50 protein-coding genes are annotated in these 48,022 nt (G+C 57.7%); 16 read left to right on the plus strand and 34 right to left on the minus strand.

Features of this window, described 5'->3' with window-relative positions; genetic code table 11:
* The first annotated feature begins 100 nt into the window (after window positions 1–100).
* Window positions 101–772 (plus strand): dienelactone hydrolase family protein, encoded by a 672-nt coding sequence (locus ABQJ48_RS33640; RefSeq protein ID WP_367842237.1) that lies wholly within the window; start codon window positions 101–103, stop codon window positions 770–772.
* Between the two features lie 479 nt (window positions 773–1,251).
* Here ABQJ48_RS33640 and ABQJ48_RS33645 read toward each other — a convergent pair whose 3' ends face one another.
* Window positions 1,252–1,977 (minus strand): GntR family transcriptional regulator, encoded by a 726-nt coding sequence (locus ABQJ48_RS33645; RefSeq protein ID WP_367842238.1) that lies wholly within the window; start codon window positions 1,975–1,977, stop codon window positions 1,252–1,254.
* A 254-nt stretch (window positions 1,978–2,231) separates the two neighbouring features.
* Here ABQJ48_RS33645 and ABQJ48_RS33650 point away from each other — a divergent pair, with 254 nt between their 5' ends.
* Together ABQJ48_RS33650 and ABQJ48_RS33655 are read left to right on the plus strand one after the other, a co-directional pair.
* A complete protein-coding gene (locus ABQJ48_RS33650) occupies window positions 2,232–2,642 on the plus strand; it encodes a hypothetical protein (RefSeq protein ID WP_367842239.1) in 411 nt (136 codons plus the stop codon).
* Window positions 2,643–2,672: 30 nt separating this feature from the next.
* Window positions 2,673–3,323 carry a glutathione S-transferase family protein gene (locus ABQJ48_RS33655; protein ID WP_367842240.1) on the plus strand — a complete coding sequence of 217 codons (651 nt, stop codon included), beginning with the start codon at window positions 2,673–2,675 and terminating at the stop codon, window positions 3,321–3,323.
* Window positions 3,324–3,469: 146 nt separating this feature from the next.
* On the opposite strand, the gene ABQJ48_RS33660 is transcribed toward ABQJ48_RS33655, so the two are convergent.
* From ABQJ48_RS33660 to pxpA, 10 genes are all read right to left on the minus strand, one after another.
* Window positions 3,470–4,843: an acetyl-CoA carboxylase biotin carboxylase subunit gene (locus tag ABQJ48_RS33660; protein WP_367842241.1), complete on the minus strand. Its 1,374-nt coding sequence runs from the start codon at window positions 4,841–4,843 to the stop codon at window positions 3,470–3,472.
* 8 nt (window positions 4,844–4,851) lie between these two features.
* Window positions 4,852–5,097, minus strand: coding sequence for an acetyl-CoA carboxylase (locus ABQJ48_RS33665; protein ID WP_367842242.1), 246 nt, complete (start codon window positions 5,095–5,097; stop codon window positions 4,852–4,854).
* A gap of 14 nt (window positions 5,098–5,111) precedes the next feature.
* Window positions 5,112–6,119, minus strand: a complete 1,008-nt coding sequence (locus ABQJ48_RS33670; protein ID WP_367842243.1) for a 5-oxoprolinase subunit C family protein — start codon at window positions 6,117–6,119, stop codon at window positions 5,112–5,114.
* A gap of 4 nt (window positions 6,120–6,123) precedes the next feature.
* On the minus strand, window positions 6,124–6,984 hold the full coding sequence (locus tag ABQJ48_RS33675; RefSeq protein WP_367842244.1) for a 5-oxoprolinase subunit B family protein: 861 nt from the start codon (window positions 6,982–6,984) through the stop codon (window positions 6,124–6,126).
* 29 nt (window positions 6,985–7,013) lie between these two features.
* Window positions 7,014–7,868: an ABC transporter permease gene (locus ABQJ48_RS33680; protein ID WP_367842245.1), complete on the minus strand. Its 855-nt coding sequence runs from the start codon at window positions 7,866–7,868 to the stop codon at window positions 7,014–7,016.
* Window positions 7,865–8,779: an ABC transporter permease gene (locus ABQJ48_RS33685; RefSeq protein WP_367842246.1), complete on the minus strand. Its 915-nt coding sequence runs from the start codon at window positions 8,777–8,779 to the stop codon at window positions 7,865–7,867. The genes ABQJ48_RS33680 and ABQJ48_RS33685 overlap by 4 nt, the downstream gene beginning before the upstream one ends.
* A gap of 26 nt (window positions 8,780–8,805) precedes the next feature.
* Window positions 8,806–10,011, minus strand: coding sequence for an ABC transporter substrate-binding protein (locus ABQJ48_RS33690; RefSeq protein ID WP_367842247.1), 1,206 nt, complete (start codon window positions 10,009–10,011; stop codon window positions 8,806–8,808).
* Window positions 10,012–10,042: 31 nt separating this feature from the next.
* Window positions 10,043–11,230 carry an ABC transporter ATP-binding protein gene (locus tag ABQJ48_RS33695; RefSeq protein WP_367842248.1) on the minus strand — a complete coding sequence of 396 codons (1,188 nt, stop codon included), beginning with the start codon at window positions 11,228–11,230 and terminating at the stop codon, window positions 10,043–10,045.
* Between the two features lie 2 nt (window positions 11,231–11,232).
* A complete protein-coding gene (locus ABQJ48_RS33700; protein ID WP_473094229.1) occupies window positions 11,233–12,618 on the minus strand; it encodes a hypothetical protein in 1,386 nt (461 codons plus the stop codon).
* A 143-nt stretch (window positions 12,619–12,761) separates the two neighbouring features.
* Window positions 12,762–13,487, minus strand: coding sequence for a 5-oxoprolinase subunit PxpA (gene pxpA, locus ABQJ48_RS33705; protein WP_367842250.1), 726 nt, complete (start codon window positions 13,485–13,487; stop codon window positions 12,762–12,764).
* 400 nt (window positions 13,488–13,887) lie between these two features.
* On the opposite strand from pxpA, the gene ABQJ48_RS33710 reads away from it, so the two are divergent.
* The gene (locus ABQJ48_RS33710; protein ID WP_367842251.1) at window positions 13,888–14,967 is read left to right on the plus strand and encodes a phosphotransferase; all 1,080 of its coding nucleotides are present in this window, start codon (window positions 13,888–13,890) and stop codon (window positions 14,965–14,967) included.
* 6 nt (window positions 14,968–14,973) lie between these two features.
* Window positions 14,974–16,311: an aspartate aminotransferase family protein gene (locus ABQJ48_RS33715; RefSeq protein WP_473094230.1), complete on the plus strand. Its 1,338-nt coding sequence runs from the start codon at window positions 14,974–14,976 to the stop codon at window positions 16,309–16,311.
* Window positions 16,312–16,376: 65 nt separating this feature from the next.
* Here the strand turns inward: ABQJ48_RS33715 and ABQJ48_RS33720 are convergent, their stop codons facing one another.
* Window positions 16,377–17,180, minus strand: a complete 804-nt coding sequence (locus tag ABQJ48_RS33720) for a GntR family transcriptional regulator (protein ID WP_367842252.1) — start codon at window positions 17,178–17,180, stop codon at window positions 16,377–16,379.
* 376 nt (window positions 17,181–17,556) lie between these two features.
* Here ABQJ48_RS33720 and ABQJ48_RS33725 point away from each other — a divergent pair, with 376 nt between their 5' ends.
* A complete protein-coding gene (locus ABQJ48_RS33725) occupies window positions 17,557–19,029 on the plus strand; it encodes an NAD-dependent succinate-semialdehyde dehydrogenase (RefSeq protein WP_367842253.1) in 1,473 nt (490 codons plus the stop codon).
* A gap of 219 nt (window positions 19,030–19,248) precedes the next feature.
* Here the strand turns inward: ABQJ48_RS33725 and ABQJ48_RS37945 are convergent, their stop codons facing one another.
* Window positions 19,249–19,419 (minus strand): H-NS histone family protein, encoded by a 171-nt coding sequence (locus ABQJ48_RS37945; protein ID WP_473094231.1) that lies wholly within the window; start codon window positions 19,417–19,419, stop codon window positions 19,249–19,251.
* 69 nt (window positions 19,420–19,488) lie between these two features.
* On the opposite strand from ABQJ48_RS37945, the gene ABQJ48_RS37950 reads away from it, so the two are divergent.
* Complete coding sequence (locus tag ABQJ48_RS37950; RefSeq protein ID WP_473094232.1) at window positions 19,489–19,770, plus strand: hypothetical protein; 282 nt, start codon at window positions 19,489–19,491, stop codon at window positions 19,768–19,770.
* A gap of 578 nt (window positions 19,771–20,348) precedes the next feature.
* Here ABQJ48_RS37950 and ABQJ48_RS33735 read toward each other — a convergent pair.
* From ABQJ48_RS33735 to ABQJ48_RS33760, 6 genes are all read right to left on the minus strand, one after another.
* Window positions 20,349–20,969, minus strand: coding sequence for a nucleoside/nucleotide kinase family protein (locus ABQJ48_RS33735; RefSeq protein ID WP_367842255.1), 621 nt, complete (start codon window positions 20,967–20,969; stop codon window positions 20,349–20,351).
* 141 nt (window positions 20,970–21,110) lie between these two features.
* A complete protein-coding gene (locus tag ABQJ48_RS33740; RefSeq protein WP_367842256.1) occupies window positions 21,111–21,986 on the minus strand; it encodes a sugar phosphate isomerase/epimerase family protein in 876 nt (291 codons plus the stop codon).
* Complete coding sequence (locus ABQJ48_RS33745; RefSeq protein WP_367842257.1) at window positions 21,983–23,014, minus strand: ABC transporter permease; 1,032 nt, start codon at window positions 23,012–23,014, stop codon at window positions 21,983–21,985. Before ABQJ48_RS33745 ends, ABQJ48_RS33740 begins: the two co-directional genes overlap by 4 nt.
* The gene (locus ABQJ48_RS33750; protein WP_367842258.1) at window positions 23,011–24,024 is read right to left on the minus strand and encodes an ABC transporter permease; all 1,014 of its coding nucleotides are present in this window, start codon (window positions 24,022–24,024) and stop codon (window positions 23,011–23,013) included. Before ABQJ48_RS33750 ends, ABQJ48_RS33745 begins: the two co-directional genes overlap by 4 nt.
* Entirely contained in the window at window positions 24,017–25,582 is a 1,566-nt protein-coding gene (locus ABQJ48_RS33755) for a sugar ABC transporter ATP-binding protein (protein WP_367842259.1), read from the minus strand. Before ABQJ48_RS33755 ends, ABQJ48_RS33750 begins: the two co-directional genes overlap by 8 nt.
* Window positions 25,583–25,700: 118 nt before the next feature.
* Entirely contained in the window at window positions 25,701–26,693 is a 993-nt protein-coding gene (locus tag ABQJ48_RS33760) for a substrate-binding domain-containing protein (RefSeq protein WP_367842260.1), read from the minus strand.
* A 229-nt stretch (window positions 26,694–26,922) separates the two neighbouring features.
* Between ABQJ48_RS33760 and ABQJ48_RS33765 the strand changes: the two genes are divergently transcribed.
* Entirely contained in the window at window positions 26,923–27,978 is a 1,056-nt protein-coding gene (locus ABQJ48_RS33765) for a LacI family DNA-binding transcriptional regulator (protein WP_367842261.1), read from the plus strand.
* 799 nt (window positions 27,979–28,777) lie between these two features.
* On the opposite strand, the gene ABQJ48_RS33770 is transcribed toward ABQJ48_RS33765, so the two are convergent.
* From ABQJ48_RS33770 to ABQJ48_RS33820, 11 genes are all read right to left on the minus strand, one after another.
* Complete coding sequence (locus tag ABQJ48_RS33770; protein ID WP_367842262.1) at window positions 28,778–29,431, minus strand: ANTAR domain-containing response regulator; 654 nt, start codon at window positions 29,429–29,431, stop codon at window positions 28,778–28,780.
* Between the two features lies 1 nt (window position 29,432).
* The gene (locus tag ABQJ48_RS33775) at window positions 29,433–30,587 is read right to left on the minus strand and encodes a transporter substrate-binding domain-containing protein (protein WP_367842263.1); all 1,155 of its coding nucleotides are present in this window, start codon (window positions 30,585–30,587) and stop codon (window positions 29,433–29,435) included.
* Between the two features lie 91 nt (window positions 30,588–30,678).
* Window positions 30,679–32,331 (minus strand): nitric oxide reductase activation protein NorD, encoded by a 1,653-nt coding sequence (locus tag ABQJ48_RS33780; protein ID WP_367842264.1) that lies wholly within the window; start codon window positions 32,329–32,331, stop codon window positions 30,679–30,681.
* Entirely contained in the window at window positions 32,306–33,121 is an 816-nt protein-coding gene (locus ABQJ48_RS33785) for a CbbQ/NirQ/NorQ/GpvN family protein (protein ID WP_367842265.1), read from the minus strand. The genes ABQJ48_RS33780 and ABQJ48_RS33785 overlap by 26 nt, the downstream gene beginning before the upstream one ends.
* Before the next feature lie 20 nt (window positions 33,122–33,141).
* Window positions 33,142–34,179, minus strand: a complete 1,038-nt coding sequence (locus tag ABQJ48_RS33790) for an aliphatic amidase (RefSeq protein WP_367842266.1) — start codon at window positions 34,177–34,179, stop codon at window positions 33,142–33,144.
* A gap of 22 nt (window positions 34,180–34,201) precedes the next feature.
* A complete protein-coding gene (gene urtE / locus ABQJ48_RS33795) occupies window positions 34,202–34,891 on the minus strand; it encodes an urea ABC transporter ATP-binding subunit UrtE (protein ID WP_367842267.1) in 690 nt (229 codons plus the stop codon).
* Window positions 34,892–34,902: 11 nt separating this feature from the next.
* Window positions 34,903–35,628, minus strand: coding sequence for an urea ABC transporter ATP-binding protein UrtD (urtD, locus tag ABQJ48_RS33800; protein ID WP_367842268.1), 726 nt, complete (start codon window positions 35,626–35,628; stop codon window positions 34,903–34,905).
* Window positions 35,629–35,702: 74 nt separating this feature from the next.
* A complete protein-coding gene (urtC, locus tag ABQJ48_RS33805; protein WP_367842269.1) occupies window positions 35,703–36,737 on the minus strand; it encodes an urea ABC transporter permease subunit UrtC in 1,035 nt (344 codons plus the stop codon).
* Window positions 36,734–37,639 carry an urea ABC transporter permease subunit UrtB gene (urtB, locus tag ABQJ48_RS33810; protein ID WP_367842270.1) on the minus strand — a complete coding sequence of 302 codons (906 nt, stop codon included), beginning with the start codon at window positions 37,637–37,639 and terminating at the stop codon, window positions 36,734–36,736. The genes urtC and urtB overlap by 4 nt, the downstream gene beginning before the upstream one ends.
* 18 nt (window positions 37,640–37,657) lie before the next feature.
* Window positions 37,658–38,845, minus strand: a complete 1,188-nt coding sequence (gene urtA / locus ABQJ48_RS33815) for an urea ABC transporter substrate-binding protein (protein ID WP_367842271.1) — start codon at window positions 38,843–38,845, stop codon at window positions 37,658–37,660.
* Between the two features lie 368 nt (window positions 38,846–39,213).
* Window positions 39,214–39,711 carry an H-NS family nucleoid-associated regulatory protein gene (locus tag ABQJ48_RS33820; protein ID WP_367842272.1) on the minus strand — a complete coding sequence of 166 codons (498 nt, stop codon included), beginning with the start codon at window positions 39,709–39,711 and terminating at the stop codon, window positions 39,214–39,216.
* Between ABQJ48_RS33820 and ABQJ48_RS33825 the strand changes: the two genes are divergently transcribed.
* Complete coding sequence (locus ABQJ48_RS33825; RefSeq protein ID WP_367842273.1) at window positions 39,623–39,871, plus strand: hypothetical protein; 249 nt, start codon at window positions 39,623–39,625, stop codon at window positions 39,869–39,871. The genes ABQJ48_RS33820 and ABQJ48_RS33825 overlap by 89 nt on opposite strands.
* Before the next feature lie 133 nt (window positions 39,872–40,004).
* On the opposite strand, the gene ABQJ48_RS33830 is transcribed toward ABQJ48_RS33825, so the two are convergent.
* A complete protein-coding gene (locus tag ABQJ48_RS33830; RefSeq protein ID WP_367842274.1) occupies window positions 40,005–40,622 on the minus strand; it encodes a rhomboid family intramembrane serine protease in 618 nt (205 codons plus the stop codon).
* 413 nt (window positions 40,623–41,035) lie between these two features.
* Here ABQJ48_RS33830 and ABQJ48_RS33835 point away from each other — a divergent pair, with 413 nt between their 5' ends.
* Window positions 41,036–41,365: an H-NS family nucleoid-associated regulatory protein gene (locus ABQJ48_RS33835; protein WP_367842275.1), complete on the plus strand. Its 330-nt coding sequence runs from the start codon at window positions 41,036–41,038 to the stop codon at window positions 41,363–41,365.
* A 157-nt stretch (window positions 41,366–41,522) separates the two neighbouring features.
* Here ABQJ48_RS33835 and ABQJ48_RS33840 read toward each other — a convergent pair whose 3' ends face one another.
* Window positions 41,523–42,482, minus strand: a complete 960-nt coding sequence (locus ABQJ48_RS33840) for a LysR family transcriptional regulator (RefSeq protein ID WP_367842276.1) — start codon at window positions 42,480–42,482, stop codon at window positions 41,523–41,525.
* Between the two features lie 151 nt (window positions 42,483–42,633).
* Here ABQJ48_RS33840 and ABQJ48_RS33845 point away from each other — a divergent pair, with 151 nt between their 5' ends.
* The 5 genes from ABQJ48_RS33845 to ABQJ48_RS33865 all read left to right on the plus strand — a co-directional run bounded on the left by ABQJ48_RS33845 (window position 42,634) and on the right by ABQJ48_RS33865 (window position 45,765).
* The gene (locus ABQJ48_RS33845; protein WP_367842277.1) at window positions 42,634–43,455 is read left to right on the plus strand and encodes an aldo/keto reductase; all 822 of its coding nucleotides are present in this window, start codon (window positions 42,634–42,636) and stop codon (window positions 43,453–43,455) included.
* A 103-nt stretch (window positions 43,456–43,558) separates the two neighbouring features.
* On the plus strand, window positions 43,559–44,038 hold the full coding sequence (locus ABQJ48_RS33850) for a DUF3331 domain-containing protein (RefSeq protein ID WP_367842278.1): 480 nt from the start codon (window positions 43,559–43,561) through the stop codon (window positions 44,036–44,038).
* Window positions 44,039–44,619: 581 nt separating this feature from the next.
* Window positions 44,620–44,871, plus strand: a complete 252-nt coding sequence (locus tag ABQJ48_RS33855; RefSeq protein WP_367842279.1) for a hypothetical protein — start codon at window positions 44,620–44,622, stop codon at window positions 44,869–44,871.
* Between the two features lie 30 nt (window positions 44,872–44,901).
* Window positions 44,902–45,411, plus strand: a complete 510-nt coding sequence (locus tag ABQJ48_RS33860) for a hypothetical protein (RefSeq protein WP_367842280.1) — start codon at window positions 44,902–44,904, stop codon at window positions 45,409–45,411.
* 84 nt (window positions 45,412–45,495) lie between these two features.
* On the plus strand, window positions 45,496–45,765 hold the full coding sequence (locus ABQJ48_RS33865) for a hypothetical protein (RefSeq protein ID WP_367842281.1): 270 nt from the start codon (window positions 45,496–45,498) through the stop codon (window positions 45,763–45,765).
* A gap of 209 nt (window positions 45,766–45,974) precedes the next feature.
* Here ABQJ48_RS33865 and phoU read toward each other — a convergent pair whose 3' ends face one another.
* Window positions 45,975–46,682, minus strand: a complete 708-nt coding sequence (phoU, locus tag ABQJ48_RS33870) for a phosphate signaling complex protein PhoU (protein WP_367842282.1) — start codon at window positions 46,680–46,682, stop codon at window positions 45,975–45,977.
* Between the two features lie 69 nt (window positions 46,683–46,751).
* Window positions 46,752–47,192 (minus strand): hypothetical protein, encoded by a 441-nt coding sequence (locus ABQJ48_RS33875; protein WP_367842284.1) that lies wholly within the window; start codon window positions 47,190–47,192, stop codon window positions 46,752–46,754.
* A 375-nt stretch (window positions 47,193–47,567) separates the two neighbouring features.
* Between ABQJ48_RS33875 and ABQJ48_RS33880 the strand changes: the two genes are divergently transcribed.
* On the plus strand, window positions 47,568–47,879 hold the full coding sequence (locus tag ABQJ48_RS33880; RefSeq protein WP_367842285.1) for a DUF4148 domain-containing protein: 312 nt from the start codon (window positions 47,568–47,570) through the stop codon (window positions 47,877–47,879).
* Window positions 47,880–48,022 lie beyond the last annotated feature (143 nt).

A 48,022-nucleotide genomic window follows, 5' to 3' on the forward strand; every position in this document is an offset into this window, starting at 1 on the left:
GCGTGAAATCGCTTGATCCAACAACCGTATTAACACGACTCGCGCCGATTACCGCGACGCGGTAAGCGCAGATCTATCGCCACGCAACTTTACCGGTCCCGTGTGCCAAATTGAGCGCTTACCAATCAATGACCAAAGTCAGCTTGGCAGACTCGCCCAGATAGAAGACGCGTATCGCGCGCTCAGCCTTATTTCCAAAAACCCTCGTGTCGACGCGAACCGCGTGATGCTGATGGGTTTTTCTCGTGGAGGGCAAAGCGCACTCTACGCGAGCATGATGCGCTTCCAGAAAGCGCATGCCGATACGTCCACTCCAGGATTTGCAGCCTATGTTCCGCTCTACCCAGACTGCAGTGCCCACTACCTGGATGACGACAACGTTTCAAAGGCTCCTATTCGCATATTCCATGGAAGCGCAGACAACTATGACCCGGTCACGACTTGCAAGGCCTATGTGGAACGGCTGAAGGCCAAGGGGGCGGACGTACAGCTCACAGAGTTTGCAGGGGTCAATCATCTTTTCGATGCGCGCGCCTTTGAACATCCAACCCCACTGCCGAAAGCGCAAACAGTGCGCAACTGTGCATGGGAAGAACACAGCGCGGGACGATTGCTTAACGTCAAAAGCAACCTGCCGTTCTCATATGCGGACCCTTGTGTCGAACGAGGCGTGATAATCGGGTACGACGAGAGCGCGACGGAGCAAACGAAGAAGGCAATAGCCAACCTGGTTACCACTACGCTTAAGCCGACACAGACACGTGCCCCGTAATTCCGGCGAGACTGGCGGAAATAGCATTGCATTGAGCCTTTATGCAAAAGGCGTAGAGATTTGCTCTCTGTGCTTCGAATCAGGCCTGCTGCGCCTAGGTTCCCCCAACACGTTAAGTGAAGGGCTGAGGCTTGCTGCTCCCGATTGGTGGTAAGTGTCAACTGCGCAACACAGCGTCGATTGCGTTCTCGTCAAAAAGCCATAGAGGCGTGTAGCATCCGCCCTGGCCAAATACAGAAGGTCGAGGTGAGAAGGGCGACGCACCTCCAACGTGGAACGGGCGATTAAGTCCGATGGCAAAGTGCGAACATGTAGGAACTTCAACATGCCGTGCTTGAGGGGCTTGGGGCAGAAATTCCAAGAGTATGCGTCCGCTTTTCCCACGTTATGCGCCCGCACCGGCCTGAGAGCCGTATGTGGCAAGGGCCGGTTTCTCAGGTTATGCGTCCGTCTACAGTGGGCATCTCGGGCGTGCGCAATCAAGCTTGTCGCCTCAATTGGAGCGCATAAGTAAAACGTTCTGCGGGAAAAACGCTTACTGTTATCTCAAATGCGGCACCGCGCTGGTCGACGTAATGCCGGGTTATCTCAAGCGCGTGAGCATTGGGTTCGGTGGCGAGTGGTGCAGCGACCCGCGCTGGTACACCGACTGCCCGAATTTCCTGTCGTACTTCCTGTACTGGCCGGCCAAAGTGCCGCTCCACCATTTCACAAATCAGCCCCGAGCTTTTTCGGAGTTCGCGCCGTATACCCGCGCCTACCGCCGCTTCCAAATAGACATCGGTCCAGCATATCGGGGCCTCAGGCTTGGTGGGGTCCACACGCAGCAACTCGACCCGGAGCCAGCGGGAGCCGGTCTCTACGCCGAGCTTCGCGGCCAGTGAAGGGCTAGCAGACACTTCCGTAATCGACTGAACGTGCCGTTCTGTGAGCACCGCAAACTGAACCAGGTCCTCGACGGTGGACAGCGACTGCTCGAACGCAACTCGCGGCCTAGCCGCCTCCACTCTGATTCCCGCGCGTTTGCGCCGCGAAATCAATCCTAACTCCTGCACTCTTCCAAGCGCAGAACGTACAGTCGCCCGGCTCACGCCGTACTGCGCGGACAAATCGACCTCACTCGGCAACGCCGCCCCCACTCCAAAGGTTCCATCGCCGATTGCCTGGATGAGCTGGTCCGCCAGTTCGGCGTATCGGGGCTTCATTGCTGCGTTCCTTTCGTCTGTTGCGAGATGCGCATCGGGCCGCAACGGCCCGGACTCGCTGTGCGCTAATGCTAGCCCCGGACACAGGGATTGCCAAGTCAAGGCCACATCGAGTTCGGTCCGGGCCGCCGAACTCCAGGTAAACCCCGTGTTGACCTCCCCGCAAGTCGCCAATATAGTCCGGACATAATAAACAAGTACGGACATATTCGGGACTCTTTTTCCCGTATGCTAGCGCAAAAACGGAGACAAGCATGGCTGTTCCTAGCGAAATGGCAAATCCTGATAGCGCGCCGCCGCACCTTGCGCCAGCGCGACAGAAGCCGCCAATATACGCGCGCCTTGGCGTACAGATTGTTGCGGGCATCGTACTCGGTCTCGCACTCGGTTTCATCGCGCCGAAGCCGGCGCATGACATGGTCTATGACGCATGCCGCACCGCCATCGAAAAGGGCCGTACGCTGTATGATGTCCTGAACGCAAATGCACAGATTCGCGGGCGCTTCGACGAAGCAAAATTGCGAGCATTGACCGACCCCGCGAACTACCTCGGCGCCGCTGCTCATATGGCGCGCTCGGTCGCGAACGGGACAGGCATAAAGTCACCGCTGGCTCGGACCGCCTCCGCGTCGGACGGCGGCATGCCGGTAACGGCTCCCGAGTAATATGCCTCAGGACCAATATCAGGAAAATCGATGAAGCTTTACGGCAGACGTACTTCTATAAACGTACAGAAGGTTTTGTGGTGTCTTGGCGAGCTGGGCGCTGTTGAGGGACGCGACTACGAACGTATTGATGCGGGTCTCGACTTCGGCGTCGTCAATACCGCCGAGTACCTCGCGCTCAATCCGAATGGACTGGTGCCAACTTTGGTCGACGGCGACTTTGTGCTGTGGGAGTCAAATGCCATCGTCCGATACCTCGCCAGCGCAGCTGGCAACGAAGCGCTGCTTCCGGTCGGGCTTAAAGAGCGTGCAGGCGTCGAGCGCTGGATGGACTGGCAGCTTGCAACGCTGTGGGGGACGCTCCGCGTTGCTTTCCTGGGTCTCACGCGGACCCCCGAGTCCCAGCGCAACTACGACGCGATACGGAAAGCGCACGCGGACGCCGGGCGCATGCTGGCAATCGTGGATAAGGTCTTGAGTGCTCAGGCATACATTGCCGGCGCGGAGTTCACGGTGGCGGATATCGGACTCTGCCTTTCCGCTCACCGCTGGTTTTCGCTTGCGGACAAGTTCGGACAAGTGTTGGAACCGGGACCCATGCTACCGTCCGTCATCAAATGGCACCGGAACCTCTCGTCACGCCAGGCGTTCAAGGATGCGTTAAGCAGCCAAAGGAAATAAAGCGCTTTCAAGTAGATAGGTGCGCCTATGCACCGGAGTAACATAAAGCTCCCAAGGCAGCGGCCGAGCGCATAAGCACATGTGAAAAAAAAGCGACGAGGCCGGTTGTTCCCGACGCCGTCGCCCCCTGAAATCGATTTCTGTCCTTAATCGGTGATGCCGCTCACGATTCTGGAGAGATTTGCTTCGAGATATCCGGTGTGATAGTCGGCCGCACGAAAGCCTTCGTCGTCGAGCAACGCAAGATGAAGTGACTTCGTAGTCTTCAGGCCTTCGACGTCGAATTCGCCAAGCGCACGCTTCATGCGTTCGATTGCTTGAGGTCTGGCGCAATCCCAGACGACAACCTTGGCGAGGAGAGAGTCATAGTACGGAGGGACGGAGTAGCCTTCGTAGAGATGTGTGTCGACACGTACTCCAGGTCCTGTCGGTAGCCGCAGCGCATTAACTGTACCTGGCGCCGGCATGAAGTTTTTTTGTGGGTCTTCCGCATTGATACGACATTCAATCGCAGCACCGCGCAACGCGATTTCTGCCTGGTTGTGTTGCAAGGGTTCTCCGGTGGCAAGCCGCAGGGACTCCCGCACGATGTCGATACCCGTAACCATCTCTGTGATTGGATGCTCGACCTGGACGCGGGTGTTCATCTCGATGAAAAAGAATTCTGAGGTCTTCGGGTCGTACAGATACTCGACGGTGCCGACACCGCGATAGCCGACAGACTCTGCAAGCGCAACAGCGGACAAGCACATCTTTTGACGTACAGCACTGTCCAGCGAGGGAGACGGAGCTTCTTCGACCAGCTTCTGTCTACGCCGCTGCAGCGAGCACTCGCGCTCGAAAAGATGTATCGCGCGCTCGCCGTCCGCCAGAATCTGCACTTCCACGTGACGCGCCAATCCGACGAATCGCTCGAGATAAAGTCCACCGTAGCCGAAGGCGCTCTGGGCTTCACGAGTCGCGATGGCGTATTGAGCCTCCAGCTCTTTCGCGTCTGCTGCAACTCGAATGCCTCGTCCTCCCCCGCCAGCCGCAGCCTTAAGCATGACTGGGTAGCCGACCTGGTCCGCGTTGACAAGAGCGGTCGCGAGATTTTCGACCACACCCTTGCTGCCGGGAACTGTCGGTACGCCTGCTTTCATCGCACAGGCTCGTGCCTGCGCCTTGTCACCCATCAATGCAATAGCTTGTGGCGACGGACCGACAAAAATCAGACCGGCATCGACCACCGCCTGCGCGAATTCCGCGTTTTCTGACAGAAAGCCGTAGCCTGGGTGTACGGCATCGGCGCCGGCTCCTTTCGCCGCAGTCACCACCGCCGCGATGTCGAGATAACTCTTTGCTGCGGGGGCCGGTCCAACGGTAATCACTTCGTCGGACATATGCGCAGCAAGACTGTCAACATCGGCCGCGCTACAGCCAAGAACAGTCTGCATGCCGAGCTCGCGCGCCGCACGAATGATACGCACCGCAATCTCGCCCCGGTTCGCGACAAACACCTTCCTGATGCGTTGTTGCATATCGTTCCTCAGCTCGTGGAAATGATAGCGAGCACAGCATCAGAATCTACGGCTTCACCGTCACCTGCAACGAACGAGGTCAGTATTCCCTCGACGCCCGCATACACCTCATTGAACTGTTTCATCAGCTCGATGCTGCCAATCACTGATTCCTCGGTGACCACCTGTCCTTCGCTGACAAACGGTGCCTCGCCGGGAGCGGGGCTTCGATAGAAGGTGCCCGGAATCGGGCTTTTGACATCAACATCTGCCATGTGTGTTCTCCTTATTAGGCCTTGACGCTGTGCACTTCGACAAGCGATTGACTGCTGCAAAGCTTGTCCAGCCTGCGCCGTCCTTCATTCGCGTCGGCCATGGTGACCCGTCGAAAACGCAATTTTGCGTGTGGTCTGGCCTGTCCGAGACGCCACAGGTCGAAGCGCGGAACCGTAAAAGGCACAACGAAACCGCCCGCGCTCGGTGAGTCGTTAATGAAGACAATAGGCGTCTGCCCTGCAATGCTGATACCCCCAACCGGGTATCCATGGTCCAGAATGTTCGACGGCTCGCTACCGTGTTCAGCAGGCTTCGAATAGGCCTGGGGGGAAAAGGAAAATTGCGGACCAGACAGGCGCAGGCCTGTTCGATTGCTGTTTGTGCTCACCGTCCATTCGTTATCGAAGAACATCGTGATGGAATCGTCTTCGAGCCATGTGCTGTTTGGTCCGAGCATCGCCGCTATCCGCGAGTCTGATGACCCTGCCGATGCGGACGGGTGAATGGGCGGCCGCGCGCTGTCGGCGACGGTCAACAGCTTGCGCACGGGCCTGGCTTCTCCGAGAGGCACTTGGTCGCCGGTTTTGAGCGAACCACCGCTGATGCCGCCGATGCCAGCCATATGGAAAGTCGCCCGCGAGCCAAGCACACTCGCGGTTGCAATGCCTCCGGAAACCGCGATGTAACCTCTTGCACCGGTCCTCGCCGCCGGGCACACGAGCACCTGACCGGCACGCACGTGAATGGTCTGCCAAAGCGGGACAATTCCGTCGTCCAGCTTTGCGACCACATCAGCTCCGGTCAATGCGATGGCACAGTCGCGATGAAAGCGCAGCGTCGGGCCAATGAACTGCCACTCCAGCGCAGCGGTGTCCCGGTGATTTTCAACCAGCAAGTTGGCGAGTCGAAAGGACCATGCGTCCGCGGGACCGGACGGGGGGAATCCCTGTTCCCAGTGCCCGATGCGGCCGGGCAACTCCTGTACGGTGGTCTCGAGCCCATGCTTGAGTACTTCGAGCATCGCCTTACTCCTTTACCAGGTCGCGCAGCCAGTCCCGATATCGGGCGACCGAGAAAATCTGATAGTCAATCATCGGATGTTGATACGTTCCGTCATTCACTTTCGCCTCAATGAAGTCGTACTCCTCCCTTCCGATTGGAGTAAAGCGGACTCGGTCACCGGGCTGGAACAAGGCAAGACTGTCCTTAAACGCCGCAAGCCGCTGGTCCTTATCCCAGATTGGCATCGGCGTACGCGCGAATATCTGGTAGCCACCCGGCGTGCGGTCCGGATACACGCATGTGAGTCCGCCGCCCACCCCAATTGTTCCCTTTGGTGTCCAGCCACGCGGCGGGTTGTATTTGGGCGCTGTGAGCCTGGCGCGAGGGTCGAGCGGCATGAGCGAACAGAGCCCCGGCCAGAAACCCAGCGCGGCGACCCAGTATTCGGTACTACAGTGCACGCGTTGCAAAGCCGCCCGGTCAGCCAGCCCGTTTGCCTGACAGAGCAATTCAGGGTCCGGGACCTTGTCGGGGTAGGTTTTACGGTAATCCCCCATACATTCTTCGGTCCACGGGTCGAAGTAGTAGAGCGGGACGTAGTACAACCGGCTAGGCATCTCCGTCACACCGTCTCCCGACTGCTGAGCGAAAATGCTCTGTACCTCCATCACTACATCGTCATAGGTGATACGGTCGGGGTCGTACGAAACAAGCAGTGATGCCAGTTCAGGCACCAATTCGATGACACCCTGGATGTCGGCTTCGCGGATGGAGCGTGCGAGAGCCTGAACCCGGACGTTCAGGTCAAAGCTCATTTCGTTACCGAGCTCCACCTCAATAAATGAATCGCCCGCCGGACTGAATCGCGGCTCAGCGTGGTGCATAGGTTGCCTCAAATGAAGATTGGACAATGTTAGTTCTTGTCCATGCGGACAAAGAGCACCCAGAACAGCGCGGCGAGCGAGGGCAGGACAACGGCCAGCACAATCGTCTCGAGACAGAAAATCACCGGGACCTGTGACTGCTGCGACGAAGCCATCATCCAGTTCCAGATGGGCATCGTCTCTGCCGTACCGCGGAGGAAAATCGAGCGCTGGACTTCATTGAAGGAAATCAGAAACCCGAAAGTGCCCGCCCCAACAATGCCCGGTCGCAGTATCGGCATCTCGATATCCCAGAAGATGCGCCAACCCGACGCGCCGAGGTCTGCAGCAGCCTCGACGAGGCGACTGTCAAAGCGTGTCGTCAGCACGAGGACAATCAGCAACGAGAACGGGAACGCCCAGACGACATGTCCGAGAAAAATCGACCAGTAGCCCAGCGTCAGTCCCATCATCGGGCGCAGGAAGATGAACTGTGCCGCGCCCATCGACATGCCGGGGATGAACAGCGGCAACACTGCGAGCAGTACGAGCGTCCCGGCGCGTTTCGAATGCGGCAACACGCGGCCAACGAGCGTCGCAGTCACCGCTGTTACGGCACCGACCAGGAGCGCAATCAGCAGGCTTATACCGAATGGAGCAAGCCAGTCACCGGACCGGAACAGCGCAACGTAGTTCGCCCCTGAAAATGGGAGTGGAAGTCCTGATAGCGGCTGCGCACTAACCGACATCAGCGCAAGCCACAGCAATGGGAAGTAGATAAATGCCAGAGCGCCGAACGCAATAAACTTCGCGACATGCGGCCACCCCGCCCAATAACTCCAGGTACTTCCTTTGGCGTGCCGGTTCATCGTCGATGCCGGCATATCAATGACTGACTGGTTCAACTTTGCAGGCTCCGGAAAGACATGGACAGGTCGGCAAACCGGCGCGTCAAGAACATCAGCACGGCGAAAATGACGCCAATCATGAGAACGACAAAGCTCGACAGCGCGGCCACAACCGGATACCGCAGCGCACCGTATGCACTATCAACGGAATTGCTCAGCATGTTGACGAATCCTCCACCAAGCAGATTCGGCTCAACCCACGATGCCAGCGCTGGCCCGAGGGTAAAGATGACGCCTGCAAGCACACCGGGAAGTGAAAGCGGAAGGATGACGTCCATGACAATGCGTGCCGGAGTCGCGCCGAGGTCTGCGGCTGCGGATATCAATGTGTCGTCGATAACGCTGATGGCCAAATAAATCGGCAAAATCATCATTGGGAAATAGGACACCACCATGCCGAAATGAACAGCCGCTTCCGTGTACAGCATTCCCTTGATGGGAGATTGAATGGCATGCAGTATCATCAGAACATGGTTAATCATCCCGGTCTCATCCAGAATCCCGCGCCATACGATGATGCGGGATGACTGGTCAAGGAAGAACGGAATGGTCAGCAAAGCCAGAACGACTGCCCGGGTCGTCTTCGTGCAGTTGCCTTTCGCCAGCCACAGCGCGGAAGGGAATGCGAGCAGCAGTTCGATGAGCGTGACGGTCAATGCAATCCGCAGGGTCCGCACCGTCACCTCGAAGCGGCCCGATGTGAAGATGCTTTCCCACGTCTTGAGCGACGGCTCATAGACCATCATGAAGTTACGGCTGTCGAAAAAGCTGTAAGCAACAAGGACTACCAGGGGCGCGATTACGACGAACAACCATATGCATAGAAAGCTGCGAAGCAGCCACGGCGAGCGCTCAAGCGGTGTTCGCATGCTGGCGCGACTCGAGAACTTCTGAATCAGGTTGCTCATGATGTCGTCCTTCGCTCCCCTACGGGTTACGCATTGAGAAACCGCTGCCACTCTTCTTCAAGGGCGTCCGAGTGTGAAGGCGTGGTAGTGCTGACGAACGGCTTGGCAAACTTCCTATCCACCTTTTGCTGAGTGGCCTTGAGATTCTGAATCTGGTCGGCCGACCAGCTATGCGCGCTTGCGTATTCGACAGCAAGGTCCATGTTAGGGCCCGCATAGCCGCGGTCACGAGCTTGCAAGGCGCGGTACTCCCCGTCGAGAAAGTAATTCAGCATTTTGTAGACGGTGTCGAGATTGCCGCGGCCCTTTGCTTGCGAGGCGATATACGCACCGTGCCCCCATTTGTAATATCCCTCCACGGTGTATGCGTATCGCGTCTTGCCCTCGCCGAGCTTCAGGTTCGCCTCGCGCACAGCCGGCTCCCAACAATTCAGCACATCAACCTCGTGATTCGAAAGCAATTGAATCTGCTGCTCAAACGAGCTGACCAGCGTACGGAACTGCCCTGCCTTTTTGCGTGCAACGAGGAAGTCCACGACTGTTTTGGCTTCCGCGGAAGTCAGGTCGGCAGGGTCCCCAATCTTCGCCTTCCCAGTGGACTTGAGATAAAGCGCAGCTACGCCAATTGAGTAATTCCAGGTGTTGTCGTAACCGACACGACCACGTGTACGGTCGTCTTCGAAGACGGTTTTCCAAGAAAGGTCCGCTGTGCCGTCAGCCTTCACTCCGAGCTTGTCGGGGAAGTAGCCGAAGCTGTCAGCGTTGCCGATAACAGGTACACCATACTGCTTACCATCCTTACCAACGACGACCGCCGAGCGTTTCCATACATCAGGCGTGCGCTGCCAAAGCTTGAGGTTAGGATTCTTCTCATCGATGACGAGATATGCCCCCTGCGGCCCGAGGATGTTCTGTGTGCCACCTTCAAAGATGAAAATATCTGCCTTGTTACCCATCTGGGAGGCGAGGATGTCGCGCATGAAAACGCCGACATCGTTGTTGGAACCGACGTACTGCATCTTGAGTCCCGTGGACTTCTGCAGCACCGACCAGTCCTTGAGTTGCGCGGTCGTCACCCCGTACGCGCTCACCGCTTGCGAATCGGCTGCTGCAGCGACGCGGCTCAGGCCCAACGTACCGGTAATTGCTAACGCTCCGGTAGCGGCAAGGCCCTTCAACATGTCGCGCCGGGTCAGGTCCAGCTGCGAGGTGGTGGAATGGCGGTCTTTCATGGTCAATCCTCTCTTTTGACTACCGGATAAGTTAATGAGGAAGAATCACGCAGTCCTGCACGCGGCAGGTCACTGCATCGAATTCGCCAGGTGTTGCGCTTTGGTCCCAGCTACGAATCTTCAGCCGCGTAGAGTCAGGGGTCAGTGCCGTCTGGTCGGTGTACTTGCCGCGATAAACGTGTTCGGCCGGCGCGCATGCGATGACGTTGCTGCCACTGACTGCCCCCGTTCTCGTAATGGGTGTCAACCGTTCGGCCCGAACTGCAAACAGTGCTGTATCGCCCTGCCCCAGATGTGAACCGGAGGCGCATACGCCACGAAGAGTCGCTCCATTGAAGTCGACAGCCGCTTCGCCACCCTCGGTGATGGCCTGCACCGTGCACGGAAGCACGTTGTCGAAACCCATGAATTCCGCCGCGAAGCGGCTTGCCGGACGGTCAAAAAGGTTCTCAGGGGTACCGCATTGTTCGATGCGCCCACGGCGCATCAGAATGATGCGGTCGCTCATCGTCAGTGCTTCTTCCTGGCTGTGGGTAATGTAGATGAAGGTCATGCCGAGCGCGCGATGTATGTCGACCAGTTCGGCCTGCATGTCGTAGCGCAGCTTTTCGTCCAATGCGCCGAGCGGTTCGTCAAGAAGCAGGATGGCCGGTCGCGTCACAATGGCTCTAGCCAGCGCAACACGCTGACGCTCGCCCCCTGAAAGCTGGCCAATGCGCCGGGTACTTTTTCCACCCAGACGAACCATCGACAGTGCGTCGTTTGCCTGACGCCGGGCTTCATCCTTGCCTACCCCGCGCAGTTTCAAGCCATAGCAGACGTTCTCCTCTACCGACATGTGTGGAAAGAGCGCATAGCTCTGGAACACAGTCGTGCAGTTCCGCTTCGCAGCCGGGACGCCGCGGACATCAATGCCGTCCAGCGTAAGTTGCGCCGCGTGCGACACCTTCTCGAGGCCAGATATCACACGCAACATCGTCGTTTTTCCTGAGCCACTCTCCCCGAGAATCGTCAGAAACTCACCGCGCCTGACGTCGAGCGATACGTGGTCAAGTGCAGTTACCGGACCATACTGGTGCACAAGGTCGACCGCCCGCAGGATGTAATCGTCTTGTCCTCTGGCACCCTCGGGTATCTCGCGGGCGTCCTGTCTAACGTCGGCTGACACACCCATAGAAGAAACCAGAGTTTGAGCGTAGCCGGCTTCTTCGCTGCTCACTCTTAACATATCAAAACCTCGACAGTCAGCATGGTTGCAGCAACCGAAATCGCATGCTGCAGGATGGCAAGGGTGGTCGACAGAGGGTCAACCGTCCGATACTTGAATTCTGATTCCTCGACGCCGCCCCCAGCATTACCGGCGATTTGCAGGGCCACCGAACAGCAGCCAGTGGCAATGCAGTCGAGTGCGGCACGGCGTACGTCACTGGCGCTGTCCGCCTTCAACTTAATGAGCGATGCGGCCACTGAGAGAAGTGCCTGACCGCCCCCCGCGACAACACCGGACGCTCTTGAAGCAGCCAGCGCAGCGAGCGCAGCGCGAGCGCTTCCGACCCGTTGCTCCGCCTCCCAGTGCGTACGACCGCCTATTCGCAGAATGGCCCAGTTGCCCGCGAGTCGTGCCGCACGTCTTTGAAGTTTTTCCCGGTCCAACGCCAGATACCGTTGGGACGCAGCCTGAGCAGACAACAATGCGCGTCGCGCATGAATTGCATTCACGTCGCCGTTGGGCTCCGAAAATATGGCGCGACCGCGCTCCAGAACCAGCCGAGAAGTGCGGCCTAACATTGATGGACGGACATTTGCCATCGACGTTCCAGTCTCTTCGCTAATAACTGTAGCGCCAGTGGCCGCGCAAAGGTCGTCGAGCAGATGCATGGCCTGCTCACCCACCTGGACCGGAATCAATCCGAGAACATGCATCCGAAGCACGGCGCGGTTAGCCGTCAGCGTGCTGCGCGCTGCACCCTCGAAACCTCGTGCGACGATGACCAGAGATTTGGAGTGCAATGCAAACTGCTCGAGAATCCGGGCGAGCGGGCCAAAGTCACTCAGTATTTCGTTGACGACCAGCACATGCACCGAGTCCATCTCAACGCGCAGGCCTTGTTCTTGTGTCGAAAGGCCCGCGGCTTCGGGTGCCACATCGAGACAGTAGCCGCAATAGCGCTCAAGCTGGATGTCGGAACCAGTTCCTTGCTGGATATCAATGGCGCCTTTCTCCGACGATGCGGAGTAGGCGTCACTGAGGGAGCGCGCGATATCTTCGTCGGCGCAAGCGCTACGAGCTACGTCGAAACTGTCAGCCGCCTCACATCGCTGCGCTTCGACGAGAGCAGGCATCTCGCTTTGCAACTGCTGGATTTCCTTGCAGAGCAGCGCTGGCGCGGTTCCATGTGCAACGTGCTTTGCCGCCTGCGTGTAGAGGGCTGCTGCGATACATGCGGTACGCGCGGTTCCGTCTTCGAGGTCGCGCTGAACCGCCCACAGAGCATCCCTCAGGATACGAAGCGCGACTGTGCCGGCACCTGACTCATCTGTCACCCGACGTGCAATATCAAGCCCCGACGAACTGTGTTGCGGACCACCTGAACCACCGTCATACATAAGACCTCGGCCGTATGGGCCGAGCGACGAGCCGATTGCACGCGCCCCCACGGAGAGAGCCCGCAGTACTAACACCCGCGCTTTCGCTCCCGTAACGATTGTCGATGAGCTCACGGCTAGCATGGTCGCGATTCCGTATCGGTTCAGAGACGGTCCGCGACCGCTTCATAAACAGCCTTCGCGAGAGGCAAAGCACCCGGAGTGTCGCTATGAACGCATATCGAATCGATAGCTACGGGCACAGATACACCATTGATGGACCTGGTGGTCTTCTCGCGCAGCGCACGCATGACCTTGGCAACTGCGTCTTCTGGCGCAACCGCCTCGTGAATCATCGTAATGAGCTGACGACCTTCGTCGTCGTAATCGAGGTCGGCATAGAACTCGCACGAGTACTCGACGCCACGCTGGTCGAACACGCGGGTCATTTCACTGTCCGTGCATGCGATAACGGGGAGCTTGAGTGCCAGCGCAGCGTCAGCAATGCCTTCGGCCACAGCGTTGTACTTCATTGCCATGCCCATCAACGCGCCGTGGGGCTTGATATGCGAAAGCGTCATTTGCTCTGCATCCAGAAATGCTCTCAGCGCTCCGGTCTGGTACAAAACAAGCGCAGCCGTCTCATTGCGCGAGAACTTCATTTCCCGACGCCCGAACCCCTCGCGGTCCGGCAGGCCTGGGTGCGAGCCGACCTTGACGTTATGCTGCTTGGCAGCGCGGACCGTCCGCCACATGACGTTTGGGTCGGAAGCATGAAAGCCACACGCGACGTTCGCATGCGTGACGTACGGCATCACCGCGGCGTCGTCACCCAACTGGTAGATGCCAAACGCCTCGCCCATATCACAGTTGATGGTAAGACCTTTCATCGAATGTCCTTTTGACGGGAGGCCGTCAGTTCACACAATTCGTCGCCGCGCGACATACACGGGCACCGGAGGACTGGCGGAGACCACCCCTTCGCCGCTCACCGGAGCTAGCCAACCCACGGCAGTGCTGCGAGATATCATATATCGCATTGGCCGGGAAAAAATAAAAAATCGTCGTCTTTTTTAAGGAACTTCCTACTCCTCAGACGCGATGGTCCGGGACCAGGAAAGTCTTCGACACATCGCCAAACCCGCCACCGGCAAGGCCTTGGCGGCGATTCGCTTGCCACATCCTGGTGCCGCGTATCGTGAGCGGCTGAAAAATTCACGCATCCACGTGTTGCATCATATATCATGTATCCGCGATTTAAACACGCACTTTACTGTGTTCGGAGATACCATGGTCGATGTACAAACCAATGCGGAAGCTCAGACAGACAAGCTTGGGAGAAGCATCCTGAGCGTGGCTGCGGAAGAGATTACGCTTGCTGAGGCGGAGGAACTGGCGTTATGCCATTTCGGAATTGACGGTGCTGCATCGCGCCTGACGAGCGAGCGCGACCAGAACTTCAGAATCGTCGCGCGCGATGGCGGGCAATACGCGCTCCGGATTAGCAACCACGCGGAAGACCCTGCTATAAACGACTTCCAGGTGTCTGCCCTGCTACACATCGCGCAGGTCGACCCGCGCATTCCCGTGCCACGGGTTTTTCGTGCGTTGAACGGGCAGCCGCATCTTCGCCTGCCTTTTGAGGAAGGCCGGCTCCGGGCCGTTAGACTCCTGTCATATCTTCCCGGTGTGCCGCTCAATACGGTGCAGCGCACGTCGGCGCACCGGCGGGAGCTCGCAACGCATCTGGCAAAGCTGGACTTGGCGCTGAGGGACTTTTCTCATCCCGCTGCTGGTCATGAACTCGCGTGGGACATTCAGCACGCGGCCGGCATACGCCCGTTGATTGCACACATTCCGGACATCGCCCGACGGCAGCTTGCGGACGATTTTCTGACTGCGTTTGAGGCCAATGCGGAGCCAGTACTGTCCAACCTCCGCGCGCAGGTCATTCACAACGACCTGAACTTCTACAACGTGCTGGTCGACCCAATTGATAATGACCGACTAGCGGGCATTCTCGATTTTGGCGACATGGTTCTCAGCCCGCTCGCCGTCGACGTAGCGGTCGGAGCGTCGTATCACATGAACACCACAGACGACCCATGGGACGCGGTGGCGGAGTTTGTGTCTGCATATCACGCTGTGTTGCCGCTTGAGCGCGACGAGGTAGACCTGCTCTATTACCTGATTGCCGCCCGCTTCGTGGTCACCGTGGCGATTACCGGCTGGCGCGCCGAACGCTATCCGCAAAACAGCGCTTACATCCTGAAGAACAACGCTAGCGCCTGGCAGGGACTGGCACACCTCTCAACCCTTAAACGCGACATAGCGCAGCGTAGGCTTCGGGTCGCGTGCAACATGGAGTAGTGAGTTATGGTTAAGCCATTGATGGTCAACGCTTTTAACCCTGCGAATACTGAAAATCTGGATGCGGGGCTGCGCGCGCTTCTCGCCCGCAGACAAAAGGTCCTCGGCCCTTCGTACAAGCTCTTCTACGAGGAACCTGTCCACCTGGTTCGCGCAGAAGGCGTCTACATGTTCGATGCGCAGGGAAATCGATATCTGGACGTCTATAACAACGTACCGTCAGTGGGGCATTGCCATCCACACGTAGTCGAAGCAATTACAAAGCAGGTCGCCACTCTCAACACGCACACCCGCTACCTCCATGAACTGATTCTGACATACGCGGAAAAGCTGATTGGCACATTCCCGCCGGAACTGTCCAATGTGATGTTCACGTGCACCGGAAGCGAAACCTCGGACCTTGCGCTGCGCGTCGCGCGCAATTTTACGGGCGGCACAGGCATCATCGTGACGGAGACGGCTTATCACGGCATTACCTCCGCCGTTTCGGAAATCTCCCCGTCTCTGGGCGAGCACGTACCGCTGGGGCAGCATGTGCGCACCGTTCCCGCGCCGGACCCTCTGCGCGGCGAAGGCGCAGATGTCGGCGAGACGTTCGCAAGCAACGTGCAGCACGCCATCGACGACCTGAAGCGGCATGGAGTGAAAGTCGCGGCGCTTATCGTCGACACAATTTTTTCCAGTGACGGCGTGTACGCCGACCCCGCAGGCTTTCTCGCTCCGGCGGTCCAGGCAATCCGTCGAGCGGGCGGAGTCTTCATTGCAGATGAAGTGCAGCCGGGATTCGGTCGCACAGGTGATGCAATGTGGGGCTTCCAGCGGCACGGCGTCGTGCCGGACCTGGTCATCATGGGTAAGCCAATGGGCAACGGGCTGCCTATTGCAGGCCTGATTGCAAAACCTGAAGTGCTGCAGGACTTTGCGCTTCGCGCACGCTACTTCAACACGTTTGGCGGCAACCCTGTGTGTTGCGCCGCAGGTCTTGCCGTGCTCGAAGTCATGGAGGATGAGCAGTTGATGCAGAACGCCAAGTCCGTGGGCAGTTACATGAAGCAAGGTCTTGCGGAACTGGCGCGTCAGTACAAGTGTATCGGCCAGGTGCGCGGCGCCGGTTTCTTCATCGGAGTTGACCTGGTCAAGGACCAGGAAAGCCACGAGCCGGACCCGGACTTTGCCATCCGGCTTGTGAACGGCCTGCGCAAGCGCTTGATTCTGATTGGCGCATCCGGCCCCGAAGGGCATGTACTCAAGATTCGGCCGCCTCTGCCCTTTTCGCGTCAAAACGCAGACCATTTCCTGAGCGCAATGGAAGACGCGCTTCGGGAAGAGAGTGGCCGGCAGTAAAACAAAAAAGGGGTAGCCTGATGCTACCCCTTACTCACTCATGGCTGAGCTGTAAGCGCGCGTATTTACTTGCGCGCCCCCCTACGAGCCCTCACCGGCTGTACTGGCTGCCTGGCTGACGCGACAGCACGCCTGCGGGCGGGTGCATCCAGTTCGTTTTCGCCTTGAAAAGGCAGGAGCGCCTCGACGCCCTCAGCAACAAGCGTCTGCAACCGGGGCATCAGCGCGTCTTGGGCGGCGACCAGGTCTTCTACAAGCTTCTCTCTGACGCCGTCAGCGTCACCCGATTCGATTGCTTTGACCAGTTCGTGGTGGTGAACATTGGCGTGCTCTCCGCCATAGTCGGGGTCCTCAAGCAGACCGTAGAAGACCGGCCCGACCTGGCCCCACAAGCCCTGAATCATCTCGAGCAGACGCGGGGAGTTGGCCTTCTCATAGATAGCGAAGTGGAATTTCTCGTTAAGCTCACGATATGCCGTCCTGTCGCCGCGCTCGACAGCCCCGTCCATGGCGAGGAGCGTTTTTTTGAGGCGTGCGATATCCGAAACCTTGAAAAAATGCGTGGCCATCTGCGCTGCCAAGCCCTCAAGCTCGTATCGGATTCGATAAATCTCGCCGAAAGCTGCTGGCGAAAGGGTGGGAACGACGATGGAGCGGTTTGGCAGCATTACCAGCAGACGTTCAGCGACGAGACGCTGGAGCGCTTCGCGCACTGGCGTCGTCGAAATCCCATAGCGCTCAGCGAGCGAGCGGATAATGAACACCTGGCCTGGATGGAAACTGCCTGATATCAAGCCACCCTTCAAGAGTGCATAGGTGCGGTCGTTCAGGTTCTGATGTTGGAGTTTGTCTTGCAGCATGTCGACCATCTCTTCGGCCCTCGTTGGTAGTCTCGCTGCTACAGGGCGAAGACAGCGAAAGGGTTCGGCTTTTAGCGACTGCAAGGAATGCCGACGCGACGCCAGGCCCTTTAAATAACGTTTCCGTAGCCCACCCCACCGCCTCCCGATGGTAACCTGCGGCCTTTCGGAAAGGGCAAAGAAACGGTCTTTGTGTTGTATCATATATCATTAAAAGCCGCAATTCCATGCAAGTCAGTCCGCACGCAAGTGCGGCGCATGCCATCGTCGCGGCAATTGAATCCGTGCTGAAAAAAGGGGCTGCGAACGGTGAGCACGCCTGCAATGCGAACACCGCCGAACGCAATCTCGGCGCGCATCGGCCTAGCTAACAAGGAGTAATACAATGACCTTCAGCCTTTCTAAAAGCGAGCTCGTTCGCCAGAACAATTTTATCGGTGGGCTGTGGGTTCCGGCCACAGAAGGTGCACAGTTTGCGGTGACTAACCCTGCCACAGGCGAGGTCGTTACAAACGTCGCGAACAGTGGCCCGGCGGATGCGCGCGCGGCGACAAACGCGGCAGCTCGAGCGTTTCCTATGTGGCGCGACACGTTGCCCAAGGAGCGCGCCGCCGTGCTGCGTCGGTGGCACGCGTTGATTCTGGAGCACGCGAATTCGCTCGGCGAACTTATCTCGCTGGAACAGGGAAAACCTCTTGCCGAAGGCCGTGGTGAAGTTGCCTACGGCGCCTCTTATGTTGCCTGGTTTGCCGACGAAGCGACGCGTATCTACGGTGACATCATCCCGCAGCAGCAACGCGGAAAGCGCATGACAGCAGTGAAAGAACCTGTCGGCATCGTTGCAGCCATTACGCCCTGGAATTTCCCGCTGGCCATGATTGCCCGAAAAATTGCGCCCGCGCTCGCCGCTGGCTGCACCGTCGTCGCGAAACCTGCTGAAGATACGCCCTTGACCGCGTTGGCGCTCGCGCTCCTTGCGCACGAGGCAGGCGTGCCGGCGGGAGTGCTCAACGTAATCAGTGCCTCGCGTGACCACGCCGTGGCAACTGTCGGCGACTGGCTCAAAGACAGTCGCGTACGCAAGATTACTTTCACCGGGTCGACGCCCGTTGGGAAATATCTCGCACGGGAGTCAGCATCCACGCTCAAGAAGCTCTCGCTCGAACTTGGTGGCAACGCGCCGTTCATCGTGTTCGACGACGCCGACCTCGACGCGGCTGTAACTGGGCTTCTCGCTGCGAAGTTTCGGAATGGCGGCCAGACATGTGTCTGCCCGAATCGCGTGTATGTGCAAGATGGCGTCTACGAACGCTTCGCTACTTTGCTGAGTGAACGCGTAGCCAAGCTCAAGGTTGCTCCCGCCACTGACCCTGCTGCTGAGATTGGCCCAATGATTAACGTCCGCGCGCTGGAGAAGATTGCCCGTCATGTCGACGACGCCGTGAGACTCGGTGCACGAGTGCTAACGGGGGGCAATCGCCTGCCTGAACTCGGCCCGCACTACTTCGCGCCCACTGTACTAGCCGACGCGACCCCGGAAATGGAGTTGTGCTGCGAAGAAACGTTCGGCCCGGTAGTACCGCTTTTCCGCTTTTCGGAGGAAGCCGAGGCCGTGCAGGCTGCCAACGACACACCGTTTGGTCTTGCGAGTTACTTCTACAGTCAGGACGTCAGGCGCATCAACCGCGTTGGCCGTCAGCTTGAGGCCGGCATCGTTGGCATCAACGAGGGTGCGCTCGCGAGCGAAGCCGCACCCTTTGGCGGCGTCAAGGAATCAGGCTACGGGCGTGAAGGGTCAAGGTATGGTCTGGACGACTACCTATCAATCAAATATCTCTGCCAAGGCGGCCTGGAGTGAACGACAAGGGCTGAGGCCATACCTCCACGACAGCAGTGTCGTGGAAGTCTTCTGCGGCTAGTCCCCAAACGGTTGCCGGTGTCTTTCACTCCGGTATTGAGGATGTAATCTGCATGCACGGCCTTCAGCACGCCCTCGATGTCGCGCTCGAAGCTGCCGGCTGCCGTCAGCAGACCAAAAACTTGCGTCGGGACCCATGCTGCGGCCGGTACCGACAGCTCAGCCTATCAAAAACTTCGACCGGTCCTTGACGTTAGCAATCCATGCCGGCGCGCGACCCCGGCCGCTCCAAGTCGCGCCACTCTTTGGGTCACGATACATCGCCGGTTGCGGCCCCCGGACGTAGTTGCCAGCAGCCTTCGTTTTGCGGGCAGAAGATGGCTTCGCCATCGCCGTCCCTCCGTCAACAAGGAACTTATCACGGTTTTTCACGGTTGAAATCCAACTCGGGGCCCGGCCATGTCCGGTCCAAGTCGCGCCAGTTTTCGGGTCACGGTACTTGACCGTGGCGGCTCTCGTTTTACCGACAGTATTCCCGCCGACCTTCTTCCCACGCTGTTTGCCCTCAGCATGCCCACCAATGTCGGCAGTCGTCAGGCCGTGTTTTTCCATCAACTCATGAATGGTCTTCAGGACCTTCGCGGTCTATTTTGTTATCAATGCGTCCGCCTGTGCCTGCAGTTTTTTCATTTTCGCTTCGATTGTTTCCAGAGTCGTTGCCATCAAGTAGTCTCCATGTGAATGTGGCCGCAATATGCCACGCGCGCAAGGGAAAAGGCTAGGGCAGCTTTCGCGCCGAGCTTTGATTACGCGAAGGTGCTATCGCCTTCGCGCCGGCTTCACTTCTAAACATCGCTCAGGAATCGGGGGCCGCTGCCCAAGATACTGGGCACCGCTGCCACTCCGCGTGCCGTGGCACAGACCGACGGACTAAAGTTTCGAAACAGTTGGCCAAAATCCAATGTATGGAAAATGACAACAAAGGCGCCTTTGGGCCAAACCACTATCTCTAGGGTGAGGCGCAAGCACTCTCGTTGAGTATTGCTGCTGTCCGCAAGGCAATGGGCAAAGCAAACCCTGCCGACTTCCGGACCAAGTCGCCGGAATGAAAGAGGTCGATGGAAGAGTTCGTTCAGGATTTGTGGTGGGCGCTCGACGCTCATTAGGGGCTCGCGTCGCCGTGTGCCCATTCCAACGTCCAGCGCGCGGTTGATTCCATCGTAACGCTTTACCAATGTTCAACCGGAATCCCATGGACACTCGAGCAGGCCATCGCATGGTGCATCGTCTCGTGGAGTGCCAGAACCCCTAAATGTGCCTTACGATGACCACTGGAATTGAACATCGGCACGCTCTTTAGTCAAGTCAATCAAGCTCGCGTTCACCTCGTCAGTTCTCTGAACCCACTGTTCTGCTGCAGCCTGGCCCCTGCCGAAAACCATATGCCGGCTAACAAGACGCTGCCGTCGCAGGTCTGGGTCGACGTTGACATACCAAACTTCGTCGAGCAACGGTCGCGCAGCTTTCCAATGGCCATGCTCAAGAAGAAGGTAATTCCCTTCAGTGATTACAAGCGGCAAATCAGGCGCCACAGGGATTGCGCCGGCGATGGGTTCTTCAATTTCCCGGCGAAATGTGGGAGCGTAGATTGTTTCGTCTTGAGGCTGGTGACGCAGGCGCCTCAGAAGTGCAACATACCCCGCACTGTCAAACGTATCTTCCGCTCCTTTGCGGGATGCGCGACCGAGCCGTGCGAGTTCGACATTCGCAAGATGAAACCCATCCATCGGCACAACCACTGTCTTTCCGGGAAAAGCATCAACGATTGCTTGCGCCAGTGTCGATTTGCCTGCACCCGGCGCACCAACCAGACCGAGGATATGGCGCCGCCCGTCAGCAATTAATTGCTGTAGGCGACCGAGGTAGCGGTCTTCAATCATCGACATAATCCGAGGTATTCCAAAAAGTGGCGGTCGGCGCGAGCTCTTCCTGTCCTCGCGGTAGCCGGATTGTCGAGCCGTTCGCGTCAGCATTTCTCAACGCTTTGTGCTGTCGAGACACCTTTGTCACCCGGTAGGCGTCTAGTGGTGCGCTTTTGCTTTCGCGGCGGCGTTGATGCCACCCGCGATGAACTCCCGCGCATGTTTGGCCAGGTCCATACCGTCGTCCCACAAGTTGCGCCAGATTGCCAACGCATTGGACAACTGCTCGTTGACGACCGTCGACGAAAAGCTCTCAAAAGTCACGACTCCCTTGTAGTCAATCATGGCCAGTGCATGGAAGAACTGCGAGAAGTCAATGGTGCCTGAGCCGAGGTATCCGCGATTGCTTTCCCCGATATGGACGTAGCCAAGACGCTTGCCGCATTGCAGAACCGGTTGCATAAAATCGGATTCCTCAATGTTCATGTGGTACGTATCGAGGTGAACGACAACATTGGGCGCATCGACCTCGTCAATCATCGCAAGCGCCTGCGAGGCGGTGTTCAGCAAATTGCTCTCATAGCGATTTACCACTTCCAGCCCGAGAGTCACGTTCTTCTTCAACGCGAAGTCAGCAATACGCCTGAGCGAATCAATTGCGTTACGAAGGCCTTGCTTTGTGACCGGCGCGTTGTATTTCGCCATCGCACCATACAGAATGCCACCGAAGTAGCCTCCTCCCAGCTCCGCGGTGATGCTGATACCTTCCTCCAGCATCGCAACACCACGTGCGACCGTGGCTGCGTCTTCGCTTGACACGTCCGCATCGAACGTGAGGCCACGCGAGCAGCCGATTTCCAGTTCGTGCTCCTGCAACAAATCTCGCGTGAGTGCCAGGTCCATGACCTTCGGGCCATGTAAGGACAGCTCGGCCAGGTCGAACCCGGCCGCCTTGGTCTGGCTCAAAACCTTGCGCGTTGATTCGGGTGTCAGGTCGCCAGCCCATACCAGTGCGTGTACGCCGAGCTTATTCATTGTGTAACTCCCTCAGATGCGGTCACGCGCCTGCGGACCAAAGTTTTCGAAATGCCGTTCGCCCATGCCCAACGGAAGAGCATCACGGCAAGCAAGAAGACACCCCACAACGCAGTCGCCAGGTGTTGGTTGGCACCAAGCAAATTGAGGCCAGAAGCGATAATCTGCAAAATCACGAGTGCAATCACGACCGGCACCACGCGACCGAAACCGCCGAACGGGTCGACGCGACCAAGGAAGCACGCCAGAACCGAGATGAGCAGAAATGCCTCGCCATGGCCAACGCGAACCGAATTGAACTGGGCGGCCATCACCACGCCCGCAATGCCGCACATCAACCCAGATAGCATGTAGATTCGAGTGACGGCACGGGTTGTCTCGATGCCGGAGAACCGCGTCGCCTCAAGATTCGAACCAATCATGCGTGTGGCGAAGCCCAGCCGCGACCGTGTCATCACAACGTGCCAAAGTAATGCGCACCCGAGAAAAATCAGCAAGGGAATGGGTACGCCGAGGAAGACTCCGTTGCCCATTTCGCGCACAAACGGCGGGAACCCGGAGATGTCACCTCCACGTGTGAGGAATTCGCCCAGTCCGCGCAAGAAAATCATCATCGACAAAGAGACGAGGATTGGGCTTGCTCCTGTACGGGCAATGACAGCTCCCATCACCCAACCGGCAGCGGCGCCAGTGGCCAGTGCGGCAGCAATGCCGAGGATGATGGCTATGGCGCCGGCATCCGCTCCACCGTATGTCCGAAGCACCCACGCCATCGCTAGGCCAGAAATGTTCGCGGTGAAAGTCACCGAGAGATTGAAGCCACCGGAAATGAGGGGCATCAGCATGGCCAGCGTAAAGAAGCCAAGTTCCGGCAACTGGAACGCTACCGACACGAAAGTGCTCGCCGAGAAAAATCGGTCCGATGCGAAACTCAGGACCGCGATGACCAGGACGAGAAATCCAAGCAACCCGGCGACGTCTGCTGGCACGAGCGGCGCGGCCGCGCGTTGAGTTAAGGACGTTTTCATGACGAGGCCTTTACGCTTTGTGACGTGAATCGCGCTCCGACGAGCTTGGCGAAGCCGCCGCTCGACAAGGTAATGGCGATGAGAATGATGGCTCCGATAATCATCTTGAACGCATACGGCGAGATGCCCAGCAGGTTCAAGCCGTTGGCGGTGATGGCGGTAAGGAGGATGCCAAGGATGGCGCCGAGAATCGTGCCGCGGCCGCCGCCCAACCTTGCGCCACCGAGAACTACGGCAGCGAGCACATCCAGCTCACGTCCGTAAAACGCGTTCGGAACGACTTCCTGCACGTAGTGCGCTTGCATCAGTCCGGCAATGCCGGCCATCATGCCGAGCCAGCCGAAAGCGATGTAATGCATCGCACCTATGTTGACCCCCACGCGTCGCGCTGCCTCGGGGTTGTCGCCCATTGCGTAGAGCTGTCGACCTGTTGTCGTGCGTCTCAGCAGAAACCAGGTTGCGATGACCATGACGACCATTACGACCACAGGCAGTGCGAGATTCGCATTGCCACTCGCGGTGTTGAAATGGATGATGGAGACTCTATTTGTCCACCAATCCGGCAGGTCGTAGATGGACACCCCACCCGTGAAAAACATCAATCCGCCGAAGAACACGTTGAACGTGGCAATCGTCACCACAATCGAGACGATGCGAAATTTGTAGATAATCGTCGCGTTGATGGAGCCAAGCAGAAATCCGAAGAGTGCAGACACGAGGAAGCCGAGCGCCCAGTTGCCGCCGCCAAGTCGCATCACGGTCAATGCAGTGAGGTACTGCACCACCGAAGCGCCAACGGCGAATGAAATATCAATGCCACCAGCAATCAAAACGACCAGCAGCCCGACTGCAAAAATGATGTTGACGGAACTCTGGTTAAGCAGGTCGAACAGGTTCGGCAGAGTGAGGAATGTCGAGGTTGAAAGGCTGAGGCCAATCACCATGATGGCGATAACGAGAATCAGCAGGGCCTCAATCGAACCGATTCCAAGTTTGCGAAAATCAGGCATGAACGTCTCCCTCGATTTGTTCCATCGTTGTCGTTCCCGGCACGTACTCTTTTACGATGCGGCCGTCGCGCATATGCAAAATTCGGTCGGAGTTGAAGTAGACCTCGGGAATTTCGTCCGAGATGAGCAAGATGGCCATTCCCTCAGAAGCGAGCTTGTGAATGATGGCGAAAATGCCAGCCCGGGCGCCGACGTCGACGCCTACGGTGGGCGAATCCAGAATCAGGAGCTTCGGATTTGTTGCCAGCCACTTGGCGAGCACAATGCGCTGCTGGTTGCCTCCGGACAGGGTCGAGACCGCATCGTCCGGCTTCCCGATTTTCACGGCCAGCTGTTGAATCCAGTCTTGAATCAACGCGTTTCGTTTTTTCGCGGCGATGAGATGGGTCCCGTCCAGAAGGTCGTCGAGCACCGCGGCAACCGTGTTGTCTCCAATTGATTGCGGCTGTACGAGTCCGAGTTGGAGACGGTCTTCAGACACGTAGGCAATGCCTGCGCGGATGGCATCACGATTTGTTCGTACCGAAAGGGCTTTCCCGTCTAGCAGGATGGACCCCGCACCCGGGCGGGTCATTCCGAAAAGCGACAATGCGACTTCCGTTCTTCCTGCGCCAAGGCGTCCGGTAACGCCAAGAATCTCGCCTCGTCGCACTTTGAACGACACGTCATGGTATTGGCGCGCGCGCGACAGCCCCTGTACCTCCAGCACAACGGGCGCTGTTGTCAGGTCTGTCGTGCGTACTTCATAGTCGAAAGTGCGGCCCGTCATCAATTCCGTGAGGCGGGTCTGTGTCATCCCTTCGGTCGGAAAGGTGCCGACATACTGTCCGTCGCGGAAAACGGTCACGCGGGTGCAGACATCCAGCACTTCAGCGAGCCGATGGCTGACGAAAACCACGGCAATGCCATCCGCAGAAAGTCGCCGGACAATTTTCAACAGAGCTTCGGTCTCGGCGTGGCTGAGCGAGGCAGTCGGCTCATCCATGAAGACAAGACGAGCGTCGCGAACAAGTGCCCGGGCGATTGCCACGACCTGGCGCTGTGCGATTGACAGCGAGCGAACAGAACGGTTGAGGTCGATGGAGACGCCGAGCCGCTCAAGAATTCGGCGGGCCGCCTCCTTCATCTTCCCGTAGCTAACGATGCGTGGACGAAAACCCAAGTTCTGCTCGAAAGCGATGTTTTCCGCGACGGTCATTTCGGGGAAAAGCGCCAGGTCTTGCCAGATGACCTGAATACCGAGGTCACGGGCTCTCGCCGGGTCCAGACCTTCGATTGACTCACCATCCATGAGCATCACTGCGCCAGGTTCCGGCTGATAGACCCCACTGATAATCTTGATTATGGTGCTCTTGCCGCAGCCATTTTCGCCAGCGAGGCAGAGGACCTCGCCGGGCATGACGTCGAACTTCACGGCCCGCAGCGCCTTAACGCCGCCGAAGATTTTGGAGATGTTCTCGAGCTTGAGCAGTGGAGTGCGGTCGGCGTCGAGTGCGACCGACGCCGGGTTGGCACCTCGCTGAGAACGAAGTGAGTTGCTGGAAGCTGGTTGACTCATGGAAACGCTCCGATGGTACTTGCAAGTGACCGGCTTACGACCGGTCGTGTCTCGTACCCTTAACTTCCGGGTGAGCAACGCGGTAGCTGTGCTCACCCGTCCGGCAAAAGGATTGCGGTCAGAGGCCCATCTTTGCGAGGTCGTCAACGGTTTTGGCGTTGAGGTCCACCAGGTTGTCGACAATCAGGTTGTGACCATCTGGATGAACAACGCCCAAACCCGGGATATTCGTGCCGTCTTTAATCGGCTGCCCCTTTACGAGCATGGTGCCCAGCGTCACAAACACTTCGCCAGCTACTTCCGGATTCCACATGTACCCGCCGGTCAGCACGCCATCATGGACGAGCTTTCGGCCCTGTCCAGGCGAGAACGGTCCAAGAACCTGGACCTTTCCTTTGGCCTGCTGCTCCGCGACCGCACGAGCTGCCCCAATGGGACCCTGGCTGCCGAACGCGAGGATGCCCCTCAAGTTAGGATGAGCGCGCATCAGGTCAAGCGCAGTTTTGCGCGATGCGTCCACGTCTTCAGCGACGCCGTACCGGTCCCCGACGAGGGTCATTCCGGGATAGTTGGCCTTGATATAGGCGATTGCCGCATCAGCCCAGGCGTTATGGAGCGGCACAGTCAGGGAGCCGACGAACACCGCATATTCGCCTTTGCCGCCCAGCGCTTCGCCGAGGCGCTTTCCGTATGCATCGCCAAACCCCTTGACCGAGGCCAGTTCAAAATCCCAATCCGTGTTCTGCTGCTTTGGGGACTCGTGCGTGATGACTTTGATTCCAGCAGCCCGAGCACGCTGAAGAACAGGTTCCAAAACCTGCGCATCGTTCGGCACGACGCCGATGACGTCTACGTGTTGCGCAATCAGGTCCTCAATGGCACGCACTTGAAGCGCGGGGTCAGCGCTCGTCGGCCCGACCATGAATGCCTTGACGCCGAGCTGGTCAGCGCGCTTTTTGATTCCCGCTTCCATGGCGTTGAACCAAGGAATACCTCCAATCTTTACGACCACTCCGATTACCGGCTTGTCAGGCGAGGCCGCTGCCAAACTCGTCATCAAAGCCAGCGAGACCGCGCCTGCGCCCAAAGTGCGGATGATGTTCTTGAACATGTCTCCTCCGTTGGACGCCTGACCTACCCGGCAGACGCCCGATGAGTGTTAGGAAAACCGCTACTGACTTTGCAAAAGTTTTGCTGAATCCATTTAGCAGTTTGGCTTGGTGTATGCTGAATCTATTCAGCAAATCGGTCGACCCCGGAGTTACCCTGGTACGGCACCTTTTGCGAAACCGTTACCTTCAAAGCACATGAACGGCGGGAATGCCCTCGGAGTAACGTTGATGGCAAGCAGCAACCAAGGACGCAAGTCCACGATTTACGACATCGCAGAGAAGACTGGTTCTTCAACTTCAACAGTGAGCATGGTGCTGAATGGCAACTGGGCCCGCTATCGCATCAAGGAGGAGACAGCGAATCGAATTCTCGAATGTGCCCGGGAGCTTGGGTACAACGTCAACATGAAAGCGCGAGGGCTCCGGCTGTCACGCTCGGGGCTCGCAGGGATGGTTCTTCCGCACTACCGAAACCGCTTTTTTGCAGGGCTCGCCCAGACCTTTGAAGACCAGGCTCGTAGCCGAGGTCTTTGTCCGATAGTCGTAGGCACCCAGCGTGACCCTGCAGTCGAGGTGAGTGTCACTGAAACGCTTCTGTCGCAACGCGTTGAATTGCTATTCATCGCCGGCGTGCGAAACCCGACGCCGCTGAACGACCTCTGTTTGGCCGCGAGCGTGCCTTCCATCAACCTTGACCTGCCAGGTGACGGAGCGCCGTCGGTTGTTACAGACAATCGCAAAGGAGCAGCGGAGATTACCGCCGTGCTGCTTGAGAAATTGCTGGCCCGTGGCCATTCTCCGGATGAGCTGGTCTTGCTGGGCGGTGTAGCCAATGAATATGCGACTGAGATGCGTATTGCTGGATTCCGGGACGCTTTCAAAGCTCGCGGTATAGCGCCTGCAAAAGATGCCGTCGAGTGTTGCGGATATAACGCGGCAGCCGCGAAACGTGCGCTGACCATTCGCTGTGAGAAGCTGGGGCGGCCCCCATTTGGCCTGCTGATGAATTCGATTACCGCGCTTGAGGGATTGGTTCAGTTTATGGCGACGTTACCGCACGACGACTGGAAGAAGGTGGTCGTCGGCTGCTTCGATTGGGACCCCTTCGCGGCATACCTACCTTTCGACGTGACAATGTTGCGGCAGGACGTGCAAAAAATCATCTCAGAAGCGTTCGCCTTGATTGAAAGACACGACCCGGGCGACAGGTCTCTCATTCTTGTGCCCACGGGATTTGGCAAGATGTTCGAAGAGGCGGAACAGACGAAGGAGTTTGACCGCTAACTTCAGTCTGAAAAATGATTGCGGTTGCAGTCGGTGGCAATCGGTGACATCACGCCACCGGTGACCGGCGCATGGCACATCTTAGATTTCCCTCAACCTATTAAAAAATTTGAGTGGTGCGTGGAATCTCGACCTGACAGTGTCGTCCTCGAACGGTCGTAGCCTGAGCGTTGCGGAAAAGTATTCATACACATCCAGCTACTTCGGTGAGACCGCATGCAACCAGACTGCGCAGGCGTTGATGCCGGCCGTACAAGAGCTGATTGCAAAGGTGGTACATGCACCCGATTTTCCATCGCTAACTGACGAAAAGTCGATACCGTCCAAACGACCGGTGAGTTGAACCGGAGCACCGGGTGCGTACACGCCGCCGATTTTGAGTTCTGACACAAGCCCCGACTTTACAAACTCAGCGAATGGCTCACCATCCGGTGTCTTGATAGGCCCAACACCACGGCACATTATCTCGCTCGAAACTGACCTGTCGCGAACGCGGCGCCAGTGCACCAATCGCTAGATGAAGGGTTGGTCGCGGAGAAAGAAGACCTCGAAGCGAAGGAACCGTCGGCGCTACCCCCCCGGGACGAGGAGCGAGCTGAAGCGCGATGGCTCGCAACGCAGGCCCGAATAGTGGTCAGGTTCAGCTGTGGATGACACCGGCCGACCGTTACTCGGAGCGCCGCGGCAAAAATACTGTTGCACGCGGGAGAAGTGCGACTGCTCGCACCGGCACTCGGGAGACCTTGCGTGCACTTGGAAGTATCGGCCGACTTTGCTCCAATCGCCCTTTGCCAATTATTCATCGACCAATCGAAAGCAGTTCGTCCGCAGCGATTATCGCGGCAGCAATTTCCTCGATTGGCACCCGCTTACCCATCGCTTGCTGGCGAATCGCTCGATAAGCCTCGAGCTTCGTAATACCCCTTTGTCGAACCAAAATCTCCTGGGCTTCCGCCACCTTTCTGGCACCTTCAACGCGCTCCTCCAGGCGGCTGACGCGCTTCTTAAGTTTTTTTAAGTCGCCGTCAATCTGACGCGCCAGCACCAATGCACTCAACACGCCAAACGACCTCACCGGCGCTGCCACCACCGCCTTTGCGCCGACGCGCAGAACTGCCTCAATTATTGTCGGATTCTCATAGTTGACCACCGCCACGACCGGAGGCGTGTCGTCAGCGTCGCACCACGCAAATCCATGACCAATGGTGTCCGGATAGAGCCCAATGAATACCAAATCGCTTCCTGGAGGCGGGGCGTCCAGTGGAGGCCAGAAACAATGAGCCTGACAACCGATGCGTTGGAGTTGCTGGGTAAGAAGCTCGCCGTCCTTGGTCCGAGGGTGAAAAACACAAACGTGAAGGGAGCGCAGGTCCTTCAGGACCTGCGAACTCGTACGCGACGATGGTTGCTTTGGTTGGGGACCGTCCCGAGTAACATCACGTTCGCTTCGCATGTTAGCTCTCCGCCGAAATCATACGAAGCGTCCAGTCTCCGAGCGCGTGAGTTACGAGGTATGGGTCAGGATAGACCGCCTCGCGTGACTCCCTCACGATGGTGAACTGACCTCTCGCGTTTACCTGACCGATTCGAGGATAGAGGTAAGCATGATGGTTGGACGGGTCGACACGGACCTTGCCTTGGGGTGCGTTGCAACTCGCTCCCAGAAGGTGCGGCAAGAGCGCGTCGATATCATCGCTACCTGATGCCCTCATTGCCTCTGCAAACAAGTGGAGCTGGAAGTACGCCGCTTCCCAGCAGGCATTCGGCTCTGTAATACCACCATAGCGCTGACGGAACCGGTCCACACACGCGCGGTTGATGGGGTTGTCGATTGACTGAAAGTAAGGTGCTGAAGTGTAGTGTCCTTGCGCGGCGCCGCACGTCATCTGTGCAACTTCGACTTCCGTTGTCGTTAAGCTTCCAATCGGCATCTTCGCCGGGTCGAATCCCGCTCTCGAATAGGCACGATAGAGGTGTTGGGTGGCGTTGCCGACGACTGTAGAGAAAATGAAATCAGGTTGAAGATTTCGGACATCCTTGAGAATTTCAACGAAGTCTTCCTCAGTAGCCTCGAGCGGCACATAGCGTTCGCCTACCTTCTCCCCGCCAGGCTGCTGCGTGACCAGGTCGGCCATGATTCTGTTCGATTCGTAGGGGTAAATGTAGTTGGAACCTATAAGGTAAACCCGCGAGCCGAAAGTCGACGTCATGAAGTCGGCCAGTTGGACACTATTCTGATTGGGCGCCGCTCCGGTGTAGATGAGATTGTCGGAAAACTCGAAACCCTCGTACAGCGTCGAATAGAAGAGGAGCCTGTTCCAACGCTCCACGACAGGAATGACGGCCTTCCGCGTACTTGACATGTAGCAGCCAAAAATCACTTTGACATCGTCTTCGGTGATAAGTCGCTCGGCGAGGCTCGCGTAGACCGTCGGCTCTGAACGGGGGTCGTATTGAACTGGCACAATTTCGCGCCCATTGATTCCGCCAGACGCGTTAATCTCTTCGACAGCGAACAACGTGCCAAACCGCTGCGACGTCTCAATCGACGACGTAACGCCGGTTTCCGAATAGAGAATCCCAACCTTCACTGGGTCTGAGTTAGCCACGGTAAATCCTCATTTTCCTACTAGCCCTCGTTCACTCGGAAAAGCCTATCGTAGCGCAAAGCACTCACTCAGCAGCGATATCAGTCCAGAATCAGGTCGTCACCCTTACCAACGCGAGTTCAAGCGCTCCAGGCAGCCGTGCCGTATTGTCTACCGTCGCACAATTCCTTTGGCCAAAGATTGTCGAGACGACTGCTCCAGCTGACGGGTCGACGTTGACGCAGAAGCATCGAATCCCGGCCGCTCTCAATTCTTCGATAGCTTTCCTCGCGTCTTCGACCAAATAACGTTGGTCGAAGACATCGATGTCCGACGGCTCGCCGTCCGTGACCAAAATGACGGCTTTTGCGCTTGAGCGCTCGCCCCTCAGGCGTCGTCCAGAGTGACGCAATGCGGTCCCAACTCTCGTCGACCACCCGGGAACGAGGCTTGAGAGCATCTGCACGTGGGCGGAGCCGTAGGGAGATTTGAACTCTTTGAGTCTGATATACCGCACTTCGTGCCGACCATTCGACGAAAAGCCCTGTAAAGCAATGCGCAGCGACGACCCGTCAAAGTCCGAAAGAATCTGATGCGCCGCAGCCTTCTCTTCGTCGAGCAGCGTCCTCCCCGTCCCTCTCGTCAGTCGCGCAGTGGACTCCGAGAGGTCGAGAAGAATCAGAATGGACGCGTCTCTCGCGCTGAGCGCAGAGCCGGCGTAGACACGCCCGTCCGTCAGTGCGCCGACGCGCTGCGATACCGCGTGCGCAATGAGCGCATCCAGGTCCAGGTCGTCGCCCTCCAGCTGCGCCTTGATTCGACGCGACACAGCACGCGAACGCCAGTGAGGGTGCAGCCGGATTCTGGTTTTTCGTACCATGGCCGGCTGCTCAGCCCTTAACCCCGCCGGGCCCTGTTCTCTTACCTGAACCCAATCGGCTCGCCACGTTTCGTTACGGTAGTTCCACTCCGGGTAGTGGAAGACCTCCGCGGCGGCAGCTTCGCCTGTGGATAAGCCGCCCTCCCCTTCCGTTTCGGAGCGACCCGATTCCTGCTTCATATCATCCGCGGCTCCGAGAGCGGCCGACCTGGCCTCCGTATCTCCGAACATCCAAAGGTAGGTGTTGTCGTCACGGTAAGCCGGTTCGACAGCGTAAGACGACGCATCGAACCGGACGCGCATTTGGCCTAGGTCATTCGCCAGAATGGAAGCAACTTCTTCGAAACCTGCGCTGTCTTCCAAGTCTGCGCACTTACTCTCGAAAAGCGCGCGGCCCTTGTTGACCCAGTGGAACCCATCTTTGTACCTGGCATCGTGAATTGCACGAGACAAGCGTGACCCCAGAGCCACAAACGATAGGCCATCAGCGTGCCGGGAAGCGCTCTCTTCGTGAAACAAATCCCAGACTGAATGGAGACCTGGATACTCCCTCAGCATCAGTTTCTCGACGCGAGCGTCCTCGATCACGGATAGCATTGCAACCAGCAAGGGCGTACGCCGCCCAACCTCTCGTCCGGCTGTGGAGTAGCGCAGATGCGCAACTGCATGGGCTGTCATCGCCTGGACCAGGACACGATTTCGACCCGTGCTCGCGCACTCTGGAAGCGTGAGCATCCAGGGCGAAATTGCGGGACGTTTCAGAGAAGCATCGCCGTCCTCTCTGAATGTCGCAACCGATAGACGCGACTGTCCCAGCCCGTTCGCGTAGAGCTGAGCCATCCGCTTACATGCCCCTGACTCAGGCGTCGATTCCAAAGTGAGCATCCACGAATCCTTGAAGCGATTGCAGCACGTCATCATCATCGCTTGCAGGCTGGATTAACGCCATTCTGCAAGCGGCTTTCACCTCAACGCCGTCTACAATCAGCGCTGCCGCACGCACCAGCATCCGCGTCGAGATTGATTCAAACGCTCCCGATACGTTGAGTCCACGCGACGCGCTCGCTACATTGACAAGACTCTGAGCGATGGCACGGTCGAGTCCTGTCTCCCTTACGACGATTGCGACCTCTATTTCTGGGGCCGGATAGTGAAAGTCAAGCGCTCCAAAGCGCTGCCGGGTGGATGCTTTCAGGTCCTTCGCGCTACTCTGATAACCCGGGTTATACGAAAGCACGAGCTGAAAATCTGAATGTGCACGGATGAGCTCGCCGCGTCTGTCGAGCGGTAGAGTCCGGCGGTCATCGGAGAGAGGATGTATCACAACGGTGGTATCGGCGCGTGCCTCCACCACCTCATCGAGATAACAAATTGCCCCATAGCGCACTGCAGTGGTCAGCGGCCCGTCGTGCCACACCGTTCCGCTGGCATCCAGAAGGTATCGACCGACCAGGTCGCCCGCGCTCAGGTCCTCGTTGCATGCAATCGTGACAAGAGGTTTCCCTAGTTTCCACGCCATGTACTCGACAAACCGCGTCTTCCCGCACCCGGTGGGGCCCTTGAGTATCATCGGAATTCGGCATCGGTACGCCGCCTCGAACAACTCAACCTCACGGCCCACGGGCTGGTAGTACGGTTCGCTGTCAATCAAGTATGGTTTGATACGTGAATCCATCGCGGGCGTCCTTCTTTGCATTAACGATGCGACGGTATTTCAGTCGGGATGCCCTCAATCGGACACTCTGGAGTCCCAGGCGCGGAGCGTGTGATTGCCTCGACCGCCTTCCGGGTAGCATCAGGGTCTGCAATCCAGTCGCTGTAGAACTTGAACGGGCACGCGGCGACGCCATTCGCGTTCTCGCCGGAGTTTATAGTCCCCGTATAGCCGCGATGCAGGAGCTTGTAGAGATGATTCTGTGACTGCATGTTGCGGCGAGCGTCTCGAATCAAGTTGAGCGACAACTCGGCGTACTGCACACCCATCTCTTCTTCGCCGCATTCCCCGAGTGTGCGGCCGTCGAAGCCGACGATTGCAGAGTGACCGAAGTACGAGTAAACACCGTCCCAGCCAGTTGCATTGGCCACCGCGACGTACGTGTTGTTCATCCACGCCATCGTCTTTGCGACCATGACCTGCTGCTCCTTCGCGGGATACATATAGCCTTGGCAGCGCACAATAAGCTCGGCGCCCCGCATTGCGCAGTCACGCCAGATTTCGGGGTAGTTGCCATCATCGCAGATGATGAGGCTGACCTTCATCCCCTTCGGCCCCTCGGACACGTATGTGCAGTCGCCCGGATACCAGCCTTCGATAGGCACCCACGGCATGATTTTTCTATATTTCTGCACAATCTCACCCTGGTCATTCATCAGGATAAGTGTGTTATATGGTGCCTTGTTCGGGTGCTCCTCGTGACGTTCACCCGTCAGCGAGAACACGCCCCAGACCTTCGCCTTGCGACATGCCGCAGCGAACACCTCGGTCTCTTCACCCGGAACGGTCGAAGCCGTCTCGTACATTTCCTTCGAGTCGTACATGATGCCGTGGGTCGAGTACTCCGGGAATATCACGAGGTCCATGCCGGGCAGACCTTGCTTCATACCCACCACCATCTCCGCGATTTTGCGCGCGTTCGCCAATACCTCTGCACGAGTGTGGAGTCTCGGCATTTTGTAGTTCACAACCGCCACGCCAACGCAGTCCTTGCTACTAGAAATATCACCGTGCCGCATCGCTTTTCTCCAAGTAATTGAACTACACCGTCAGATAAGAGCGAATCTTGTCGAGATTTACCTCTTCCCGATTCGCTTGATGAACAATCCTTCCGCCGTCGATAACCATCATCAGGTCGGCAAGTTCGAGAGCGAAGCTAAGTACTTGCTCGGACACCAGCAATCCAATTCCCAATTCGCGCCTCAATTGGATGAGCGAGCGGCAAATCTCCTTGACGACGGAAGGTTGTATACCTTCGGTGGGTTCATCAAGAATCAGCACCTTCGGCTTTGATACCAGCGCGCGAGCAATTGCCACCTGTTGCTGCTGGCCGCCGGAGAGATTGCCGCCCTTGCGATTGCGCATCTCGGACAGCACTGGGAAGAAGTCGTAGACGAAATCGGGAATCCTGGCGTAGCGCCGGGTCTCGAGCCCCGTCAGAAGATTCTCCTCGACAGTCAGGTGCGGAAAAATCATGCGGCCTTGCGGGACGTAGGCGAGTCCAGCGCGCACCCGTTTGAAGCTTGGGAGCGGCGACATTTCCGCGCCTTCCATAAGGATGGAGCCACGGCGCGATGTCATCATGCCAATGATGGCTTTGAACAAAGTGCTCTTCCCCATGCCGTTACGCCCCACCAATGCAACGGATTGGCTCGGCTCGACTCTGAGCGAGACGTCCCGGATGACGTGACTCTCGCCGTAGTAGACGTTCAGTTCCTTGACTTCCAGCATGCTTGTCTCCATCAGAGTCCGAGATAGACTTCAACAACGCGCTGGTCCGATTGAACCTCGTCGATGGTTCCTTCGGCAAGGATTTGACCTTGATGCAGTACCGTTACCCTGCGCGCGATGGAGCGGACGAACTCCATATCGTGTTCGATGACGACGAGCGATTTGTGGGCGGCAATGGACCGCAGCAGCTCCGACGTCTGTTCGCGCTCCTTTGGTGTCATTCCCGCGGCGGGCTCGTCCAGGAGCAAAAGCGCAGGGTCCTGAACGAGCAGCATGCCAATCTCAAGCCACTGCTTCTGGCCGTGAGACAGTTTTGCCGCTTTAACTTTCAGATGCTGGGTGAGTTGAATCTGTTCGGCGACGGCGTCGATGCGTTCTCGAATCTCCGGCGTTCTACGGAAGAAAAGAGACCTCCGGATGCTGTGCGCCTGCGGAATAGACAGTTCAAGGTTCTCCCGTACGCTCAAATCCTCGTAGACCGATGGATTCTGGAACTTACGTCCGACGCCGGCCCTGACGATTTGAAACTCAGGCAAGCGGCTCAGTTCAACGCCTCGGAACCAGACGCTTCCCGAGGTCGGCTTGGTTTTTCCGCAGATAAGGTCCAATAAGGTCGTCTTGCCTGCGCCGTTCGGGCCGATGACCACGCGAAGCTCTTGCTCCTCAATCTTCATTGAGAGCCTGCTCACCGCCTTGAAACCATCGAACGAGACAGTGATATCACGCACTTCGAGCATGCACTCCTGACTTGTTGAAGTAGCGTCCTCGCGATACCCGGTTCGACTCTCATATGCCTCTGCGGACTGCGTCATCACGACTCCCTCCTCTCGAGGAGGCGCTGTGAAAGACCTGCCAGGCCCCGCGGCATTGCTGCCACGACCAAAATAAACATCGCGCCGAGAAAAAACAGCCATGCCTCCGGGAAACGCTCCGATAGATACGATTTCATAAATCCAACCAGTACTGCACCGATTACCGCCCCGGGAACCGAGAGCCGCCCGCCGACGGCTGCGTAGATAACCATCTCCACAGATGCAACAGCGCCTACCAGACTTGGCGTCATGAGGCCAACCTGCATGGTGAACAGCGCACCTCCTATTGAGGACAGAACTGCCGCCACAGAGAACACGAATGCCTTGACGAGCGCGGTGTCATAGCCCGAGAACCGGACACGGTCTTCGCGGTCGCGAATGGCAATCAACACCTTCCCAAGCCTGGTTCCTGTGAGCCAGAGCGCAAAGGCCATCGCCACAAGAACAATCAACGATTCTCCGAAGTAGATTTTCAGCTTTGAAGCATCGCTCACAATGTCCATGCCAAGCAGAGTCTTGAAATCGGTGATGCCGTTCGCACCACCTGTGTCCCCCTGCTGACCAACGATGAGAACGGTGGCCGTCAGTGCGAGCGCTAGTGTCACGATGGCAAAGTACACGCCACTCACTCTCTTCATGAAGAGTGCATACGAGAGCGGAAACGCGACCAGAGCGGGCAGAATCACGATAGCGAGTACTGTGACCGAGAAATGCTCAAAAGGCACCCACCACCACGGGAGTCGGTCCACGCTGCTCCAAACCATGAAGTCGGGTAAATCCGGAGCAGACGCTGCCAACTTCAGATGCATCGCGAGGATGTAGCCGCCGATTCCGAAGAAGATGCCTTGCCCGAGGCTCAGAATTCCGCAGTAGCCCCATATCAGCACAACCCCGATAGCGACCATCGCGAAGGCGAGGTATTTGCCGAACTCGGCAATCCAGAAGGACTCGAGAGCGGCTGGGAAAACGACGAGCAACAGCACAGCGGTAAGGACATACCCCACCCAGCCATACGTATCTGGCTTGATTTTCATGATGTGCGGACCCTTGACGAGAAGAGTCCATTCGGACGGAAGTACAACACGACAACGAGGAGCAACATAACGGAGACCTTCGCCATCGAGCCACTCATCAGATATTCAAGAGTGGTCTGCGTTTGAGCTATCACGAAGCCGGACGCCACCGTTCCAAGAAGACTCGTTATTCCCCCAAACACCACTACGATGAAAGAATCGACGATGTACGCCTGCCCCGTTCCTGGATTCGTCGACCCAATCATCGTGAACACAGCGCCAGCAATTCCTGCTAAGCCCGATCCCAACGCGAAAGTCATCGCATCCACTCTGTTGATGTCGATGCCCACGGCGGAGCTCATCTTCCGATTCTGCGTCACCGCTCGAGCGCGCAATCCCCAACGGGTTCGATAAAGCAGTAGCCACACGGCGACGGCGACCAATACGGTCAGTCCCATAATGAAGATTCTGTTCAGCGGAAGTTGGATTCCCGAGGTCGGCTCCCATGCCCCCGAAAGCCAAAACGTGAGGGGACTTGAGACTTCCTGGGCGCCAAAGACGGCACGGTAGGCCTGCTGCAGAATGAGACTGAGGCCCCAAGTGGCGAGAAGCGTGTCGAGCGGCCGGTCATAGAAAAAACGGATGAACGCCCGCTCGAGGACAAACCCGAAGGCGAAAGTCACGGCAAATGAGGCCAGGATTGCCGCGAACAGGTAGCCCCCCATCAGGCCCGGGAGATACGCTTCGAAAAAGCGTGCGGTCAGATAGGTCGTGTAGGCTCCGAGCGCCATCAACTCGCCATGCGCCATGTTGATGACGCCCATCAGCCCGAACACGATTGCAAGCCCCAACGCCATGAGTAGGAGAATCGTGAAGCTACTCAGCCCGTTGAAGAGCTGCATCACGAAGATGTCGAAAGTCATACGCTTCTCGCTTGGCGATTACAGCTTCGGGAACGGATTAGGCTCAATCACGCCGGACTCATGAACGATGTCGAACTGCCCGTCAGCACGTGCACGCCCAATCCGAACGCGCTTGGCGACGTGGTGGTTCGTTTGATTGATATGGATTTGTCCTTCAGGCGCATCGAGCTGCAGGCCCGACGAAGCGGCAATGACCTTGTCCACGTCGAAGGACTTCGCGCGCTCTGCCGCGAGTTTCCAGAAGTACACTGAGTTGTAGGCGCACTCCATCGGGTCGCCGACGACGCGGTTCTGCCCGTACTTCGACTTGAACGCCTTCAGAAATGCCGCGTTTCGCTCGTTCTGAATGCTCTGGAAATATCCCATGCAGGCGTAGTAGCCTACGGCGTTTTCTTTGCCAATGCCGTCAATCTCGTTCTCCGAGACGACAGTGGAAAGTAGCTTCTGTGTATTGCCCTCCAGCCCGGCGGCCTTCAACTGCTTGTAGAACGCGACGTTGCTGCCACCGACCACGGTTGAGTAAATCCAGTCCGGTTTCGCCGCCTTGATTTTGTTGATGATGGACGAGAACTCGGTGTTTCCCAGTGGGGCATATTCCTCGCCAACCACGGAGCCACCGGCCTTGGCGATAGTGGGTTTCGCAATCTTGTTACACGTTCTTGGGTAGATGTAGTCCGACCCAACCAGAAAGAAGGTCTTGCCTTGCTGGGTAGCCATCCACTGAATGGCTGCAATGACCGACTGGGTTGCTTCCTGCGATGTGTAAATGACCTGGGAATCCTGCTCCTGGCCTTCGTAGTACGTCGGGTAGTAAAGCAAACCGTGTTGCTGATGAAGTACGGGCAGGACGGCCTTCCGTGAGGCTGATGTGTAGCATCCGACAATAGCGGCGACCTTATCACGTTGAAGGAGCTTTCGTGTCTTCTCTGCAAACGTTGGCCAGTCGCTCGCGCCGTCCTCGACAACAGGTTGAATCTGACGACCAAGTACGCCGCCACTCGCGTTAATCTCATCGATTGCCAGCTTTTCAGCGTCAACCAACGAGGCCTCGGCAATCGCAATGGTGCCCGTCAGAGAGTGCAATAGACCCAGTTTTACCGGCTCATCAGCAGCGCGTGCGGCCGATGAAAGCAGACCTGTCGCAGGTAGCGTTGCCACGGTCATTGCGCTCAACTGCAGGAAGCGTCGTCGATTTAAGCTCGTCATTTCCTTACCCCTTGTTATTTCTGTATTTCGGTTTCGATGGACGTACACGGTCGCCGGCACCAGGCTGGGACTTGGTGTCGGGAGGACAAGACAAACGCAGCTAGAGGCGACGCACGAGTGCGAACGCTCTGAAACGACAAACAAAAAAAAGCCCTAGGCAGACGGATGGTCCGTCTGCCTAGGGCTTTTTTGCCTTACACCTCATCGGCTATGTTGGCGATGGGCGTGAAATAAACTTGCTTGTATGTAGACTAAGGCTCCAAAAATGAGACTGTCAATAGGGAAAGTGTGGAGGTAAAGCGAGTTTTCAGTGCCCGCTTTGACGGTCGCTTAAGCAACCACAGCTTCCGGCGCCGCCGCGACATCCATCAGCGCGGCCGCCCTTTCGGCGCCAGAAAATTTTTCGCTGGTGCCTTATTCGCTACCGCCTTCTTTGTCGCGGGCTTCTTCGCGACCGCTTTCGGCTTGCTCGCAGCGGGAGAATCCGCCACTCCGCTAACGCCTGCAATCAAAAATTTCGTCCGGTCCTTGACATCAGCCAGCCATGCCGGAGCACGCCCGCGCCCACTCCATGTCGCACCGGACTTCGGGTCACGATACAGAGCCGGCTGAGGACCTTTCCGTTGCCCCTTGCGCGCAGTCGCACCAACCGTCTTCGGCGCCGGCGTCTTCTTGCCCGCAGTCTTTGCCTTGCTCGCAGCACCTGCACTCGCCGCGACCGCCGCTTCAGCGCGGCTTGCAATCAAAAATTTGGTGCGGTCGCTTCGCGAGGAATTCGTGAGTAAGTTACTTGCGTTGCGCGCTGTGGCAGCGAGCCTGGGTGGTTGCGCCGTCGCACCGCAATATGAAGAAGCGCAGCCATACAACCCGGTCTACGACTATCACTTCTACGGGCCGCGTTACGGGACTTGTAGCATTCTGGACGATTACGGCGCCTGGGGTGGCTGGTACGGGTACGGTTGGGGTGGTGGGTGGCATGGAGGTGGGGGAGGATATGGTGGCGGAGGCGGGCTTGGTGGCCGCTGAAAGTTCTCCTGGTCGGACTCCATACGGCCGCTCATAATTCGCTTTGAATCCAATCGAAGGAAATTTACGGATGCGGCACCCTGTCCGAGAACATGACCCGGTGGAGGTTGCAAATGCGACCGCGATTGCTGCGTCATAAAAGTCGTGCACTGCGGGCCGCTGCGCGCGCGGCAAGGATGCCACCCAGCGCCCCACCGAGATGGCTTTGCCACGACACGGCAGGGTAGAGCGGCATCAGGCCGAACAGCATGGTCAGCCCGTAGCTGCCCGCGACGAACAGCGACACCATCATCGCGAGAATGTGCCGCGTGTAGTAGCCCCGCGCGACCAGGTAGCCAGCGTATCCGAACACCAGGCCGCTCGCGCCGATGTGCACCGTGTAGGGCGCGCCAAACCCCCAGGCGCACAGTCCCGCGCCAAGCATCGCGCCGATGGTCGCTTGCCAGAAGCTGTCGATGCGCGGCCACATGCACAACCAGCCAAGAATCAGGAGGGCGCTCGTGTTGGCTATCAGGTGCACCAGGCTTGCATGCAGCCACGGGGCAAACAGGATGCCCTGCAGCCCGCCAAGCGTGCGAGGCACCACGCCGTGCCGGTTCAGATGCAGGAACGGCAACGCAGCGGACAGGAAAAAGACCAGCCACATGGAGCCAACAAAGGTGGCGAGAAGCAGAACTCGCGTCCTGAGTTGCGCGAGGAGCGAGCCAGCAGCGGAAGTCGCGCCAGCGAGGCGTACCGAGTCTTGCGGCATTACAAGTTACTCCGAACGGTCTGTCGTTACTCAACACCAACCCATCTGGGCGTGTGCACGAGAATCAGCACCGGTGCAAATTCGACCGTCCAGTTTCTCGAGGCCTGCCCCGTCGCTTATTCCACGCGCAGGTAAATGAGCGCACTATGCCGCATGCGTGCATACTACAGCTATGGATTCATAGTCTACCGAAGGTCCTGTATCAATCCAGACGCCCACATTCGACATCGAAGAGCCGGCTTCCTCGTTGTTTCATCAGAACGGCCACTCGGCCAGTTCCAGCGCTTCCCAGGGTGCGACAGCCTGCCATCGGCATGATTACCTCATTACACCGCCGCGATGCGCGTACGGGGCGATTCACCGCAATCGGCGTTCGATGAGCGCCAAGCAAATGTTTTAAGAAGGAAACTTTTTTGGACGAACGTAAGCGAGACAGCATGATTGCTTATCTCCGCCATCGCATGGACCAGTTCGGCATCCAACCAGATGACCTGGCTGCCGCAATAGCAAGTGAACAAACGGAACAGAAGGAAGCGCGCTACCGTAATGCGACGGGGGACTCCTGGAGCGGCGAAGGAAAAATGCTGCAATGGTTAAAACAAGCGACGAGTGCTGGACAATCTGTCGAACATTTCCAATTGACGGCGAAACTTGCGCCAACAGTTCGGTCGAGCCGAGCCGGCGTGGATTGGCGTGATGACCCGTTCGCCGGCAGCCCACTCGCGCGGGGTCAGCGCCAATAGTGAACTCCGATGTCTTCGCATGCCAGTTTTAGAATGCCGGCACCTGCCAGCATTTCGCCCTCATCCTCACGGAAAACTGTACTCCCCTTCGCGTCCGCCCCGAGCTTCCCTAAGCAGCTTTGATATTAATCGTCATGGTCGCCATGACGTGTGCGCCTTAACTTTTTCGCTGCCGACGCTCCCCGGAGGTGTTTTTACGGTGCCTAACGGGTGCCGCGGCCGATAATGACTCGATGCAAAAATTGATGAATGCATCAACTTTCGCAGCTCGATGGCGCCGTGACGGAAAGAGTGCGTACAGCGGAAATCTTTCGTCCGACCAGTCCGGGAAGAGGTCCACGAGCAAGCCATCGCGCATTATCTGCTCGACGCCAATTTCCATCACCTGGGCGATGCCAGCGCCGGCGATACACGCACCGAGCATGGTTTCCACGTCCGACACGAGCAGTCGCCCCTCTGCGGGTATCTCCGCGACCTTCTTGCCCCGATGGAACTCCCACTCGAAGGGCCTGGCCGTCACCGGGTTATAAAACATGATTCGCTGATGTTTGCTCACCTCCTCCGGTTTTCCCGGCTGCCCGTGCTCAGCCACATACCGTGGAGACGCGACCGTAATGATGCGTGTGTCGAGCAGCTTCCGCGCAATCAGTGTTCCCATTGGCGGGGGGCCAAAGCGCACCGCAAGGTCAAATCCATCTGCCACGAGGTCGCCGACGTCGTCGCGCATGATAAGTTCGAGCGAAAGGTCGGGATGGTGTGCCAGAAAATCCGGCAATCGTGACGCCAGCACCGTCCTTGAAAAGAACGGGTCAACGTTAACACGAAGCTTCCCCTGCACAACGTTCGCTGAACCCGACGCTGCTGAAGCCGCCTCTTCAATGCCTGTCAGATGCGCGCCAACTGCGTCATATAGACGCCTCCCTTCGTCGGTCAGCGTCTGCGAGCGTGTCGTCCGGTCAAGCAGCCGCACGCCTACCCGCTTCTCCAGGCGTGAAACAGCGCGGCTAACGCCCGATGGCGACAATCCCAAGGCGTCTGCTGCGCGCACGAAACTGCCACTCTCCGCGACTGCGGCGAGTACGGTGATGCCAGAAAACAGCCGACCATCAAACGTCATGACATCTCCAATGCTCATCTCATTCAGATAGTTTAGTCACGAGTGATTTGAACAGCTCGTACTTTATTCAACAATCAAAAAATGAGAAATTGTCCTCCTGAATGCTGTGGCGGCTTGTGCTGCAGACCTGAACCAGCTTGGGAGAGCATCAATGGAAGTTTTGAAGACACAGGGCATTGAACTGCCGCGCCTCGGATTCGGCACCTACCGTATGCCCGGTGGAGATTGCCAACCGGTCGTTGAGAGCGCGTTGGAGCTCGGTTATCGACACATCGACACTGCCGAGATGTATCAGAACGAGGAAGCCGTAGGCGCCGCAATTGCTGCCTCGGGCCTTGCGCGGAAGCAACTGCATCTGACGACCAAGGTATGGCACGAGAACCTCAAGCCGGAGTCCCTCCGTCGCGCACTGGACGCCAGCCTTGGGAAGCTCGGTGTCGACTATGTCGACCTGTACATGGTGCATTGGCCGTCGCGTGACATGGACCTCGGCGCTGTCATGGAGACAATGCAAGGCTTTCTGCAGAACGGCACCGTTCGCTCAATCGGTGTGTGCAATTTCAACGTGACGATGCTGCGAAAAACCATCGAGGAAATCGGCGCACCCATCGCCTGCCACCAGATTGAATACCATGCGTTTCTCGACCAGTCGAAAATGTTGAGCTACCTGCGCGAGAAAGGCGTTCCACTCGTCGCCTATGCCCCGCTTGCACAAGGCCGTACAGCAAGCGACCCCGTCCTCCAGGGAATCGGTGTGAAGCATGGCGTGACCGCTGCCCAGGTTGCTCTTGCATGGCTGCTGGAACAGGACGGAGTGGCCGTCATTCCCAAGGCTCAACGCCGAGAAAGTCAAAAATCCAATCTCGACGCGCTGTCGGTGAAACTGGACGATGATGACCGGCACGCTATCGCGGTGTTGCCGAAGGACCACCGTTTCGTCGCTCCACCGTTCTCGCCGGAATGGGACGCGTAGGCGATGTGGAATACATTGCGAAACCTTCGAACAGAAAGTTTTTCAGGTTCGCCCGGATGGCCGGGCACAAAGTGACTGGAAGTCGCTCCTTCGGAGGTGCGCCATGACGAAAGTTCGTGAACTGGATTGCTGGTTGGCAAATCTCTACGGGCATAGTGCTGCTGACAGCGCTGCCGTGCTCGAGCGCGATTGGGCCGAGGCAAACCCGCGCGCGGACGACCCCAAGGACCGGGCCGTGCCAACAGTCCAGGTCATCGAGGTCATGAACGACAAAATGATTATTGTCGCATGGCAAGACCCTACCGGCGGCCGATATGGCTACCAGACGTGGACCCGCGTGCTCGCGCGACGCGATGCCGTGTGCGCACTGACCGGGCTTTCAGTTAAGAAAGGCGATGCGGTCTTCCATCCGAAGAATCTCCGCGACAGGCGCCCAGCGAACGCGGACAGCGTCATCCTCGCCGGCCAGGCGAAGTGCAACCTACCTGCTGCGACGAACGCTAATCACCCGCGTAACAACTCATCGCCGACAGCCCGGCATAAGACAGGAGCGGTCAGAGCGCGCACTATCCGGAAGAACTAGCGTGTTGACAAGCAACCTGCAGCCGGGCTGGACCCGGTCCGAAAGCCCCTTTCACGAAGGTGAACCTACGGTGCCGGAGCGCGTCGGTGTCGCGGGAAAGATGGACCACCAGGGAACGGCGGTTCATTCATGCCTATATGCCTCCAGAAGAGCAAATCCGGAGTCCAGATATGACGGTAGCCAGGATGTCACCGAAGGTATCCCGGCCGGATGCCCGTGAAGCGTTTGCACCCAACGTGCTTCGAACGTGCTCACAGCCAGGCGGTTGTTGCCGATGCGAGTTTGACCCGCACGCCGAGTTTCAGCTGACAGTTAGATTAAGCCGCAAGTCGTTGCTGCTTGAGTCTTTCTGCCATTCTCCGGCCTTCCATTTGTAACTCTTTAAGTCCGTCTTCGTCGACCGGGAATCGGCCGTTACCAACGCACTCTTTCGTTTCACTTTCGACAGCCGCACTATTACACTTCCCTCCGCTACCTCGGAAGCAACAACCGTACTACTTCAGGAGCGGCGAAACGGACGGTTGAAATCAAGCAACCCGCCTCCAACTCGGGTTGGCCCCCAACACACGCGTACAAACAACATGAAAGCTGGAAGCAAATTCAGGCTGGTCGCAGCAGCACTCCTTCTTGCAAGCGTCGGAACGGCAAACGCCGCCGGCTGCCTTAAGGGCGCTGTCGTCGGTGGTGTCGCCGGTCACTACGCCGGTCATCACGCGGTGGTCGGCGCCGTTGGCGGATGTATTGTCGGTCACCATCTCGCGAAACAGCACGCGCAGGAGCAGGCGGCGCAGCGTGCGGCGGCACTGCGGGCAACGGCTCATCCTGGGGTCTAAGGCTGGCTTAATCGTCGGCTTTCAGCATGGTTGAACAACCGCTCGAAAGCGGAGATTGAAATCGTTATGGCGAGTAAATCACGCACCCACAAGAATGCAACTCTGGCAATGTCCCCTCTGCTACGTGCATTGACATTTAGCCGTGCCTCGCACGAGCCCGTGATTCAGGCGATGCTCCTAAAGGCGTATGCCAGCCTGGACGGGTTTCGTCGAGGATATGGTTCACATGAGCTGTTGGAGAACCTCAGTCGACAACTGCTCGTCGCCGGGGAGCTCTGTCACCTCCGGAACCACGCTCACGGCTTGCCTGACATCGAGGCCGCGTGCGCTGCTACGGCACAAATCGAAACGGTCGGAAAGACCAGCGGGGCGTGGCTGATGAACGATATTGCGTATGCACACCTTTGCAATGCGCTTGGCATCTTCGATAATCAGCTCTCTGCTGCGTCACTCGGTGATATTGCGAAAGCTGAGGCGCGCGGAGCAAGCACGCTGATGGGGGAGGAGCAAGGCGCCGTATTCTCCATGGCAGCGGTGTAAGCACCTTGACTATGCGATTCCACCGCTCCAAGGTCCAACGCCAAGTTTGGAAAGTACAACATTAATTGGAATTTGTAGTTGTTTATGTCTACGGTAGTGAAACCAAGGCGCCCTATTGAAGCGCCGGTACCTCTTGGGCTCAGACTACGTCGGTTGCTGAGTACACATGAAATTGCCACGCTTCTGCTATTACTTCAGGCGCCGGCCGAGCTCATGGCAGCGACGCCAGACGTAATGGCACTTCGCGACGTCGGACTGGTCCAGGGTGTCGAGTCGGAACAAGATGGAGCCACCCCTATGTTCGCACTTACTGCCGATGGACGTGCCGTGTTGCACGCGCTTGGCGCTAGATGAATTGTGGTGGTAACGCGGTGCAAAATGCCCATGCTAACTTCATTGTGCACAAGACCCAAAGCGTAGAAAACCGTTCAGTTTAAACTCCCCACAGGCATCGTCACGCTCACCTTCTGGCATGTCGTCCGTCGCTGACTTGTGTTTCTGCGAGCTGGGCAGTTGGTTGCTGATTGCGCCACTGCCCCCGTCGGCAGCTTCTTTCTTCACTCTCAACCGTTCAGGGTGTCGCGCCCGCGTTGCTTTCGATGTTCGTGGCGAATATCGGTACCGCGAACCACATAGACGATGGCTTCGGCAATATTGGTGGCATGGTCGCCGATACGCTCGATGGCTTTAGCGATAAGCAGATAATCGAGCCCCATCTGGATTGTCCGAGGGTCTTCCTTCATGGATGTGACGAGCTTGAGCACGAAGGCTCGAAATTCGGCGTCGATGGCTTCGTCGTCGCGGACAATCTGTGCGGCCGCAGTTGCATCCATGCGCGCAAATGCGTCCAGCGCTCCACGAAGCATGTGTAAGGCCATTTCGCCAGAAGTCTTGATTTCAGCGATGTTGAAGTTCCACGCGCCTGCGTCCATGGCGACGCGGCGAGTTCGCTTCGCTATCTTCCGTGCCTCGTCGCCAACCCGCTCAAGGTTGGCCGCGCACTTCGAAGTCGCCAGCAGGAGGCGCAAGTCGGAAGCCGCCGGTTGCCGACGAGTGATGACGTTGGCCACTTCTTCGTCGATTTCTATTTCCATGAGATTGAGCTGGCGTTCAGTTTCGCCAACATGCTCAAGAAATGCCAAATCGAATGTCTTCAGCGCTTCCAGCACGCACGCAATCTGCGACTCGACCAGGCCGCCCATTTCGAGCAGCCTTTTCGAGACCAGATTGAGTTCATTATCAAACCTGCTCGAAAGATGCTTGTCTGGCATGTTCTGTCCTCGACCAGGAGTGGCCATGCCGTGCGGGCGCTGGTCGCGCACAACAGAGTAAGCGCCGCGTTACGATTTTGCGGGTCGACCGGTTTTGACCGTTTCGACAGCCGAAATCGCCGCAAGCATGCGCTTCATTGACGCCGCCTCGAGCAGAATCAGTCCCGCGCGCAGAAGCTCACTTTTCTTAACCGGCACGCCCGCGTCGAGGCACTTCTGTTTCAGTGTTGCGATTTTCTCGTAGTCCGACTTCGGCATTGTGAAGCTGTCGCGCACAACCTTCTCCTTCTTCACACGCTTCGCTTTTTCCTCTGCGGCTACGCTGGTTGGCGTCGCTTCCACTGGTATCACCCGCTTCTGTTTCTTCGCCTTTGTCGGGATGACCTGGACATCTGCGGCTACGGCGTCCAGCGCGTCCGGTTGCCGCTGGTCGTCTACTGCATGCCCATTGGCATTCTTCGGAAAGTGAAATGCCTTCTTCGTCGGCTTCCTGATGCGGGGTTCAATCATGGCCGTCTCCAGAGTTACGAAACGATATAAACAGTATATATCGTTAAAAAATCTTTTCTCAGCCACTTGGTGCATGTCTCCGAAAAGGCAGGTGCGGAAACTGCCACAGAACGCGTTTGCAAGACTGTGGACAACTCGAGGGCAAGTTTGGCGAGTCGCTGACACGATTGGACCTGCTGAGGCGCAGGCAGTCCTTGACACGCGAGACCCGCCGTCCCCACCGCTTCTCAAGGTGACACGCTTGTAATCCTCCTGTCAGTGTCGGGTCGGGGGCGGGCGCACAAAATGAAGGCAATTCTTCATCTTCGGAAGTTGATGAGGACGGCTTCATTCAGGGTGGGTGAAGCCAACACGTTCACCGCAAAGGAAGCCATCATGAAATCATTTATTTCTGCAGTCCTCGCCGCGAGCGCGCTGGTAGTCCCGGCTCTCTCTTTCGCACAAAGCAATGACACCCCCGTGACCCACGCGCAAGTCCGCGCCGAACTAGTCCAGCTCGAGAAGGCTGGCTATCAACCTGGTCGCGACGACCCCCATTATCCGGCCAACATTCAGGCTGCTGAAGTCAAGGTGGCTGCGATGAACGGGGTTGCGAGCGGCTACGGCGGTGTTGCAAACGGCTCGTCGGATGCGGGGCGCCCGGCTGTGTCGGCGGCTGACTCGAAGTCAATGTACAGCCATCACTGATGCGTTGGACGTCGAAAGAAATCTAGGGAAGGTCTGCAAAAGTCCTGGCGTCGACGTACGGGTGGACTATCCTGGGAGATAGGAAAGTTTAGGGGTATCTTCGATGACGCAACTTGGTCTTGGTCTGGATCTGTCAACGAAAC

Source organism: Paraburkholderia suaedae (assembly GCF_040812055.1).
GTDB lineage: Bacteria > Pseudomonadota > Gammaproteobacteria > Burkholderiales > Burkholderiaceae > Paraburkholderia.

Excerpts from the sequence above, each read along its gene's own strand:
- ABQJ48_RS33660 (WP_367842241.1), bottom strand. The coding sequence starts at position 4,843 with ATGCAACAACGCATCAGGAAGGTGTTTGTCGCGAACCGGGGCGAGATT.
- ABQJ48_RS33690 (WP_367842247.1), bottom strand. The coding sequence starts at position 10,011 with ATGAAAGACCGCCATTCCACCACCTCGCAGCTGGACCTGACCCGGCGC.
- ABQJ48_RS33875 (WP_367842284.1), bottom strand. The coding sequence starts at position 47,192 with ATGATTGAACCCCGCATCAGGAAGCCGACGAAGAAGGCATTTCACTTT.
- phoU (WP_367842282.1), bottom strand. The coding sequence starts at position 46,682 with ATGCCAGACAAGCATCTTTCGAGCAGGTTTGATAATGAACTCAATCTG.
- ABQJ48_RS33645 (WP_367842238.1), bottom strand. The coding sequence starts at position 1,977 with ATGAAGCCCCGATACGCCGAACTGGCGGACCAGCTCATCCAGGCAATC.
- ABQJ48_RS33655 (WP_367842240.1), top strand. The coding sequence starts at position 2,673 with ATGAAGCTTTACGGCAGACGTACTTCTATAAACGTACAGAAGGTTTTG.
- ABQJ48_RS33765 (WP_367842261.1), top strand. The coding sequence starts at position 26,923 with ATGGCAAGCAGCAACCAAGGACGCAAGTCCACGATTTACGACATCGCA.
- ABQJ48_RS33715 (WP_473094230.1), top strand. The coding sequence starts at position 14,974 with ATGGTTAAGCCATTGATGGTCAACGCTTTTAACCCTGCGAATACTGAA.
- urtE (WP_367842267.1), bottom strand. The coding sequence starts at position 34,891 with ATGCTGGAAGTCAAGGAACTGAACGTCTACTACGGCGAGAGTCACGTC.
- ABQJ48_RS33745 (WP_367842257.1), bottom strand. The coding sequence starts at position 23,014 with ATGAAAACGTCCTTAACTCAACGCGCGGCCGCGCCGCTCGTGCCAGCA.
- ABQJ48_RS33740 (WP_367842256.1), bottom strand. The coding sequence starts at position 21,986 with ATGAATAAGCTCGGCGTACACGCACTGGTATGGGCTGGCGACCTGACA.
- urtB (WP_367842270.1), bottom strand. The coding sequence starts at position 37,639 with ATGACTTTCGACATCTTCGTGATGCAGCTCTTCAACGGGCTGAGTAGC.
- ABQJ48_RS33840 (WP_367842276.1), bottom strand. The coding sequence starts at position 42,482 with ATGACGTTTGATGGTCGGCTGTTTTCTGGCATCACCGTACTCGCCGCA.
- ABQJ48_RS33880 (WP_367842285.1), top strand. The coding sequence starts at position 47,568 with ATGAAATCATTTATTTCTGCAGTCCTCGCCGCGAGCGCGCTGGTAGTC.
- ABQJ48_RS33700 (WP_473094229.1), bottom strand. The coding sequence starts at position 12,618 with ATGTATGACGGTGGTTCAGGTGGTCCGCAACACAGTTCGTCGGGGCTT.
- ABQJ48_RS33750 (WP_367842258.1), bottom strand. The coding sequence starts at position 24,024 with ATGCCTGATTTTCGCAAACTTGGAATCGGTTCGATTGAGGCCCTGCTG.
- ABQJ48_RS33665 (WP_367842242.1), bottom strand. The coding sequence starts at position 5,097 with ATGGCAGATGTTGATGTCAAAAGCCCGATTCCGGGCACCTTCTATCGA.
- ABQJ48_RS33780 (WP_367842264.1), bottom strand. The coding sequence starts at position 32,331 with ATGCTCACTTTGGAATCGACGCCTGAGTCAGGGGCATGTAAGCGGATG.
- ABQJ48_RS33770 (WP_367842262.1), bottom strand. The coding sequence starts at position 29,431 with ATGCGAAGCGAACGTGATGTTACTCGGGACGGTCCCCAACCAAAGCAA.
- ABQJ48_RS33850 (WP_367842278.1), top strand. The coding sequence starts at position 43,559 with ATGACGAAAGTTCGTGAACTGGATTGCTGGTTGGCAAATCTCTACGGG.
- ABQJ48_RS33865 (WP_367842281.1), top strand. The coding sequence starts at position 45,496 with ATGTCTACGGTAGTGAAACCAAGGCGCCCTATTGAAGCGCCGGTACCT.
- ABQJ48_RS37945 (WP_473094231.1), bottom strand. The coding sequence starts at position 19,419 with ATGGCGAAGCCATCTTCTGCCCGCAAAACGAAGGCTGCTGGCAACTAC.
- ABQJ48_RS33735 (WP_367842255.1), bottom strand. The coding sequence starts at position 20,969 with ATGATTGAAGACCGCTACCTCGGTCGCCTACAGCAATTAATTGCTGAC.
- ABQJ48_RS33675 (WP_367842244.1), bottom strand. The coding sequence starts at position 6,984 with ATGCACCACGCTGAGCCGCGATTCAGTCCGGCGGGCGATTCATTTATT.
- ABQJ48_RS33855 (WP_367842279.1), top strand. The coding sequence starts at position 44,620 with ATGAAAGCTGGAAGCAAATTCAGGCTGGTCGCAGCAGCACTCCTTCTT.
- ABQJ48_RS33755 (WP_367842259.1), bottom strand. The coding sequence starts at position 25,582 with ATGAGTCAACCAGCTTCCAGCAACTCACTTCGTTCTCAGCGAGGTGCC.
- ABQJ48_RS33650 (WP_367842239.1), top strand. The coding sequence starts at position 2,232 with ATGGCTGTTCCTAGCGAAATGGCAAATCCTGATAGCGCGCCGCCGCAC.
- ABQJ48_RS33830 (WP_367842274.1), bottom strand. The coding sequence starts at position 40,622 with ATGCCGCAAGACTCGGTACGCCTCGCTGGCGCGACTTCCGCTGCTGGC.
- ABQJ48_RS33785 (WP_367842265.1), bottom strand. The coding sequence starts at position 33,121 with ATGGATTCACGTATCAAACCATACTTGATTGACAGCGAACCGTACTAC.
- ABQJ48_RS33720 (WP_367842252.1), bottom strand. The coding sequence starts at position 17,180 with ATGGTCGACATGCTGCAAGACAAACTCCAACATCAGAACCTGAACGAC.
- ABQJ48_RS37950 (WP_473094232.1), top strand. The coding sequence starts at position 19,489 with ATGTCCGGTCCAAGTCGCGCCAGTTTTCGGGTCACGGTACTTGACCGT.
- ABQJ48_RS33710 (WP_367842251.1), top strand. The coding sequence starts at position 13,888 with ATGGTCGATGTACAAACCAATGCGGAAGCTCAGACAGACAAGCTTGGG.
- ABQJ48_RS33725 (WP_367842253.1), top strand. The coding sequence starts at position 17,557 with ATGACCTTCAGCCTTTCTAAAAGCGAGCTCGTTCGCCAGAACAATTTT.
- urtD (WP_367842268.1), bottom strand. The coding sequence starts at position 35,628 with ATGCTCGAAGTGCGTGATATCACTGTCTCGTTCGATGGTTTCAAGGCG.
- urtC (WP_367842269.1), bottom strand. The coding sequence starts at position 36,737 with ATGAAAATCAAGCCAGATACGTATGGCTGGGTGGGGTATGTCCTTACC.
- urtA (WP_367842271.1), bottom strand. The coding sequence starts at position 38,845 with ATGACGAGCTTAAATCGACGACGCTTCCTGCAGTTGAGCGCAATGACC.
- ABQJ48_RS33790 (WP_367842266.1), bottom strand. The coding sequence starts at position 34,179 with ATGCGGCACGGTGATATTTCTAGTAGCAAGGACTGCGTTGGCGTGGCG.
- ABQJ48_RS33670 (WP_367842243.1), bottom strand. The coding sequence starts at position 6,119 with ATGCTCGAAGTACTCAAGCATGGGCTCGAGACCACCGTACAGGAGTTG.
- ABQJ48_RS33760 (WP_367842260.1), bottom strand. The coding sequence starts at position 26,693 with ATGTTCAAGAACATCATCCGCACTTTGGGCGCAGGCGCGGTCTCGCTG.
- ABQJ48_RS33685 (WP_367842246.1), bottom strand. The coding sequence starts at position 8,779 with ATGAGCAACCTGATTCAGAAGTTCTCGAGTCGCGCCAGCATGCGAACA.
- ABQJ48_RS33845 (WP_367842277.1), top strand. The coding sequence starts at position 42,634 with ATGGAAGTTTTGAAGACACAGGGCATTGAACTGCCGCGCCTCGGATTC.
- pxpA (WP_367842250.1), bottom strand. The coding sequence starts at position 13,487 with ATGAAAGGTCTTACCATCAACTGTGATATGGGCGAGGCGTTTGGCATC.